Raw genomic sequence first — 57671 nt, forward strand, 5'->3', positions numbered from 1 at the left:
CTGATGTGCAGGGTCTTGGGAGTGTCCCGCTCCGGCTACTACGCCTGGCGTGCCGCACGCCCGGCCGCCGAGGCACGAGCGGACCAGGAGAGCGAGCTGGTCACGGAGATCCGCAGGCTCCACACCCAGTCCCGCCGCGCCTACGGCTCCCCGAGAATCACGGCCGCACTGCGCCGCACGGGACGGCGGATCAACCGCAAGAGGGTCGAGCGGCTGATGCGCGAGCACGACCTCCGCGGCATCACGCGCCGCAGGCGCCGCAGCCTGACCCGGCCGGACAAGAAGGCCGTCTTCTCCCCTGACCTGGTCGGACGTGACTTCACCGCCGTCGAGCCCGGCACCAAGCTGGTCTCGGACATCACCTACCTGCCCACCCTTGCCGGCTGGTGGTACCTCGCCACCGTCATCGACCTGGCCACCCGGGAGGTGATCGGCTATGCGATGGCCGATCACCACCGCGCCGAGCTGGTCATCGATGCGCTGAAGATGGCCGCCGGCCGCGGGATGCTCAAGGAGGGCTGCATCGCACACTCGGACCGCGGATCCGAATACACCTCGCGCGAATACCGCGGCCAGCTACGGAAGTTGAAAATGCGGCAGAGCATGGGCAGAACGGGCTCCTGTTACGATAACGCCGCAGCCGAAAGCTTTTTCGGGCTGCTGAAAGCGGAGATCGGAACCATCGTCTGGGAGTCCCATGAGGCCGCCCGAGCTGACGTCTTCCGCTTCATCGAGGTCGAGTACAACCGCACCCGTCTACGCAAGCACCCCGTCTACGGGTACGTCACCCCACTCGAGACCAGGGCACTGACGACGCAAGACCTCGCCCCCGCAGCGTAGCCACCCGCTGTCCACGATCAGGGGGGAACTTCAGGTGCCCGGGTCATCACAGTCGAACTGCTGCTTCTGCGATCACGACGACGCTGAGAATGCCGAACGTGATCCTTACGGTCGTGGGGGTGAAGAGACGGCTCACCCCGATGCGATTCGCCGCGTAGCCGTGTACGCGCCACGCAGAGTCGCGAAGGTTGCATGCCACGATCACGCAGACGGCTGCGAAGACCAAGTCCCACGCCACCCGTACCCAAGCCACGAATACCCCTCCCTCTGGCCTCATTGTGCAGGGCGATGGACGTCACGAGCAGGAACAAGCAGGTCGGCGGAGGCTCAATGGCCGAGTCAAGGGCCGCCACGCCGGATCCTGGTACGCGGTGGTGGGGATCGGGGTGCCGGTCACCTGGAGGGTGTAGACGGTTTTGCCCTCCTTCAGGGCCCGTGCCCGAACCGGGAGCTGGGCCTTGTCCGGTACGGCTTTGACGACGCTCGCGCGCTGCCAGGCCGGGAGCCTCGCGAGTCGGGCCGCGGCTTGTTCGGAGCCCTTGAAGTGGGGGATGCGGCCGTGGACGGAGGGGTCGTGGACGGCGTCCGCGGCGGTCAGGGCGTCCCAGACCTGCGTGCGTACCGCTTGCTTGGCGTGGTCCAGGGAGTTGGCTGCCACCGGTGTCTCCTTCTCTCTCCTACGCTGCCGTCATCAGGCCGAGCAGTCTGTCGTGGACCTCCGCGACGAGGGGTTCCTGCCGCCAGGGGCGCAGTTCGCGGGCGGCTCCGAAGACGATGTTCATGCCGCCGCCTCCGCGTGTGGTCTCCAGCTCGGTGATGGCCTCGGTGAGACCGGCCGCCCCCGCCTCGACGTCGCGTTGACGGATACGGACGGGCGTAAGGTTCCCCAGCGCGATCGAGCGTGACGTTCGCCTGTCCCGTAGTTTCTCCGCGGTGCCGGCCAGCAGGGGTTTCGGCCCGTCGGTGGTTTCCGAGGGAGAGGTGGCAGGAGCCTGCGAGGCGGCCGAACCGGGTGGGCGACACCAGGTCGGCGGCCGTGCGCACCACAGGGAGGCGCCGCCGAGAGCTGATGGTGCGGATGTGCCGCTCGACAGCGCCAGTCTGTCCGTGAAGAGCCTTGTCGGATGGCACCCCCGCGGATGCATGAATCACGTGATGTGACGAGGTGTCAGGAAAACGGCTGTGTCGGTGATCATCCGCAGGAAGGATGTAAGACGCGTTGATGACCCACGAGGATTACCCCGGGAACGGTTTGCCACCAGGAAGGGAAAGCCTTGCGCATCAACCGACTTGCCGGAGTGGTCCTCGGCGCCGCGCTGTTAATGGTCACCGCGGTGCCGACGGCATCGGCCGGCACCGAAACCGCCTCGTCGACGGCCGGGTCCTTGGACCGCGCCGCTCTGCGCACCACGCTGGACGCCGTCCACGAAGCAGGCATGTACGGCAGCTACTCGTCCGTTCGTGAGGGGACCGAGCGGTGGACCGGCGCGTCCGGGCTCGCCGATGTGGACACCGGGCGTCCGGTCAAGCCCGGCATGCAGCACCGCGTGGGCAGCATCAGCAAGACGTTCACCGCAGTCGCGGTGCTCCAGCAGGTGGAACGCGGCCGGATCCGGCTCGACGCGCCGGTCGGCGAGTACCTCCCGGACCTGGTCGAGGGGGAGCGAGGCCGGGACGTGACCGTGCGGATGCTCCTCAACCACACCAGCGGGATCGGCGACTACGTTCTGGGCGCCTTCCCCTCCCTCGCCGCCGACTCCACGGCCAGCCTCGACGAAGAACGCTTCCGTTCCATCCGTCCCGAGGAACTGGTGCGGCTCGGTCTGGCGGCACCCGCCACCGGACGGCCCGGCGAGCAGCCCGGGTCGTACTCCAACACCAACTACGTGATAGCCGGGCTGCTCCTGGAGAAGGTCACCGGCCAGAACGCCGGGACGTACATCACCCGCAATGTCATGGACCGGGCCGGGCTGCACGCGACCTCCTACCCGCGCGCCCCGTACATCAAGGGCCCGCACTCCCGGATGTACGAGTCGTTCTACGGCCTGATCGACCCACCTCGTGACTACAGCGTCTACGACATGTCGTGGGCGTCCACCGCGGGTGCGATCGTCTCGACCACCGACGACCTGAACCGCTTCTACCGCGCCCTGCTGACGGGCAAGTTGATCGGACCGGCCGCCCTGGACGAGATGCTGAGCACGGTCCCCGTCGCCGCCGGCGGCATCATCGACTACGGCCTCGGCATCTACGTGATCGACCTGCCCGGCTGCGGCCGCTTCTGGGGCCATGACGGAGCGGTCTTCGGTGCCGGCACGGTCGCGTTGTCCAGCCGCGACGGCAAGCGTCAACTCGCCATGGGCTGGAACCTCATGAAGTACCAGCGCCTCAACGAGGACGGCACGGCGCTGGAGCCGAGCCCGATCGACGACGCCCTCCATGGGCACATCGTTCAGGCGCTCTGCGGGACCCCGGAGTCCCGTGAGGCGGTCGCAAGCGCCCGGCGACTGCTTCCCGAGAGTCTGCCCGGAGCGGACCTCTCTCCCGGTCAGTGGGTTCCCCGCAGCTGAGACCCGGCCCGCCCGGTGCGGACGTACGGGCGAAGCCCTTCCTCGGCGTCCCTCGCGGGGGTGTGCCGGCCGCCACTGGTCCGCACGGCAGAGCCCCCAGGTCTTTGACCTGGGGGCTCTGCCGTGGAGCGGGTGACGAGAATCGAGCTCGCGATCTCAGCTCGGAAGTGATGGCGCTTGCGTGGCTGTATGGCTGCTGACCTGGACGTATCGGTCGATGTATGGCAGCTCTGAGGGTCTGGTGGTATCGCCTGGCCTGGCGCAGGAGGAGACATGCCCGGGTGCCCGTGAACAGGGCGGACTTCACCCGTTCATAGGTGGCTACCCGAGATCAGGTTGCGGATGTTTCGCTTGTTGCGAATAATTCGGATACGACAGTGGAGGGCGTCATGAGGACTGCAACGGGCAAGAAGCTCGAACCGGGCGTGGTCGACGCAAGCGATGCGCAGCGGGCGCTGCGGCGGCTCAACGACTATCTTTCGCGCACAGCCCAGAGTGATGAGGGCATCCAGGTCCGCCTGGAAACGGGAGCCGACGACGAAGCCCTCGTCCTGCCGCGGCCCGTGGCGGAGATGTTCGCATCGATGCTGGCGGCCCTCGCCAGCGGGCAAGGCGTCCAGATCATGCCGGTCGATGCGGAGCTGACGACCCAGCAGGCCGCCGACGTGCTGAACGTCTCCCGTCCGTACTTGATCGGTCTGCTCGAGTCCGGCGAGATTCCGTTCAGGCTCGTGGGGCGTCACCGCCGTGTCCGCTTTGCCGATCTGCGCCAGTACCTGCGCGAGGACGATGCAAGGCGCAAGGACGCAGCCGACGGGCTGATGGAGATGGATCAGGAGCTGGGGCTGCTCTGACATGGCTTTTGTTGCGATCTACGATGCATGCGTCTTGTACCCGAACACGCTGCGTGACTTATTGATCCGTGTCGGTCAGAGAGGGTTCGTCCGTGCCAGATGGACCGACATGATCCTCGATGAGGTGGACCGGAACATCGCGCGGGACTACAACATCGCTCCTGAGGTCTTGGAGCGTCGAAGGTCCCTCATGAACGGGGCCGTACGCGATTGCCTGGTCATGGGCTTCGAGCCTCTCATCGAAGGGCTCAAGCTGCCCGACATGGACGACAGGCACGTGCCTGGCTGCGGCCATTCAGGCGGGCGCCCAAGTGATCGTTACGAACAACCGCAAGGACTTCCCGCCCGACTACCTGGCGAACTGGGGCATCGAACGCAGGACCGCCGATGAGTTCATGATGGATCTCATGGGGCTGGACGATCGCGTCGTCTATGCCTGCGTGCAGGAGATCGCCACCTCTCGACGGCGTCCGCCGCAGACGTTCGATGACGTGTTGGGCCAGCTGGAACGATCAGGTCTTGCCGAGTCCGTGGCCGCTCTACGTCTTGGACCGGGAGCTGTGAACTAGCGAGCTCAAGGAGCGGAGCGGAAGCGATCGGCGTGGGGTTGCTCTGTCGGACTGGTGCCCGGAGGGTTTCCTCTGAGGTCGGTTGTCTGCCGGCCTGGTGGTGGGCGCTGTGGTTCGCGCGGTAATTGAGTGTCGGTGTGGGCCCGACGCCGCCCATACTCGGTCACGTGTTCCTGACGATCAGTACCACCGGCGACCCCGAGCGCCCCGCGACCGACCTGGGCTTTCTGCTGCACAAGCATCCCGGGAAGGCGCAGGCGTTCTCCACCTCCTACGGCACGGCGCACGTCCTCTACCCCGAGGCGGACGCCGAGCGCTGCACGGCGGCGCTGCTGCTGGAGGTGGACGCGGTGACGCTGGTCCGGCGGGGCAGGGGCAAGGGGCGGGGCGGCGCGCCCGACGCCGCGCTCGCGCAGTACGTCAACGACCGCCCGTACGCGGCGTCCTCGCTGCTCGCCGTCGCGCTGAGCGCGGTCTTCTCCAGCGCGATGCGCGGTGTGTGCAAGGCCCGCCCGGAGCTGCCGGGGCAGCCGCTGCCGCTGCGCATCGAGGTACCCGCGCTGCCCGCGCGCGGCGGTTCCGCGCTGGTCGGCCGGCTCTTCGAGCCGCTCGGCTGGACGGTCACGGCCGAGCCGGTGCCCCTGGACACCGAGTTCCCGCAGTGGGGTGACTCGCGGTACGTACGCCTGGTCCTGGAGGCGGACACCCTCACCCTCGCCGAGGCCCTGCGCCACCTCTACGTCCTGCTCCCCGTCCTCGACGACGCCAAGCACTACTGGGTGGCGGCCGACGAGGTGGACAAGCTGCTGCGCGCCGGTGAGGGCTGGCTGCCCGGCCACCCGGAGCAGAAGCTGATCACCAGCCGTTACCTCACCCGGCGCTGGTCGCTGACGCGGGAGGCGATGGAACGGCTCGAGCTGGTGCGGCTGGCCGAGGCGGACGACAGTGAGGTCGAGGAGATCGACAACGCTGTGGGGGAGGACAGCGAGAGCGAGGAGAAGCCGACCCCGCTCGCCGTGCAGCGCCGGGACGCGATCGTCGCCGCGCTGCGCGCGTCCGGGGCGGCCCGGGTGCTCGACCTCGGGTGCGGGCAGGGCCAGTTGGTGCAGGAGCTGTTGCGGAACCCGGCCTTCACCGAGATCGTGGGCCTCGACGTGTCGATGCGGGCGCTCACCATCGCCTCCCGGCGGCTCAAGCTGGACCGCATGGGGGAGCGGCAGGCGGCGCGGGTGAAGCTGATGCAGGGCTCGCTGTCGTACACCGACAAGCGGCTCAAGGGGTACGACGCGGCCGTGCTCAGCGAGGTGATCGAGCACCTCGACCTGCCGAGGCTGCCCGCCCTGGAGTACGCCGTGTTCGGCGCGGCCCGCCCCCGTACGGTCCTCGTGACCACACCGAACGTCGAGTACAACGTGCGCTGGGAGAGCCTGCCCGCCGGGCACGTCCGGCACGGCGACCACCGCTTCGAGTGGACCCGTGAGGAGTTCCGCGGCTGGGCGGCCGGGGTCGCCGAACGGCACGGCTACGAGGTCGAGTTCGTGCCCGTGGGGCCGGACGACCCGGAGGTCGGACCGCCCACCCAGATGGCCGTGTTCGTGACCGTGGACAAGAAGACCGTGGACGAGAAGAAGGAGGCGAAGGCGGCATGAGCAGCGAGACCACTGTCGAAGCCCGAAGCGCCGGGGGCCGGGTTCTGCCCGTCACCGACCTTTCCCTCGTCGTCCTCGTCGGGGCCTCCGGGTCGGGCAAGTCCACCTTCGCCCGCCGGCACTTCAAGCCCACCGAGGTCATCTCCTCCGACTTCTGCCGCGGCCTGGTCGCCGACGACGAGAACGACCAGAGCGCGTCCGGGGACGCCTTCGACGTCCTGCACTACATCGCGGGCAAGCGGCTCGCCGCGGGCCGTCGCACCGTCGTCGACGCCACCAGCGTCCAGCAGGACGCCAGGCGTCAACTGATCGACTTGGCGAAGCAGTACGACGTGCTGCCGATAGCCATCGTGCTCGACGTGCCCGAGGAGGTGTGCGCCGAGCGCAACGCGGCCCGTTCCGACCGCGCGGACATGCCCCGCCGGGTCGTGCAGCGGCACATCCGCGAACTCCGCCGTTCCCTGCGGAGCCTGGAGCGCGAGGGCTTCCGCAAGGTGCACGTCCTGCGCGGTGTCGCCGAGGTCGAGGACGCCACCGTCGTCACCGAGAAGCGGTACAACGACCTCACCCACCTCACCGGGCCCTTCGACATCATCGGCGACGTCCACGGCTGCGCCACCGAACTGGAGGCGCTGCTCGGTGCGTTGGGATACGTCGACGGGGTGCACCCCGAAGGCCGCACTGCGGTGTTCGTCGGTGACCTCGTCGACCGGGGGCCGGACAGTCCGGGTGTGCTGCGGCGGGTGATGTCCATGGTGAAGTCGGGCGACGCGCTGTGCGTGCCCGGCAACCACGAGAACAAGTTCGGCCGGTACCTGAAGGGCCGCAAGGTCCAGCACACCCACGGACTTGCCGAGACCGTCGAGCAGATGGATCGGGAGAGTGAGGAATTCCGGGCTGAGGTGAGGGAGTTCGTCGACGGGCTGGTCAGTCACTACGTCCTCGACGGCGGTCGGCTGGTCGTCTGCCACGCAGGGCTGCCGGAGAAGTACCACGGCCGTACCTCCGGCCGGGTCCGCAGTCACGCCCTGTACGGCGACACCACCGGCGAGACCGACGAGTTCGGCCTGCCCGTGCGCTACCCGTGGGCCGAGGACTACCGGGGGCGGGCCGCCGTCGTCTACGGCCACACCCCGGTCCCCGAGGCGACCTGGCTGAACAACACCATCTGCCTGGACACCGGCGCCGTCTTCGGCGGCAAGCTCACCGCGCTGCGCTGGCCGGAGCGGGAACTGGTCGACGTGCCGGCCGAGCGGGTCTGGTACGAGCCGGTCCGCCCGCTGCGCGCCGAGGCCCCCGGCGGGCAGGACGGCCGTCCGCTGGACCTCGCCGACGTGCACGGCCGCCGGGCCGTGGAGACCCGGCACGCCGGCCGGGTGGCCGTGCGCGAGGAGAACGCCGCCGCCGCGCTGGAGGTCATGAGCCGCTTCGCGATCGACCCGCGGCTGCTGCCCTACCTCCCGCCGACCATGGCCCCCACGGCCACCTCCCGCCTGGACGGCTACCTGGAGCACCCGGTCGAGGCCTTCGCCCAGTACCGGGAGGACGGGGTCGAGCGTGTCGTGTGCGAGGAGAAGCACATGGGGTCGCGGGCGGTCGCCCTGGTCTGCCGGGACGCGGCCGCGGCCGCCCGGCACTTCGGCGTCGAGGACGGCCCGGCCGGATCGCTCTACACCCGTACCGGCCGCCCGTTCTTCGACGACGCCGCGGTCACCGAGGAGATCCTCGGACGGCTGCGCACGGCGATCACCGGGGCCGGGCTCTGGGACGCGCTCGAGACGGAGTGGCTGCTGCTGGACGCCGAGTTGATGCCGTGGTCGCTGAAGGCGGCCGGGCTGCTGCGCTCGCAGTACGCCGCCGTGGGCGCCGCCTCCGGCACGGTGTTCCCGGGTGCGCTGGCGGCCCTGGAGAAGGCCGCCGCCCGGGGCGTGGAGGTGAAGGAGCTCCTGGACCGCCAGCGTGAACGCGCTGACGACGCCGCCGCGTTCACCGACGCCTACCGCCGCTACTGCTGGCCCACCGAGGGACTGGACGGCGTGCGCCTCGCCCCGTTCCAGATCCTCGCCGTCCAGGGCCGCAGCCTCGCCGCGCTGCCGCACGACGAGCAGCTCGCCCTGCTCGACCGCATGGTCGAACACGACGCCACCGGCCTGCTGCGGACCACCCGCCGCCTGTACGTGGACCCCGCTGACCCGGAGTCGGTGCGGGCGGGCGTCGACTGGTGGCTGGAGATGACCGGACGCGGCGGCGAGGGCATGGTCGTCAAGCCGGTCGGCGCCCTGGTCCGCGATCCGAAGGGCCGCCTGGTGCAGCCCGGGATCAAGTGCCGGGGCCGCGAGTACCTGCGGATCATCTACGGTCCCGAGTACACGCGCCCCGAGAACCTGGCCCGGCTGCGCGGCCGGTCCCTGGGCCACAAGCGGTCCCTGGCCGTCCGCGAGTACGCGCTCGGCCTGGAGGCCCTGGACCGGCTCGCCGAGGGGGAGCCGCTGTGGCGGGTGCACGAGGCGGTCTTCGGCGTCCTGGCACTGGAGTCGGAGCCGGTCGACCCAAGGTTGTAGGGGTCCCCTGCCGTACTCCTCGCCGTCGGCCGGGGGCCCGCCACCCAGCGGGTCCCCGGTCCGCTTCCGGTCCGCTCGGACCGCCGCGCACCGGCCGGCCGGAGGCCGATTTTCGTCCCGTCCGCGCAGGGGTGAACCTTCGCACAGGCGGTCAGGATGGATACATGACCTACCACGTCGACTCCGAGGCCGGACGGCTGCGCCGCGTCATCCTGCACCGGCCCGATCTCGAGCTCAAAAGGCTCACCCCCAGCAACAAGGACGCCCTGCTCTTCGACGACGTGCTCTGGGTGCGCCGGGCGCGCGCCGAGCACGACGGGTTCGCCGACGTCCTGCGCGACCGGGGGGTCACCGTCCACCTCTTCGGTGATCTGCTCGCCTCGACGCTGGACGTCCCGGCGGCCCGCGAGCTCGTCCTGGACCGTGTCTTCGACGAGAAGGAGTACGGCCCGCTGGCCACCGACCACCTCCGCGCGGCGTTCGAGCCGCTGCCCGCGGCCGAGCTCACCGAGGCGCTGGTCGGCGGGATGACCAAGCGGGAGTTCCTGGACGTCCACCCCGAACCGACGTCCGTGCGCTTCCACGCCATGGAACTCGACGACTTCCTGCTCCGCCCGCTGCCCAACCACCTCTTCACCCGGGACACCTCCGCCTGGATCTACGACGGCGTCTCCATCAACGCCATGCGGTGGCCCGCCCGGCAGCGCGAGACCGTGCACTTCGAGGCGATCTACCGGCACCACCCGCTGTTCCGCGGGGAGGACTTCCACGTCTGGTCCGAGGGGCAGGCCGACTACCCGTCCACCATCGAGGGCGGGGACGTCCTGGTCATCGGCAACGGCGCGGTGCTGATCGGCATGAGCGAGCGGACCACCCCGCAGGCCGTGGAGATGCTCGCGCACAAGCTGTTCGCCGCCGGTTCCGCCGAGACCATCGTCGCCCTCGACATGCCGAAGAGGCGCGCCGTCATGCACCTGGACACGGTGATGACGATGATCGACGGCGACACCTTCACCCAGTACGCCGGCCTCGGCATGCTCCGTTCGTACACCATCGAACCCGGTGCCGGGGACAAGGAGCTCAAGGTCACCGACCATCCGCCGGAGCACATGCACCGGGCCATCGCCGCCGCGCTCGGGCTCAGCGAGATCCGGGTGTTGACCGCGACCCAGGACGTCCACGCGGCCGAGCGCGAGCAGTGGGACGACGGCTGCAACGTCCTGGCCGTGGAGCCGGGCGTGGTCGTCGCCTACGAGCGCAACGCCACCACCAACACGCACCTGCGCAAGCAGGGCATCGAGGTGATCGAGATCCCCGGCAGCGAACTCGGCCGGGGGAGGGGCGGACCGCGCTGCATGAGCTGTCCGGTCGAGCGGGACGCGGTGCAGGGGTAGGGGGCAGGGATGCCGACAGGTGTTTGCATATAAATTCTGAGATTCGTATAGAGTTCCAGATGTCCCCTGTACCTGCATCTCTGGAGCGCCCCATGGCGACAGTCCCGACCGCCCTCGCCGGCCGCCACTTCCTCAAGGAGGTGGACTTCACCGCGCAGGAGTTCCTCGGCCTGCTCGACCTGGCCGCGGAGCTGAAGGCCGCCAAGAAGGCCGGGACCGAGACCCGGTACCTCCGGGGCAGGAACATCGCGCTGATCTTCGAGAAGGCCTCGACGCGCACCCGCTGCGCCTTCGAGGTGGCCGCCGCCGACCAGGGCGCCTCCACGACGTACATCGACCCGAGCGGCTCGCACATCGGCAAGAAGGAGTCCGCGAAGGACACCGCGCGGGTGCTCGGCCGGATGTTCGACGCGATCGAGTTCCGGGGCGACGCGCAGTCCACCGTGGAGACCCTCGCCGAGCACGCGGGCGTGCCCGTCTACAACGGCCTGACCGACGACTGGCACCCCACCCAGATGCTCGCCGACGTGCTCACCATGACCGAGCACGGCGGCGGGAAGCCGGTCACGGAGATCTCCTTCGCCTACCTCGGCGACGCTCGCTTCAACATGGGCAACTCCTACCTCGTCACCGCGGCCCTGCTGGGCATGGACGTGCGGATCGTCGCCCCGAAGACGTACTGGCCCGCCCAGGAGGTCGTCGACCGGGCGCGGGCGCTCGCGGAGTCCAGCGGGGCCCGGATCACGCTCACCGAGGAGATCGCCGAGGGGGTCGCGGGCGTCGACTTCGTCGCCACCGACGTCTGGGTCTCCATGGGGGAGCCCCAGGAGGTCTGGGACGAGCGGATCGCCGCCCTCGCGCCGTACGCGGTGACCATGGACGTGCTCCGGGCCACCGGCAACCCCGGCGTCCGCTTCCTGCACTGCCTGCCGGCCTTCCACGACCTGGGCACCCTGGTCGGGCGCGAGGTGCACGAGAAGCACGGGCTGGAGTCGCTGGAGGTGACCGACGAGGTGTTCGAGTCGGAGCACTCGGTCGTCTTCGACGAGGCGGAGAACCGGATGCACACGATCAAGGCGGTCCTGGTGGCGACCCTGGCCTGAGGCCGGGACGGGCCGGCGCCGGCGTTCTCGGGCGGTCCGGCGCCGATTCAGGCGGGCCGGCGCTGGCGCGGCACCGCCGACAGCCGGAACCACACCGCCTTGCCGGTCTCGGTGAGGCGGTGGCCGCACGACGAGCTCAGGGCGCGGATCAGCAGCAGCCCCCGACCGTGCTCCTGCCAGGGGTCCGGAGCCTCGAGGGTGGGGCGGGTCAGGTCGCCGGGCGGGGCCGGGTCGCCGTCGTGCACCTCGACCTGGCAGCCGGTCGGCAACAGCTCCACCACCAGCTCGATCGGCGTGTTCCCGGAGGTGTGCTCCACCGCGTTGGCCACCAGCTCGGCGGTGAGCAGCTCCGCCGTGTCGCTGTCCGCGGCGTGCCGCCGTTCGGCCAGCGCCGTACGGACCAGAGCACGGGCGACGGGCACGGCCGCGGTGGTGTGCGGCAGTGCGACGCGCCAGGAGGGGGAGGTCAGGGATTCGTGCACGTGGGTCCGATCGGGGAGAGCAGGCAGGCGGTCCTGCTTTCAATCACTCAATCGTACGGGGCGCCCTCCGGACCCTTTCAGGGGCACCCGGATCCATCTGTCGCGCACTCGTGACGACAGTCAGAGATGGATGATAGCTTCGCGGGGTAGAGCTCAGTGAGCAGGGCAGCAGCCGCAGGGCGACACCGCGCGGCGCGCCCGCCCGAGGAGGCCGCCCTCATGAGTCCCTTCACCGGCTCCGCCGCCCGCACCCCCCGCTGGGAGCATCTGCGCGTCGACCTCGCCGACGGCGTCGCCACCGTCACCCTCGCCCGCCCCGACAAGCTCAACGCGCTCACCTTCGGCGCCTACGCCGACCTGCGCGACCTGCTCGCCGAGCTGTCCCGGGAGCGGGCGGTGCGGGCCCTGGTGCTGGCCGGGGAGGGGCGCGGCTTCTGCTCCGGCGGCGACGTCGACGAGATCATCGGCGCGACCCTCGGCATGGACACCGCCCAGCTCCTCGACTTCAACCGGATGACCGGGCAGACCGTACGGGCGATCCGGGAGTGCCCGTTCCCGGTGATCGCCGCGGTGCACGGGGTCGCGGCGGGCGCGGGGGCCGTGCTCGCCCTGGCGGCGGACTTCCGGGTCGCCGACCCCACCGCCCGCTTCGCCTTCCTCTTCACCCGGGTCGGCCTGTCCGGCGGTGACATGGGCGCCGCCTATCTGCTGCCCCGGGTGGTCGGCCTCGGCCACGCCACCCGGCTGCTGATGCTCGGCGAACCGGTCCGGGCGCCCGAGGCCGAGCGGATCGGCCTGATCAGCCTCCTCGCCGACGACGGCGGGGCCGGCGAGGCCGCCCAGGCGCTAGCCCACCGCCTGGCCGACGGCCCGGCGCTGGCGTACGCCCAGACCAAGGCGCTGCTCACGGCCGAACTGGACATGCCCCTGGCCGCCGCCGTCGAGCTGGACGCCGCCACCCAGGCCCTGCTCATGAACGGCGAGGACTACGCCGAGTTCCACGCGGCCTTCACCGAGAAGCGCTCCCCGAAATGGCGGGGACGGTAGCCGTGACGGGCCCCACGGCCGGGACGGACCCCGCAGCCGTGCCCGGCCCCCGCGCCCGGAGGGTCGCGGTGATCGGGGGAGGGCCCGGCGGCCTGTACGCGGCGGCGCTGCTCAAACGCCTCGACCCCGCGCGCGAGGTCACCGTCTGGGAGCGCAACGCCCCCGACGACACCTTCGGCTTCGGCGTCGTCCTGTCCGACGAGACCCTCGGCGGCATCGAGCACGCCGACCCGGTGGTCCACGCGGCGCTCCGGTCGGACTTCGTCCGCTGGGACGACATCGACATCGTCCACCGCGGGGTGCGCCACACCTCCGGCGGCCACGGCTTCGCCGCCCTCGGCCGGCGCCGGCTGCTGGAGATCCTGCACGAGCGCTGCCGCTCCCTCGGCGTCGACCTGCGCTTTCGCGCCGAGGCGCCGGACCCCGCGCACCTGGCCCGGACGTACGACCTGGTGGTGGCCGCCGACGGGGTGCACAGCGGCACCCGCGCCGCCTTCGCGGACGTCTTCCGCCCCCGGATCACCGAGCACCGCTGCCGCTACATCTGGCTGGCCGCGGACTTCGCCTTCGACGCCTTCCGCTTCGAGATCGCCGAGACCCCGCACGGCGTGATGCAACTGCACGGCTACCCCTTCTCCGCCGGCGCCTCCACGGTGATCGTCGAGATGCGCGAGGAGGTGTGGCGGGCCGCCGGGTTCGGTGAACTCGACGAGGAGCAGTCGATCGAGCGCTGCGCCAAGATCTTCGCCGACGCCCTCGGCGGCCGTCCGCTGCGGTCCAACAAGTCCACGTGGACGACCTTCCGCACGGTCGTCAACGACCGCTGGTCGCACGGCAACGTCGTGCTGCTCGGCGACGCCGCCCACACCGCCCACTTCTCCATCGGCTCCGGCACCAAGCTCGCCGTCGAGGACGCCCTGGCCCTGGCCGCCTGTCTACGCGAACACCCCACGCTGCACGCCGCGTTGCACGCGTACGAGACGGAACGGCGGCCCGTGGTCACCTCCACCCAGCGGGCGGCGCGGGCCAGCCTGGAGTGGTTCGAGGACCTGGAGCTGTACCTCGCGGAGCCGCCCCGGCAGTTCGCCTTCAACCTGCTCACCCGCAGCCGCCGGGTCACCCACGACAACCTGCGCCTGCGTGACGCCCGCTTCACCGGGGCCGTGGAGCGCGAGTTCGGCTGCCCGCCCGGCACGCCCCCGATGTTCACCCCGCTGCGACTGCGCGAACTGACCCTGCGCAACCGGGTCGTCGTCTCCCCCATGGACATGTACTCGGCCGCCGACGGCGTCCCCGGCGACTTCCACCTCGTCCATCTGGGCGCCCGTGCGCTGGGCGGAGCCGGGCTGGTCATGACGGAGATGGTGTGCGTGAGCGCCGAGGGACGCATCACGCCCGGCTGCGCCGGTCTCTACACCGACGGTCAGGCCGCGGCATGGCGGCGGATCACCGACTTCGCGCACACCGCGGCGCCCGGCACCGCGATCGGCGTGCAGCTCGGCCACAGCGGCCGCAAGGGCTCGACCAAGCTGATGTGGGAGGGCATGGACGAGCCGCTGGACACCGGCAACTGGCCCCTCGTCGCCGCCTCCCCCCTGCCCTACCGGCCGGACAGCCAGACCCCGCACGAACTGACCGTCGCCCAACTCGACGACATTCGCGATCAGTTCACCTCGGCGGCCGAACGGGCCGCGCACGCCGGGTTCGACCTGCTCGAACTGCACTGCGCCCACGGCTATCTGCTCTCCGGCTTCCTCTCCCCGCTGACCAACCACCGCACCGACGCCTACGGCGGCCCGCTCGAGCACCGGCTCCGCTTCCCGCTGGAGGTCTTCGACGCCGTCCGCGCGGTGTGGCCGGCGGAGCGGCCCGTGACCGTCCGCCTCTCCGCCACCGACTGGGCCGACGGCGGCACCACGGCCGAGGACGCCGTCGCCATCGCCCGTGCCTTCGCCGCGCACGGCGCCGACGCGATCGACGTGTCCACCGGGCAGGTGGTGTCCGACGAGAAGCCGGAGTTCGGCCGTTCCTACCAGACGCCGTTCGCCGACCGCATCCGCCACCGCGCCGGTGTCCCGGTGATCGCCGTCGGCGCGATCTCCTCCTGGGACGACGTCAACTCGCTGATCCTGGCCGGGCGTGCGGACCTGTGCGCGCTGGCCCGCCCCCACCTCTACGACCCGCACTGGACCCTGCACGCGGCGGCCGAGCAGGGCTACGAGGGGGAGGGCGTCGCCTGGCCCGCGCCCTACCTGGCCGGCCGCCGGCCCCCGCGGACCGGCCGCACGGACGCCCCCCGGCCCCGGCTGACCCTGGGCGGCTGAGGAGACGGGGCCGGCCTGCGGGGTCACAGTCCGGCGAAGTCGGCCCCCGCGTCCCGCAGGCGCTCGTGCAGTCCCCGGAAGACGCTCGCCGACCGGGCTCCCGGCCAGTCGGCGGGCAGCAGGCCGGCGGGCAGGCCCGGGTCGGTGTAGGGGAGGTGGCGCCAGGAGTCGAGGGCGAGGAGGTAGTCGCGGTAGGCCTCCTCGGGCGGGGTGTCCGCACGCCCCCGCCAGGCGTCCAGCACCCGCGCGTGGCGCTCCAGGAACGCCTCGTGCTCCTTCGCGATCCCCTCGAGGTCCCACCAGCGGGCGACCGCCTCGGCGGTGGGCGCGTAACCGAGGTGCTCACCGCGGAAGAAGTCGACGTAACCGTCCAGCCGCAGCCGCTGGAGGGTGTGCCGGGTCTCCTCGTACAGCCGGGCGGGCGCGATCCACACACCGGGCGCGGCGGTGCCGAAACCGAGGCCGGACAGACGGGAGCGCAGCAGGTGCCGCTTCTGGCGCTCGGACTCCGGCACGGAGAACACCGCGAGCACCCAGCCCTCGTCGCCGGGGGCGGCGGTCGCGTAGATGCGGCGGTCGCCGTCCTCCAGCAACTGGCGCGCGTCCGGTGACAGTTCGTAGCCGGCCGCGCCCTGCGCGGTGCGGGCCGGGAGGAGCAGCCCGCGCCGCTTGAGCCGGGACACCGAGGACCGCACGGAGGGGGCGTCGACGCCGACCGCGGCCAGCAGCCGGATCAGCTCGGCGACGGGTACGGGGCCCGGCACGAAGCGGCCGTAGGCGCCGTAGAGCGTGACGATGAGAGACCTCGGAGCGGGCTGCGCGGACTGGTCGGACACGTTGATCATCTTAGGTCGTCCTGATCTACCCGGGCTCCCGGCACCGGTGTCATCCCTGGTCAGCTCCCGTTCTGGCGGCGGCGCGCAGGCGGAACCGCTGGAGTTTGCCGGTCGCGGTGCGCGGCAGCGCGTCCAGGAAGACGATCTCGCGCGGGCACTTGTACGGCGCGAGCTCCGACTTCACGAAGGCGCGCAGGGCCTCCGCGTCCCGCTCGGCGCCCTCCCTGAGGACCGCGTACGCCACCACGACCTGGCCGCGCCTCTCGTCGGGCCGCCCGACCACCGCCGCCTCCAGGACGTCCGCGTGGCGCAGCAGGGCGTCCTCGACCTCGGGGCCCGCGATGTTGTACCCGGCCGAGACGATCATGTCGTCGGCGCGGGCGACATAGCGGAAGTAGCCGTCGGGCTCGCGGACATAGGTGTCGCCGGTGACGTTCCAGCCGCCGCGCACGTACTCCCGCTGGCGCGGATCGGCGAGGTAGCGGCAGCCGACGGGCCCGCACACCGCGAGCAGCCCCGGCTCGCCGTCGGGCACGGGAACGCCGTGGGCGTCCTGCACGCGCGCCCGCCATCCGGGGACCGGGACTCCCGTGGTCCCGGGTCTGATCCGTTCGTCGGCGGCGGAGATGAAGATGTGCAGCAGTTCGGTGGCGCCGATGCCGTTGATGACCCGCAGCCCGGTGCGCTCGTGCCAGGCCCGCCAGGTCGCCGCCGGCAGGTTCTCGCCCGCCGAGACGCAGCGCCGCAGCGACGAGATGTCGGGTCCGCCGCGACCGTCGTGTCCGCCGCGACCGTCGTGTCCGCCGTGCCCGTCGAGGGTGTCGAGCATCGCCCGGTAGGCGGTGGGCGCGGTGAACAGCACCGACACCCGGTGCTCGGCGATCGCGGTCAACAGCTGTGCGGGACGGGCCTGTTCGAGCAGCAGCGCGCTGGCGCCCGCCCGCAGCGGGAAGACCACGAGACCGCCCAGGCCGAAGGTGAAGCCGAGCGGCGGACTGCCGGCGAACACGTCGTCCGCCTCCGGCCGCAGGACGTGCCGGGAGAAGGTGTCCGCGATCGCGAGCACGTCCCGGTGGAAGTGCATACAGCCCTTGGGGCGGCCGGTGGTGCCCGAGGTGAAGGCGATCAGCGCCACGTCGTCCGCCGCGGTGTCCACGGCCTCGTACGGCGTGCCGGGCGCCGGACGGTTCAGCAGGTCGTCCGGGGCGTCACCGCCGTACGGGGTGATCCGCAGGCCCGGGACCTCCGCCTTGGCGAGGTCGTCGACGGACCGGACGTCGCACAGCGCGTGCCGTACGGCGGCGATCTCGCAGACGGTGCTCAGCTCGTGCGGACGCTGCTGGGCCAGAACGGTGACGGCGACCGCGCCCGCCTTGAGCACCGCCAGCCAGCAGGCGGCCAGCCAGGGCGTGGTGGGGCCGCGCAGCAGCACCCGGTTGCCGGGGACGATGCCGAGCTCGCCGGTGAGGACGTGCGCGAGCCGGTCCACACGGGCGCGCAGCTCGCCGTACGTCCACACGCCGCCGTCGGGGGTGCGGAACGCCGGGCGGCCGTCCGGCGGGCCGTGCAGCAGCTCGGCGGCGCAGTTCAGCCGTTCGGGGTAGTCCAGCTCCGGCAGGTCGAAGCGGAGTTCGGGCCACTGGCCGGGTGGCGGGAGGTGGTCGCGGGCGAAGGTGTCGAGGTGCCCGGTGGGGTGCGGGTGCCCGGTGGGGTGCGGGTGCCCGGTGGCCCGTGGATTCATGACGGTTCGCCCCCTCGGTGTGGTGGGCTCGCCTCAGGAGCGTATCGCGTTGATGACGACAGTCAACGGTTCGCGATAGCCTGGCGGGGTCCACTCGGACGCGCCTCCGGACGGGCCTCGTCGGGCGCGGGGAGGGAAGGGACCGGCGATGACCGCATTCTCGCTCGAACCGGAACAACTCGCCTGGTGCGAACGGCTGCGCGCGCTGGCCGCCGAGCGTCTGCGCCCGCTCGCCGAGAAGGGCGAACCGGGCCGGGTCAACCGGCCCCTCGTCGCCGAACTCGGCGCCCTCGGCCTGCTGCCCCGCCTGTTCACCTCCGGCGCGCTCGACCTGTGCCTGATGCGCGAGTCCCTGGCCCACGGCTGCACCGAGGCGGAGACCGCCCTCGCGCTCCAGGGCCTGGGCGCCCACCCCGTGCACACCCACGGCGCCGAGGAGTTGCGGGCCCGCTGGCTGCCCCGGGTGGCGGACGGCACGGCGGTCACGGCGTTCGCGCTCAGCGAGCCGGCAGCCGGCTCGGACGCGGCGGCGCTCTCCCTGGCCGCCGACCCGGACGGCCCCGGCCGCTGGCGGCTCACCGGCGAGAAACGCTGGATCTCCAACGCGCCCGAGGCCGACTTCTACACCGTCTTCGCCCGCACCACCCCCGGCGCCGGCGCCCGCGGCGTGACCGCCTTCCTGGTGCCCGCCGACCGCCCGGGCCTCACCGGCACCGCCCTCGACATGCTCTCCCCGCACCCCGTCGGAGCCCTCACCCTCGACGCCGTACCGGTGAGCGCCGACGACCTGCTCGGCGAGGTGGACCGCGGCTTCCGGGTCGCCATGGGCACCCTCAACCTGTTCCGGCCCAGCGTCGGCGCGTTCGCGGTCGGCATGGCGCGGGCGGCGCTGGACGCCACCCTCGAACACACCGCCGACCGCGAGGCGTTCGGCGGCCGGTTGAGCGAGCTGCAGGCGGTGTCCCACCAGGTCGCCGAGATGGCCCTGCGCACGGAGTCGGCCCGCCTGATGGTGTACGCGGCCGCCGCGGCGTACGACGCGGGCGCCCCCGACGTCCCCCGCCGCGCCGCCATGGCCAAGCTGCTGGCCACCGAGACCGCGCAGTACGTCGTCGACCGGGCCGTCCAACTGCACGGCGCGCGGGCCCTGCAACGCGGGCACCTGCTCGAACACCTCTACCGGGAGGTCCGCGCACCCCGCGTCTACGAGGGGGCCAGCGAGGTCCAACGGGACATCATCGCCAAGGAGTTGTACAAGAGCCTGGAGGGCCGATGACCACCGAGCGCGTCAACCCGCCCGACCTGTGTCCCCCGGCAGGCTTCTCGCACGCCGTCGTCGCCACCGGCTCCCGGGCGGTGTTCCTGGCCGGCCAGACCGCCCTCGACGGCGACGGAAAGGTCGTCGGCGACACCCTGCCCGAGCAGTTCACCCGGGCCCTCGCCAACCTCCTCACCGCCCTGCGCGCCGCCGGCGGCGCCCCGGCCGACCTGGCCCGCGTCACCGTCTACGCCACCGACGTCGCCGCGTACCGCGCCCACGCCCGCGAGCTCGGCCGCGTCTGGCGGCGACTGGCCGGCGCCCACTACCCCGCGATGGCGGTGGTCGAGGTCGCCCGCCTGTGGGACGAGCAGGCGATGGTGGAACTCGACGGCTTCGCCCTGCTGCCCTGACCTCCTGCGGCCCTGAGCCCCTGCCGCCCCCGACCTCGCGGTGCGGCGGCCGGTCCCTCCGATGGCCGGTGCCGACTCGCCACCGAAGGGGGTAAGGATCACCGTTGCCGGCCCGCTCTGCGGGTCCGGGTGGTCGCCCCCGTTCCCCACCTCCGGGAGGTTCCCCGTGTCCGTACCCCCTGCGCCCGTGTCCGCGCGTTCCCTCCTCGCCGGCGCTGCGGTCGGCGGGGCGCTGCTGCTCGGCGCCGTCGTGGCCGCACCGCCGGCGGTGTCCGCCGTCGCTCCCCAGGAGACCGTGACGGTGGACTCCGAGGGGCGGATCGCCGCCGACGGCAGCCTCACCCTCTCCGGCACGTACCGCTGTCTGGACGCCACCGGGCCGGTCTTCGTCGGCTCCTCCGTCCGCCAGGAACCCGCCACCACGCAGTACTCCGTCAGCGGCACCCGGGCGGTGTGCGACGGTGAGACACACCGCTGGGAGAACACCGGACGCGTCCCCTCCGGCGCCCTGAAGGCCGGTGCCGCCGACGTCGAGGCCACCCTCATCGAGCTGAGGTCCTCCGACGGCCTGCTGCTGCCGGACTTCCACGCGGTCGAGCGGCAGACCGTCGAGCTGGTCCAGGACTGAGCGGGCGGCTCCCACCCGCCGTGCTGCCGGGACCCGGAAGGCCACCGGCGCCGTTTCTGCCGCGGGCCTGCCTGGTCCCGGGCGCGGGCGGCCCGGCATCGTGGCGGCATGGTCTCACTCAGCCACACGGTGGTGCTCGCCCCTGTTCCGCGCGACTGGTTCGCCGACGTCCTCGCCGTCCTGGTGGACTCGGCGGAGAGCAGCCGCGTGGAGGCGGGGCGGGTACTGCTGCCGGACGGCCGCGTGCTGCCGGACGTACGGCTGACCGGGGGGCGTCATCTCCGGCCCGGCGCGGTGTACGACGCGGTGCTCCACGAGCCCGGGCCCGAGCACGGGGACAGGCCCGAGCCCGCGGAGGAAAAACGGACACCGGGGGACCCCGGCGACTCGGTTCGGGTCACCGTGCGGGAGTGGAACCGGCGCCGTGGGCTGCGGCTGGGGATCGACGTGTCCGGGGCGGACGCCGTCCTGGTGGGGGAGGGGACCCTGCGCAGCCCGGACCGGCCGCGCGAGGCCGAGATCGGGGGGAGGGCACGGATCGACGGCGTGTGGTCCGCGCTGTCCCGGCCGACGGGCCGGGCCCGACTGCGGCTCGACGACTGGTGGACCGCCACGGACACCGGACGGGCCCCGCGCTCCGCACCGCTGCGGGCCCGGCTGGAGTGCGGCGCGGCGCGGGCGGACCTGCGGGCGGTACCGCGGCCGGACCCCGTCGAGGACGGATGGGAGGTGACGGTCACCGTGCGCGTACGAGGCCGCCGCCTGTTCCGCCCGGTGGCGGCCCTCGCCCTCGCTCTGGGCCGGCGACGACTGCAACGGGCCCTGACCGACGCCCTGGAGGACCTGGCGAGGCACTGGAACACCGAGGTGCCCCGGCTCACGGCGATGGACCGCGACGACATCCGCCGGGAGATCCTGCCCACCGCCTGAGACGGGCCGACCCCACGGGAATCAAAGGTCGTTGGCCGGCCAGGCCAGCAGGCGGGCGCCGATGACCGCCGTCTGGAGCATGTAACGGTGCGCCGGATCCGACGGGTCGGCGCCGGTGAGCTTGTGGATGCGTTCCAGACGGTACGTCAGCGCCCGCACGCTCAGCGAGAGTCGGCGGGCCGCCTCCGCCGCGACACAGCCGGAGTCGAAGTACGAGGTGAGCGTGTCGAGGAGAGGCCCGGCGCCGCCCCGGGCCGTGGTGAGCGGACCGAGGGTGTTGTGGACCAGATCGGCCATCGCCTGCCGGTCGCGGGCCAGGACGGGGTAGACGAGCAGATCGGCGGCGCGCAGCAACGGCTCGTCGAGCCCCAGCCGTTCGGCTATCTCCAGGGTGCGCAGGGCCTCCTCGTAGGAGTGGACGACACCGCCGGGCCCGGACCGCGGGCGGCCGATGGCGACCTGGCCGCCGTCGGTCGCGGCGTGCGCCTGCTTGGCGAAGTGGGTGAGCACCTCGCCGTGGTGGCCCGGCGCGACGCACAGCAGCCGCCCGTCCTTGGTGGTGAGCAGGATGCTGCGGTCACCGAACCGGGCGACGAGGGCCTGCTCCACCCGCCGCGGCACGGCGTCCCCCTCGTCGTAGGCGACGGGACCCCGGGCGACGGCGACCGCGTGCTCCTGGGACAGCCGCAGCCCGAAGCGGTCCGCGCGTTCGGCGAGGCGGCCCAGGTCGCTGCGCCCGTGGAGCAGGTCGTCGATGAACTCCCGCCGGGCCGCCTCCTCCCGACGGACCGCCAGCCGCTGCGCCCGCTCGTAGCCCTCGGCGAAGGCGTCCACGGCCTGCTGGACGGCGGAGAGCGCCGCCTCGGCCGAGTCGGTGTGGCCGCGCGGCCAGGCGTCGCGTGCGGCGGTCAGATGGGTACGCACCAGGGCACGCAGTCCGAAGCCCGCCTCCGCGGCGCGTTCCCCCAGTGCTTTCCGGGAGGCCAGCTCGTCCCGGGAGAGGCGCCGGCCGGTGGCCGCGACCTCCTCCAGGAGCTGGGCATAACCTTCGAGATACTCCTCCGGAATCTCCCGCTCTGCCACATCGCCCCTTCGATTTTGACGCACCCTTGACGCCGTCTTGACGTGTCGTTGATGCCCTACCCGGCATGAAGACCCTAGTGAACATTGCCGGGTTCCGGCAATGCGCGGATGGATCAGCAGCGGGCAACATGGTCCGCGGGGAGCACCGCGGATGGTTCCGGTGCCCGGCACCGGCAGGTGTCGGGCACCGAACCCGAGGAGGTCGGTGCTGCCGCCGGGACGAGCCGCGAACGGGAAGAGGGGGGAAGGGAATGCACATGGTCGCAGAGGCCGCCACGGGCCTGCCCACCCTCCTGTTCACCGCGGCTCTCGTGGTGGCGGCCTGCTTCTGGCTGCTGGTGGCCGTGGGCGCCACCACTCCCCACGCCTTCGACTCGGACGCGGATCTCGAGGCCTGGGGGATGGGCGGGGTGCCGGTCGCTCTCGCGCTCTCCCTGCTGGCCCTGTTCACCTGGCTGCTGGCCACCGGCGCGACCGTGCTGCTGGCCGTCCACGTCCCCGACGGGTCCGCCGCGAGGTCGCTGCGCCTGCCGGTCGTGTTCGCCGCGTTGCTCGCCGCCTGGCGGCTGACCCGCTTCTTCGTGCGCCCGCTGCACCGGATGCTGCCCGACGAACCCGAGCCGTCCCGGTAGTTCCGCGGGCTCGGAGGGAACCGGGGCGGTGCACCGCACGTGTCTCGTGGCGGAGCCGCCCCACGGCTCCCGCGCAGGCCGCGCGTGCCGCACGACCACGCCGTACCACCACGCCGTGCGAGCTCTCCGAGTCCGTCGAGTTCGCTGAGTTCGCCGACTTTTCCGAGCCGAGCAGAGCCGAGCCGTACCGAGCCGCATCGGGAAAGGCTCCGCCCGCTCCCCTTCCCGACGCCCCGCGTCGACCTGTCACTTCGCTTCTGTCCGTCACAAAGCCCTGAAGGACGTGTCCCATGGATGCTGCCACCGTGGGTGTCGCCGTGCTCGCCGGCGTCTGCCTGCTCCTCGTGTTCGCCGCCCTGTTCGTCATGACCAAGCTGTTCCGCAAGGTGGAGCAGGGCAAGGCGCTCATCGTCTCCAAGATGCGCAAGGTCGACGTGACCTTCACCGGGCAGGTCGTGCTGCCGGTGCTGCACAAGGCCGAGGTGATGGACATCTCGGTGAAGACCATCGAGATCACCCGGGCCGGCAAGGAAGGCCTGATCTGCCAGGACAACATCCGCGCCGACATCCGCATCACGTTCTTCGTCAAGGTCAACAAGACCGTGCAGGACGTCGTCAAGGTCGCCCAGGCGGTCGGCACCGCACGGGCCAGCGACCGCGACACCCTGCAGGAGCTGTTCCACGCGAAGTTCTCCGAGGCGCTGAAGACCGTCGGCAAGCAGCTGGACTTCACCGACCTCTACACCAAGCGTGAGGAGCTGCGGTACCGGATCATCGAGGTCATCGGCGTCGACCTCAACGGCTACCACCTCGAGGACGCGGCGATCGACTACCTGGAGCAGACGCCGCTGTCCCAGCTCGACCCGGGCAACGTGCTCGACGCGCAGGGCATCCGCAAGATCACCGAGCTGACGGCCATCGAGCACGTCCGCACCAACGAGGCCCAGCGCGGCGAGGAGAAGGAGATCACCCGGCAGAACGTCGACGCCCGGGAGGCGATCCTGGAGCTGGAGCGCCGCCAGGCCGACGCGGAGATCAAGCAGCGCCGGGAGATCGAGACCGTACGGGCCCGTGAGGAGGCCGAGACGGCGCGGGTGGTGGAGGAGGAGCGGCTGCGTGCGCAGAGCGCCTTCCTGCGCACCGAGGAGCAGCTCGGCGTGCAGCGCGAGAACCAGGCCCGTGAGGTCGCCGTCGCCGCCAAGAACCGCGAGCGGGTCATCGCGGTGGAGAGCGAGCGCATCGAGAAGGACCGGATGCTGGAGGTCATCGCCCGCGAGCGGGAGACCTCGCTGACCCGGATCGCCGCCGACAAGGAGGTCGAGGCGGAGAAGCGGGAGATCGCCGAGGTCGTCCGGGAGCGGGTCGCGGTGGACCGTACGGTCGCCGAGCAGGAGGAGTCGATCCTGAAGCTGCGGGCCGTGGAGGAGGCGGAGCGGCAGCGCCAGGCCGTGATCATCGCCGCCGAGGCCGAGGCGCAGGAGAAGCTGGTCAAGGACATCAAGGCCGCCGAGGCCGCCGAGCAGGCCGCCACGCACCGCGCCGCCGAGGAACTGACCCTGGCCGAGGCCCGGTTGAAGACCGCCGACCTGGACGCACAGGCGAAGCTGCGGATGGCCGAGGCCGTCCAGGCGGAGGCCGCCGCCGAGGGGCTCGCCGCCGTGCAGGTCCGCGACAAGGAGGCCGAGGTCATCGAGAAGGCCGGCCGTGCCGAGGCCGAGGCGGCCGAGGCCCGGATGCGTGCCGAGGCCGAGGGCGCACGGGCCAGGGCGCTCGCGGAGGCGGAGGCCATCAGCGGCAAGCTCAGGGCGGAGGCGGCCGGCCTCACCGAGAAGGCGGCGGCGATGGCCGCCCTCGACGAGGCGTCCCGCGGTCACGAGGAGTACCGGCTGCGGCTGGAGGCGGAGAAGGACATACGGCTCGCCGGCCTGGACGTGCAGCGGCAGGTCGCCGAGGCGCAGGCCACGGTCCTCGCGACCGGTCTGGAGAGCGCCGACATCAACATCGTCGGCGGGGAGTCGGTGTTCTTCGACCGGCTGATGTCGTCGATCTCCCTCGGCAAGAGCGTCGACGGGTTCGTCCAGCACTCCGAGACCGCCCAGGCCCTCGCCGGGCCCTGGCTGGACGGCACGGCGAGCTTCACCGACGACCTGAGCCGGATGCTGGGCTCCGTCTCCAGTGCCGACGTACAGAACCTGACGGTGTCCGCGCTGCTGATGCGGCTGATGAAGGCGGGCGGCGAGAACACCGGACAGCTTCAGCAACTGATCGAAAAAGCTGGGGAGTTGGGACTTGCGGACACCCCGCTGGCCGCACTGAACGGCCACGCGAGGGTCTGACGAGCCCGACCACCCCCATCGGGAGCCGCCGCACAGGGGACGGCGGCTCCCGACCCCTCCCTCCCGAGAGGCGGCCATGAGCACCGGCACCCACGAGACGCCCGACACCCGCGCCCACGCCCCGGCCGACACCGACGGCGGCACCGGCCCCACCGCCGGCCTCCACGGGCCGGTCGACGGCGGCACCTACCAGGTGCTGCGCGACCGGCTGTCCGCACAGGCCGCCGAACTGGCCCGCCGCACCGAGGCGTTGAACCGGCAGCGGATCGAGGCGTTCGGCTCCACCGAACTGCGCCTCACCGGCGCCGAACGACTGCGCACCGACCGCACGAGCGTGCCCCGCGACATCGTCGCCGTGGGAGACGTGCTCCTCTTCGGCTACGGCGCCCGGCCCCGCCCGGACACGGACACCGCCGTCGGAGACGTCCTCGCCGTCCACGACCGCGACCTGGGCCGGCTGCCCGAGGACGCCGTGCCCGGGCTCCTCGACGACCCCGCCTTCGTGCGGGAGTTCGCCGCCCTGCACCGCTACTACCGCCAGGCACGCCTGCTGCGGCTGCGCCGCGTGGACGGCAAGCTGCTCGCCGTCTTCCAGACCGGTGAGAAGGCCGGCGACATCCGCGTCCTGCGCTGGTCGGTGACCGAGGACGGCCGGGCCGCCTTCCTCGACGCGCGCGGCGACCGCGACCACGCCCGCACCCCGGCCCCGGACATCGAGTGGACCCGCACCACCCGCGAGGACCACGTCCTCGGCCGGCACCCGCACGTCTCCGTCCAGGGCGAGGTCTTCGTCGACACCCTCGGCGGCACGCTCACCGTCAGGACGCACAGCGACACCGAGACCCCCGACGGCATCCACAGCGAACCGGTCGACGAACCGCTCCAGTCCCTCGCCGACGCGGAGATCTCCTACGCCCGGGTCGGCGCCCTGATCCTGCTGCGCGTCCTGCCCTACAAGGAGACCGCGCACCGCCACCTCGTCTTCAACACCCTCACCCGGACCGTCGTCCGCCTCGACGGCGTCGGACAGGGCTGCCGCCGCCTGCCCGAGGACCAGGGCATCGTCTTCCCCGGCGGCTACTGCCTGGCCGCCGGCCCCCACAAGACGTACGAACTCGACACGACCGGCATGGAGTTCGAGCGCGAGGTGCGCTCACCCAACGGCGAGGACGTGCTGTACGCCTTCCACGCACCCGGCCGCGGGCGTGCCCTGCTGCTGTCGTACAACGTGATCCGCGAGGAGGTCGCCACCCCGCTGACCTGCCACGGCTGGGCCCTGTTCGACGACGGCGCGCTCACCCTGCTGCGGCCCGACGGCGACGACCCGGCCCGTGTCCACCCGCTCCAGCTGTGGCACTCGCCCTACGTCTCCGACACCCACGCCGCCGCGCAGCCCGTCGGCGACGGCCCCCTCGACCGGGTCGGCAACGCCGACCTCGTACGCGGCGTCTCCGACTGCCTGTCCCTGGTCCGCTCCGTCACCGAGACCACCCCGACGACCGAGGTGTACGAGGCCCTGGTCGCCGCCTGCGTCCGCACCGCGGACACCCACCACTGGCTGGCCGACCCCGAACTCGGCGACCTGCACGCCCCCTTGGAGCAGGTACGCGGCACCGCCGAACAGGTCCTGGCCGAGTTCGAGACCGTACGCGACCTCTCCCGCCGGGCCGCCGAAGCACTCGACGAGGCGGCCGGGCGCATCGCCTCCGTGGTACGCCGGCTGCGCGGGGAACAGCCCCGCGAGGCCACCGCCTGGGTCGCCGGACTCACCGAACTCCGCCACGCCCAGGGCCATCTGCTGACCCTGAAGGAGATGCGGTACGCCGACCACGCCCGCATCGACGAACTCGCCGCCGACGCCGGGCACGACCTCGCCTCCTTCGGGCAGCGCGCGGTCACCCACCTCGCCCACGAGGACGCCTTCGCCGCCCACCACACCGACGTCGAACGCCTGGTCGCCGACGCGGAGGCGATCACCGCCGCCGCCGAGGCGGCTCCGGTCGCCGCCCGTCTGGACGAACTCGCCGACGGACTGCGCACGGTGACCGAGGTCGTCGCCGGCCTCGACATCGGCGACGCGACCGTCCGCACCGCCGTACTGGAACGCGTCGCCGAGGCCCTCGGCGGCGTCAACCGCGCCCGCGCCACCCTCGACGCCCGCCGGCGCGGCCTGCGCGACCGGGAGGCACGCGCCGGATTCACCGCCGAGATCGCCCTGCTCGGCCAGACGGTCACCGGCGCCCTCGCCGGCGCCCCCGACCCCGAGTCCTGCGACGAACAACTGACGCGTGTACTGGCCCAGCTGGAGACCCTGGAGTCCCGTTTCGCGGAGTTCGACGACGTCCTCGGCGAACTCGCCGAGCAGCGCACCGAGATCTACGAGGCGTTCGCCGCCCGCAAGCAGAGCCTCACCGACGCCCGCGCCCGCCGCGCCGAACAGCTCGCCTCCGCCGCCGACCGCGTCCTCACGACGATCGCCCGCCGCTCCACCACCCTCGCCGACCCCGACGAGGTCAGCACCTACTTCGCCTCCGACCCCCTGGTCGCCAAGGTCCGCCGCACCGCCGGTGAACTGCGCGAACTCGGCGACCGGGTCCGGGCCGAGGAACTCGACGGACGCCTCCGCTCCGCCCGGCAGGAAGCCGCCCGCGCCCTGCGCGACCGCACCGACCTCTACGCCGACGGCGGCCGCGCCATCCGCCTGGGCGACCACCGCTTCGCCGTCACCACCCAGCCCCTCGACCTCACCGTCGTCCCGCACGGCGACACCCTCGCCTTCGCCCTCACCGGCACCGACTACCGCAGCCCCGTCACCGACCCCGCCCTCACCGAGGGCCGCCGCCACTGGGAGCGGCACCTGCCGTCCGAGTCGCCCGAGGTCTACCGCGCCGAACACCTCGCCGCCCGCCTCCTGCACGAGCACGGCCCCACCGCCCTGAACGGCGCCGACGACCTCGAGGCCCTGGTGCGCCGGGCCGCCGAGGAGGCCTACGACGAGGGGTACGAGCGCGGCGTCCACGACCACGACGCCACCGCGATCCTCACCGCCGTGCTGCGCCTGCACGAGGGCGCCGGAGCCCTGCGCCACGAGCCCGCCGCCCGCGCCCTCGCCCTGCTGCACTGGACCCACGCCACCACCGCCGCCGAGCGCGCCGACCTCACCCGCCGCGCCCGCTCCCTGGCCCGGGTCCGCGACGCCTTCGGCCCGCCCCCGGCACTCGCCGACCTGCACACCGAACTCGCCCGCACGATCGCCGACCGGCACCCCGGCGCGACCGCCCGACCGGAAGCCTGCGCCGCCTACCTCTTCGACGAACTCACCACCGGCCCCGACGGGTTCGTCATCAGCGCGCAGGCCCGCACCCTGCTCGACAAGTTCCGCCGCACCGTCGCCACCGAGGCCTACGACGAGGACCTGCCCGCCCTCACCGACCTCGACGCCCGCCGCCAACTCGTCGAGGCCTGGCTCTCCGCGTACGCCACCGCCACCGGCACCCGCCTCACCCCCGGCGACCTCGCCGAGGCCGTCGCCGCCGAACTCTGCCCCGACCAGCCCCGCCACGAGTCCGACGCACCCCTGACCACCACCGTGGAGGGCCTGCTCGGCACCCACCCCCGCATCACCGACCGCCGCCTGCCCCTCCGCCTGGACGAATTCCTCGCCCGCACCCAGGAGTTCAGGGAGCACGAGACCCCCGCCTTCCGCGCCTTCCAGCGTCGCCGCACCGCCCTGGTCGACGCCGAACGCACCCGGCTGCGCCTGGACGACCACCGCCCCCGGGTGATGTCGACCTTCGTCCGCAACCGCCTGGTCGACGAGGTCTACCTCCCCCTCATCGGGGACAGCCTCGCCAAACAGCTCGGCACCACCGGCGAGTCCGCACGCACCGGCACCGGCGGACTGCTGCTCCTGCTCTCCCCGCCCGGCTACGGCAAGACCACCCTCATGGAGTACGTCGCCGACCGGCTCGGCCTCGTCCTGGTGAAGATCAGCGGCCCCGCGCTCGGCCACACGGTCACCTCCCTCGACCCGGCCGAGGCGCCGAACGCCACCGCACGCCAGGAGATCGAGAAGATCAACTTCGCGCTGGCCGCCGGCAACAACACCCTCCTCCACCTCGACGACATCCAGCACACCTCGCCCGAACTCCTGCAGAAGTTCATCCCGCTCTGCGACGCCACCCGCCGCGTGGAGGGCGTGTGGGAGGGTGAGCCGCGCACTTACGACCTGCGGGGCAAGCGGTTCGCCGTCTGCATGGCCGGCAACCCGTACACCGAGTCCGGCGAACTCTTCCGGGTGCCCGACATGCTGGCCAACCGCGCCGACGTGTGGAACCTCGGCGACGTCCTCACCGGCAAGGACGACGCCTTCGCGGCCAGTTTCATCGAGAACGCCCTCACCGCCAACCCGGTCCTCGCCCCGCTCGCCGGACGCGACCGCGCCGACCTCGACCTGCTGATCCGCCTCGCCGAGGGCGACCCCACGGCCCACGCCGACCGGCTCACCCACCCTTACGCCCCCACCGAACTGGACCGCGTCCTGGCCGTACTGCGCCACCTGCTCACCGCCCGCCGCACGGTCCTCGCCGTCAACGCGGCCTACATCGCCTCCGCCGCCCAGTCCGACGACGCCCGCACCGAGCCGCCGTTCCGCCTCCAGGGCTCCTACCGCAACATGAACAAGATCGCCCAGCGGATCCAGCCGGTCATGAACGACGCCGAACTCACCGCCGTCCTCGAGGACCACTACACGGCCGAGGCGCAGACCCTCACCACCGGCGCGAAGGCGAACCTTCTCAAACTCGCCGAACTGCGCGGCACCCTCACCCCCGCGCAGGCCGACCGCTGGGACGAGGTGAAGGCCGCCCACCTGCGCACCCGCACCCTCGGCGGCCCCGACGACGACGCCCTCACCCGCGCGGTCGCCGCCCTCGCCCTCCTCGGCGACCGCATCGCCGCCGTCGAGTCGGCCATCACCCGGGCAGCCGACCCCCGCCGCCTCATGGCCGCCCCGGTGGACCACGGGGCGACCCGGCCGGAGGGGCGGCCGGCGCGGAGGCGACCGGAAGGAAACGGAGACCCGCAGCCGGAGAGGGGGTGGTGAACAGGCGGCCCCACCAGCAAAGAGCGAAAGCTGGAAACAACGGTTTCCTACTGGTAGACCTCGCCCGCCCGGGGAGAAGCTTCGTACCTCTCCTCCGCCTTCCTCTTTGCTTCGTCGGCGGAGAGCTTCTCCTGGGCCATGAGCTCTTTCTGCAGGTTTTCCTTCAGTTTTTTACTTCCCTCGACCGCTGCGTTCACGGACCACGGCGTCCGGCAGGCGTAGATCAGCAACGCGTTGTATTTCTTGAACGCCTGCGCGTTCTCGATGATGACGGGCAGTGGCGGAGTCTCGGCCTCCTTCGCGGCGGCGAACTGGGCAGCGACCTCGTCCGACCACTGGAAGTCCAGCAGGACCGCCACGTCGCAGTGGTCCACCAGCCCGATCACGCGGTCGATCTCCAGCGAGAGTTCGGTGGCGTGGTGGGGCCGGACGTACTCACCCGGTGCGTTCTTGGTGGGCTCCACCCCGGCGTTCGCAAAGGCATCGGGCAGCGACGCGAAGACCTCGGCGGTGGCCCCGATCCGGTTCAGGCTCCGCTCTTCCTGAACGGCGAAGCCGTACTGCCTCTCGGTGCCGACGGTGATGCGGTGCTTGTCCTCATAACCGTGGGAGAACCACGACAGCATGTGGGAGTGCCGGGGACCGGAGGGGCTCTTGAGCATCGCGACGGTTCCTCGGCCGAGACCCTCGATGTTGAAGGTTGCCGTCTCCAGCTCGGGCATCTGAGACTGCTGCGCTCGCCAGGCGCGATCGGCATCGAGGACAGCGGCCCTGGCCTGCTCTTCGTACTGCTCCATGGACTCCGAGGGCGCAGGGTGCTGCGCAGCCGATGCGCTGTGCCCCAACTCCGCGTTCATCGCATCCCTGGTCACACTGTTGTCGGTCAGCAATTTCACAGCCGAGTCGGTCGGCAGCTTCCTCAACTCCGTCTCATTGCGCGTGAGCTTGCGGAGCTCCTCCCACACCCAAGTCTTCTGAGCCGAGGTCAGGGGAGGACCTTCTCCGGCCCACTTCTGGTAGAAGTCACGCGAGGTTTTGAGCACCATCCGCTGGACGGCGCCGTCCTGGGCCGGTGCCGGCACCGGTGTGTGGCTGTGCTCCCCGGCCGTGGCACGCTGCACGCCCGTTGCCTCCTGCCCCAGCCTGGTCGCTGTGCTCTCGGCGTCGCGCTCCAAAGCGTCGGTGGGGTGGCTGACGCCCGAGGGGACGCGCCCCACTCGCTGCTGGCGGACGTGCTGCAGTTCGTGGCGCATGGTGTGGTCGTCCATGTCGGCCGTACTGCGGAAGACGATGCGGTTGGTCTTCGTGGTGTAGGCCTTGGCCCCGAGTGCCTCGGTCGAGCTGCGGTCGACGTGAACGCGGACATCGCTGAAGTCCTCGCCGCCGAAATCGCTTTCCATCTTGCGCTGGACGTCCGCCTGCATCGGGCTGCCCGAGGTCCGCGTCACCGCATCCACCTGGGCCATGGCGTCGGGCTGCACGGCCTGGTCATCGGCGAATCGCTGTGTGGCGGCGCCATGGTCACAGTCCGCACCGTGCTGATGGCGTTCCTGCTCCACCAGCCGGGCGACCGCGGCGTTGCCGATCGTCCGCTGGAGGGAGCGCGCGGCTGCGGGGGACATCCGTCCGATGCGCCCGGCGGCGGCCGTTTCGGGTCTGAAGGCGACCGGGGCTTGGTCGGCACGCCGAGGAAGCCCCCGCTTGTGGTCTGACTCCGCGAGGCGTCGCTGCCTGTCGGCATGCATGGCCGTTTCCTCTCGTGTGGGCACGTACAGGTCAAGTTCCCATGCTGTCGGGCCGGCCGACCGGGAAGAAGGGCGAAGAGGGCAGCCTGGGAGGAACACAGGACTGCCCGAATGTACTCGGCCTCGGTTGCTGGGAAGGGTGGCAATTCGTCAGAGGTGAGTTTCCGGGCCAGGAAGGTGCTTGCACCCGGGCGCCGGAACGCGCCCGCCTCCTGCGAGCAGGCTGCCCATACGGACGGCTTGCAGGAAAGGTGGAGCCGTGGAGACGTGGGCTCGTGAACCGGCCCTCCGCGCGGGGAAGCCCGAGCGGGGGTCATCCGCTGTCGGCGGGCTCTGCGGGCTCCGCGGTCAGCGCAGCCAGTTCCTCCGGGGTCCGGGGCCCGGTGGCCGGATCTGCCAGCAATCCTTGCCGGTGCAGCAGTCGGGCCGCCGCGATCCCCCACGGCAGCCGCAGCCCCGCCGCCGCGAGCAGGTCCGTACGGGCCAGCATCGCGGCCGCGGGGCCCGTGCGGGCGCCGGACGGGGTGAGCAGCGCCGCGTCGTCGGCCCAGCGCAGGGCGAGGTCCACGTCGTGGGTGGCCATGACGACCGTGGTGCCGTTCGCGCGCAGCCCGTCGAGGGTGGCGAGCAGCCGCTCCTGGCCGTCGGGGTCGAGCCCGGCCGTCGGCTCGTCCAGGATCAGGACCCGGGGCCGCATCGCCACCGCGCCCGCGATCGCCGTCCGCTTGCGCTGCCCGTAGGAGAGCAGGTGCGTGGGACGGTCGGCGAGGGCGGTGATGTCCAGCGCGGCCAGCGCCTCCGTCACCCGCGCCCGCACCTCCGCGTCGGACAGCCCCAGATTGAGCGGCCCGAACGACACGTCCTGGCCCACGGACGCCGCGAACAGCTGGTCGTCCGGGTCCTGCACCACCAGCTGCACGGTCGTCCGCAGCCGGGTCAGCCCCTTGCGGTCGTACCGGACGGGCCGACCCGCCACGGTCAACTCGCCCTCGCACGGGCGCAGTCCACCGCTCAGCAACCGCATCAGCGTCGTCTTGCCGCTGCCGTTGCGGCCCAGCAGGGCGAGCGCACGCCCCTCCCGCACCTCGAAGTCCAGACCGGTGAGCACGGCCGGGCCGTCCTCGTACGCGAAGGACGCGTTCCGCAGCGCGACCAGTGCGGGCTCGCTCACGACAGCGGCCTTTCCAGGAGAAGGGCGAAGGTGGCCAGCGCGACGAGCAGGGCCAGGCTCCCGACCGTGAAGCGCACCGAGACCCGCGCCTCCGGCACCAGCACGCGCAGCGTGCCGTCGTAACCGCGTCCGGCGAGCCCCGTCTGCAGCCGCGCCGCCCGGTCGAAGGAGCGGACGAACGCGGTCGCGCCGAGCCCGCCCAGCGAACGCCAGGCCGCCGCCCGGCCGGTGTGCCCGAGCCGGGCCGCCTGCGCCTCCCGGACCCGGCGCACCGAGGCGAGCAGTAGGAAACTCATCCGGTACGTCACCAGCGCCACGTCCACCAGGGGAGCGGGCACACCGGCCCGTACCAGGCGCGGCAGCAGGTCGGACATCGGCGTGGTGAAGGCGAACAGCAGCACCCCGAGGGAGGCCGCCGAGGTGCGCAGCAGCAACTCCCCGGCGCGCAACGGCCCGTCGTCGGCCCAGGCCACGAACCCGCCCGGCCCGCCCACCCGCACCAGCAGCGGCAGCGCCCCGGTCACGCAGAAGCCCAGCGGCACCCGGTAGGCACGCCACAACCGCCGCCCCGGCACCCCCGCCGGGCCCAGCAGCACCGCGAGCGCGGTCAGCAGCACCAGGACCGCGCCCGGCCAGGGCGGCAGCGAGATCGCCAGCACGGTGAGCCCCAGTCCGAGCACGGCCTTGTCCACGGGATGACGGCGGCGCCAGCGACTGCTGTGCGCCGCCGCGTCGATCGGCAGCACGGGGGATCAGGCCCCGGGTCCCGTAGGGGCCGCGTCGTCGACGTCCGCCTCGGTGGTGGAGGCCCCCCGCTCCCGTTCCGCCCCCTGCCGGCGTCCTCGCCGCAGTCCGAAGTAGTACGCGAGCACGCCCGCGCCGATCGCCGCCTGGAGGGCGAACAGCGCCGACTCGATCTCCCCGGACGGCGGTTCGTACAGCGGCGAGAACCACGGCTCGTAGTCCGGGTCGATCTCGGTGATCGCGATCTCCGCCTCCGCGTCCGCGCCCGCGAACGGCTCCTCCTTGTGATCGCCGAGCCCGAACACCAGCGGCACCACGGCGAGCACGGCCACCAGGAGCAGCAACAGGGAGTTGATCTTCGCGTTACGGCTCATCGGGCCACCGCCTCACCCGAGTCAGAGCCGGCGCCCGAGTCAGAGCCGGCGCCCGCGCCCACCGTCTTCTTCCCGATCCCGGCCACCAGCACCCCGAGCCGGGTCAGTTCGCCCTTGCTGGACTGCACCAACAGGCGCATCACCAGCACCGTCAGCAGCCCCTCGCTCACCGCGAGCGGGATCTGCGTGACGGCGAAGATGGAGCCGAACTTGCCGAGCGCCCCCGCGAACCCGCTGCCCGGGTCGGGGAAGGCGAGCGCCAGCTGCACGCTCGTCACGCAGTACGTCGACAGGTCGGCGACGAACGCGCCGCAGAACACCGCCACCATCAGCGGCGCCCCGGACCGCCGCGCCAGCCGGTAGACCCCGTACCCCGCCCACGGCCCGACGACCGCCATCGAGAAGACGTTGGCGCCGAGCGTGGTCAGCCCGCCGTGGGCGAGCAACAGGGCCTGGAACAGCAGGGTGATGGTGCCCAGCACCGCCATGACCGGCGGCCGGAACAGGACGGCGCCCAGCCCGGTACCGGTGGGATGGGAACAACTCCCGGTAACCGAGGGCAGTTTCAGCGCGGACAGGACGAAGGTGAACGCTCCCGACGCGCCCAGCAGCAGCGTGCTCTCGGGATGTTCCCTGACTTCGCGGGTGAGCGACCGGGCTCCGTGGACGACGAACGGCGCCGACGCGACGCCCCAGGCGACCGCGTGCGCCGGCGGTAGAAAACCCTCGGCTATGTGCATGACTCGGCAGACCCTCTCCAGCACCTCGTGGATGGTTGACGCGCCTTGGCCGGTCTCCTGGCTGACGGGTACCACCGCCCGTGCTCCGCCTTCCCGGGTCCGAGGGGGACCCAGTGGCTGCCTTTCGGTCCTGTCGGGGGACAGGGCCTGGGGCCGGAGCCGGACTTCCCGATCACAGTGGCGAGGGCCGCACCGGTATCGCACCGGATTTCCCGTTCACCAAGGCGAGGCGACACTAGACCCCGTCCCGGGCCGCTGACAAGCACTTCCGGGGGGCGCACGGACAGCGCCCGGCAGCGCGCGCCCGGCGGACCCGGCCCGTCGAAGCGCGGGAATGAGGGGAGGGGGTGCTGGGCAGAAACCTGCTGCAACTAATATGCAACAACGAGATCCGGGCAGCAAAGGTGTGACATTCGATGACGACCCGACGAATAAAGGGTGCAGCCGTCGCGGCGACCATGGCCGCCGCGGTCGCCGGGTGCTCGGCGCCCGGCGGCGGCACGGACGGCGCCGCGGGCGGCGGGTCCGCCGACTCCGTGGTGATCGGGGTCCCCAACGAGCCGGACACCCTGAGCCCGCTGCTCGGCTACGGCAAGGACGGCAATTCCAAGATCTTCGACGGGCTGCTCGCCCGGGACGCCGACCTGGAACTCGAGCCCGCCCTCGCGAAGGCGCTGCCCGAGATCACCGACGACGGCCGCACCTACACCTACACCCTGCGCCCCGGCGTGAAGTTCAGCGATGGCGAACCCCTCACCGCCGAAGACGTGGTCTACACGTACGAGACGGTCCTCGACGACAGGACCAACAACACCGCCAAGAGCGAACTGGACGCCGTCAAGGAGGTCAAGGCGGACGGCGACGACAAGGTCGTCTTCACCCTCAAGTACCCCTACGCGGCCTTCCCGGCCCGCACCGTCCTGCCCATCGTCCCCGAGCACGTCGCGGGCGAGCAGGACCCCAACACCGGCGCCTTCAACACCGAGCCGATCGGCACCGGACCGTACGTCCTCACCGGCTGGAGCAAGGGCGAGAAACTCACCTTCAAGGCCAACCCGGACTACTGGGGCGGCGCGCCGAAGGTGAAGAAGCTCACCATGGCGATCATCGCCGACGACGACGTCCGCGCCACCCGGCTGCGCTCCGGCGACCTCGACGGCGCGACCCTCCCGCCCAACCTCGCCGCCACCTTCGAGAACGACGACGCCCGCAAGACGTACCGGGCCACCACCTACGACTTCCGCGCCGTCACCCTCCCCACCGGGAACAAGATCACCGGCGACACCACGATCCGCCGCGCCCTCGACCTCGCCGTCGACCGCAAGGCCATGGTCGACAAGATCCTCGACGGCGCCGGCCGCCCCGCCTACGGACCGCTGCCCCTCGACGACCCCTGGTACGCCAAGGACGTCGAACGCCCCCAGGACCTCGCCGAAGCCAAGAAGATCCTCGACCGCGACGGCTGGAAGGCCGGCCGGGACGGCATCCGCGCCAAGGACGGCGCCCGCGCCGCCTTCACCCTCTTCTACCCCTCCGGCGACAAGGTCCGCCAGGACCACGCCCTCGCCTACGCCTCCGACGCCAAGAAGGCCGGCATCGACGTCAAGGTCGAGGGCGCCACCTGGGAGGTCATCGAACCCCGCATGGGCAAGGACGCCGTCCTCGCCGGCTTCGGCAGCACCGGAGACCCCGACTTCGGCCTCTACACCCTGCTGCACTCCTCCCTCGCCGGCGACGGCTTCAACAACATGCCCCACTACGACAACCCCGCCGTCGACGAGGCCCTCGAAACCGGCCGCCGCGCCCAGGACCCCGACGACCGCAAGGCCGCCTACGACGACCTCCAGCGCGCACTCGTCAAGGACCCCGGCTACACCTTCCTCACCCACATCGACCACCTCTACGTCCTCGCCGACCGCTGGGGCGACCTCACCACCCAGGTCGAACCGCACGAGCACGGCTTCGCCAGCGGCCCCTGGTGGAACGCCGAGGACTGGCAGCCCGAGAAGTGAAGACCCTGCCCTGGGCGGCAATGGGACACCTCGTGGCACGGCGGGCCCTGCTCGCCGTGCCCGTCCTCCTCGTCGTCACCTTCGGCGCCTTCGCCCTCGCCGCCGCCTCCCCGTTCGACCCCGTCAAGGCCTACGCCGGAACCGCCGCCCTCGGCGCCGACCAGGAAACCCTGGACCGGCTCCGCGACAACCTCGGCGTGGACCGGTCCTTCGCCGTCCGCTGGTGGGAGTGGCTGACCTCCGCGGTCACCGGCGACCTCGGCCACTCCAGCGTGATGCGGCAGCCGGTGGCCGAGGCGATCGGCGAACGGCTGGTCTGGTCGACGCTGCTGTGCACCGTCGCGTTCGCCGTCGCCGTCCTCCTCGGCACCCTGCTCGGCGTCCTCGCCGCCCGCCGCCCCGGCTCGCTCCTCGACCGCACGGTCACCTCCCTCGCCTACTCCCTGGAGGCCGCGCCGGTCTTCTGGATCGCCCTGCTCGCCGTCTGGATGTTCGCCCTCCACCTCGACGTCCTCCCGGCCGGCGGCCTCACCGACACCGGCAGCGAACACGTCACCGCAGGCCAGGTCACCAGCCACCTGATCCTGCCCGCCGGCGTCCTCGCAATCTCCCAGCTGCCCTGGTTCACCCTCTACGTCCGCCAGGGCGTCGGCGACGCCCTCGCCGAGGACCCCGTGCGCGGCGCCCGCGCCCGCGGCCTCGCCGAACGCACCGTCCTGCTCGGCCACGCCCTGCGCTCCGGACTGCTGCCGGTGCTCACCCTCATCGGATCCCGCGTCCCCGAACTCATCACCGGCGCCCTCCTGGTGGAGACCGTCTTCAGCTGGCCCGGCATCGCCGCCGCCACCGTCGAGGCGGCCACCGCCGTCGACTTCCCCCTCCTGGCCGCCTTGACCACCCTCGCCACCGCCGCCGTCCTCGCCGGAAACCTCCTCGCCGACCTCCTGTACGGACTGATCGACCCGAGGGTCAAGCTGGAGGAGATGTGACCCCCATGGCTGACACCACCGTCGAGAAGACCGACGCGACCGCCCCCACGGCCGACGCGACCGCCCCCACGACCGACGCGACCACCCCTGCGGCCGACGCGACCGCCTGGCGCTCGCACGGCACCACCCGCCGCTCCACCCACACCCTGCGCCTGCGCGTCTCCGCCGCCCTGGTCGCCCTCACCGCCCTCGCGGTGCTGCTCGTCCCCCCACTGGTCCAGCTCGACCAGCAGGCCGTCGACCTCGCCTCCAAACTCCTCCCACCCAGCTGGTCCCACCCCTTCGGCACCGACGACGTCGGCCGCGACCTCCTGCTGCGCTGCGTCTACGGCCTCCGCGTCTCCCTGCTCGTCGGCGTCGTCGCCGCGATCACCGCCACCGTCATCGGCACCGCCGTCGGAGCCACCGCCGGAGCCCTCGGCGGCTGGGTCGACCGCCTCGTCATGCGGCTGGTCGACACCATCTCCTCCGTCCCGCACCTGCTGCTCGGCATCTTCATCGTCGCCATGTTCCGCCCCGGCGTCTGGCCCGTGGTGATCTCGGTCGCCCTCACCCACTGGCTGTCCACCGCCCGCATCGTCCGCGCCGAGGTCCTCTCCCTGCGCTCCCGCCCCTACATCGACGCCGCCGTCTCCGGCGGCGCCTCCCGCCTGCGGGTCGCGCTGCGGCACCTGCTGCCCGGCGTACTGCCCCAGGCCGGCCTCGCCGCCGTCCTGATGATCCCGCACGCCATGTGGCACGAGTCGGCGCTCTCCTTCCTCGGCCTCGGCCTGCCCACCCACACCGCCAGCCTCGGCACCCTCATCCAGGGTGCCCGCGGCTCACTCCTCGCCGGCCACTGGTGGCCCACCCTCTTCCCCGGCCTGTTCCTGATCATCCCCACCCTCGCCATCGCCGGCCTCGCCGGAGTCTGGCGGGAGCGGATCAACCCCCGCCGCCGATCGGAGCTGACGCTGTGACCGAGCGACCTCCCGTACTGTCGGTCCGCGGACTGTCGGTCCGCTTCCTGGTGCCCGGCGGCGGCCGCATCGCCGCCGTCACCGACGCCCACTTCGACGTGGCACCCGGCGAATGCCTGGCCCTGATCGGCGAGAGCGGCTGCGGCAAGTCCGTCCTGGCCTCCGCCCTGCTCGGCCTGCTGCCCGCCAACGCGCAGACCGCCGGCCACGCCCTGCTCGGCGACCTCGACCTGCTCACCGCCGACGAACGCACCCTCGCCCGCACCGTGCGCGGCCGTCGCATCGGCCTCATCCCGCAGAGCCCGGCCGCCCACCTCACCCCCGTCCGCACCATCCGCTCCCAGGTGGAGGAGACGGTCGCCGAACTCACCGGCGTCCGCGGCCGCGCCGCCCTGCGCGCCGCCGCCGAGAAGGCCGCCGCCCGCGCCGCCTTCCCCGCCGACCACCTCGACCGCCACCCCCACGAACTCTCCGGCGGCCTCGCCCAACGCGCCGCCACCGCCCTCGCCCTCATCGGCGACGCACCCCTCCTCCTCGCCGACGAACCCACCACCGGCCTCGACCGCGACCTGGTGGACCACACCGTCGACGAACTCCGCCGCCACGTCGACACCCCCGGCGACGGCACCGACCAGGCCCGAGCCCTCCTGATGATCACCCACGACCTGACGGCAGCCGAACGCATCGCCGACCGGGTCGCCGTCATGTACGCGGGCCGCATCGTCGAACTCACCGACGCCGACACCTTCTTCGGCACCACCGGCCCCCGCCACCCCTACAGCCGCGGCCTCCTGGACGCCCTCCCCGACCGCGCCTTCACCCCCATCCCCGGCATGCCCCCCGAACTCGGCGCCCTCCCCGACGGCTGCGCCTTCGCCCCCCGCTGCGACCGCGCCACCCCCACCTGCGCGACCCTCCCGCCCCTCACCGCCTCGGTCGCCTGCCACCACCCGGTCCCGGTTCCGGTCCCGGTCGAGGCCCTGGAGGACGTCCGTGCTTGAACTCCGCTCCATCACCGCCGGCTACGACCGCCGGACCCCCGCCGTCCGGAACGCCTCTCTCACCCTCGCCCCCGGCGAGGCCGTCGGCCTGCTCGGCCCCAGCGGCTGCGGCAAGTCCACCCTCGCCAAGGTCACCGCCCTCCTCCACCGCCCCGACGCCGGCACCCTCACCCTCGACGGCACCCCCGTACGCCACTGGCGCCACCGCGCCCCCCGCGCGCTGCGCACCGCCTTCGGCGTCGTCTTCCAGCAGCCCCGCCTCTCCGCCGACCCCCGCCTGACCCTCGCCGACCTGATCGCCGAACCCCTGCGCGCCACGGGCCGCCGCACCGAGGCCCCCGACCGGGTCGCCGAACTGGCCTCCACCGTCGGCCTCACCCCCGACCTCCTCACCCGCCGCCCCCACGAGGTCAGCGACGGCCAACTTCAACGCGCCTGCCTGGCCCGCGCGTTGGTGCTGCGTCCCCGCTGGCTGATCTGCGACGAGATGACCGCGATGCTCGACGCGTCGACCACGGCCGCCCTGGTGGCGGTGGTCGAGGCCTACCGCACCGAAACCGGCGCCGGTCTCCTCGCCGTGGGCCACGACCGCACCCTCCTCGACCGCTGGTGCGACCGCACGGTCCACTGGGACACGGTGACGGCACCCGCCGCACCGGCGGCCGAGGCGAGCTGACGGAACTCCCCTCATCCCGTGGGCAGGGGCTCAGACAGCGCCCTCGTCCGGCTTGTCGAGAACGGCCAACTCCTGTTCGGTCAGGCGCAGGCTTCCGGCGGCGATGTTCTCTGCGAGGTGTGCCGGGTTCGTGGTACCGGGAATGGCCGGCACGTACGGACCGCGGTGGAGGGTCCAGGCGATCCGTACCTGGGCCGGCGTCGCACCGTGGGCGCGGGCGACGGAGCGGACGCGCGCGTCGTGCTCTTGGCCGGCGGCCGCCTCGCGCAGCAGGCCGGAGACGGCGAAGTACGGGACGAAGGCGATGCCCTGCTCCCGACACAGGTCCACCAGTCCGCCGCGCAGGCATCGAGCGAGCGGCTCAGGGCGGGGAACTCCCCACCGGGACCGACGCAGCGACCCTGACCGGACTCGTCCAGTCCGTCGTGCACGGGTTGTCGGTGCGGGCCGACCTCGGCGTGGCCCTGCTGACGACGGCGCGGCTCACCCACGAACTGATCTGCCGACACCTCACCGCACCGACACCCTGCCCCCGACAGCCGGGGACAGCGGACGGCACCTGCCGTCCGCTGCCGGGCGGGCCTTGGTGGACAGCCCGTTACAGGACCGGCCGAGGGCCGCACCAGCGCAGAGCGTCACGCACCGTAGCCTTCCCTGAAACGGTCGAACTGCACCCGTTGCAGCAGGCCAGTGGCTGGAGGTCGGAAAGAGCCACTCAGGCGGGCAGCTTCGTGTCGACGACGAAGCTGATCTCGATGACCTGGCCGGGGAAGGCCAGTTCGGTGACGCCGAAGACGGTGCTGGCCGGGCGGTGGTCGCCGAAGTACGCCAGGTTGCCCTCCATCGCCGCCGCGGCATTCCGCTGCAGGTTCACCATGTACAGGGTCTGGGAGACGACCTGATTCCGGGTGACGCCGTAGTGCTCCAGGACCTTGTCCATGTTGACGTGGGTCTGCTTGAGCTGGGCGGCGAAATCGTCCGCGTGGAGGAGCTCGCCCGACTTGTCGTGCGAGAGCTGTCCGGAGACGTGGATCAGATCGCCGGACTTGATCGCCTGCGAGTAGCCGAAGTCGCTTTCGGCCGGCACGTTGTGGTTGAAGACATCGAGGGCAGCCAAGGGTGTTCACCTTTCCGATTCACTCTCTTGTGGTTACTCAAGAACCATAGGAGAGTGGGGGCCGACCTGGAAGAACGCACTTTTCGGTGACTGAGGAACCTGATGGTGACCAAGCAACTGCTCAAGGGCCTGCCCGAGGACGCGGACCTCAGGCGCGCGGACTCCCTGGCGCGGGAGATCTTCTCGGACGTCGCCAACAAATGGGCGCTCCTGATCATCGAGGCGCTCGGCGAGCGAACCCTGCGCTTCAGCGAACTGCGGAACGAGGTCGAGGGCATCAGCCACAAGATGCTCACCCAGAACCTGCGCATGCTGGAGCGCAACGGCCTGGCCGAGCGGACGGTGCACCCCACCGTGCCGCCGCGGGTCGAGTACACCCTCACCGAGCCGGGCCGGGCCCTGCGCAGCACGGTCGACGCCATGTGCGGCTGGACCCACCAGTACCTCGGTCACATCGAGGACGCACGCCATCGCTTCGGCAACTGACAGGCACGCAGCACCACGCCCCCTTGTGCGCTTTCTTGTTCACCACGGCTCTCCCCGCTCACGCCGACCTGCAGCGCTTGTTCTCAAGCGCGGATTTCATCTCGAGGGCAGGCCGACGACGAGGGATCGTCCCGGAGCCCACGCCCGAGAACGACGCCCGGGAACGACGCGCGGGACAAGGCAGCGCTCCGTGAGGGCGACCGGCCACCAGAACCGACGGGCTCCGGCGCCCGGCGTCCTCGGTCCGCCGGAGGCGGCGTGCTCGCGCGTTCGGGAATCCGGCGGTGGATGTCCTCGACGTCCCGCGCCGCTGTCACGGAATGCGACTCTCCCCCGCAAGCGGGAGGTACCCCCACCCCGGTGTGAACGCCGGGGCCTCCTCGCAAGAGCCCAGTGACCGTCGTGAGCAGCGGTGAGCCGGGCACCTGACCCAGGACGACGTGCGGGTGCGTCCCGGTCAGGATGTCGGGTGTCCCGGGTACAGCCACCGTCGAAGCAGGCGGCTCATGAACGGCATGACCGCGTAGGTGAGGAGGGGCGCGAGGACGATCGGGAAGACGAGGGTGCGTGCCGCCAGGGGCCAGGTGTGGAAGAACTCCGCGAACAGGCCATCGTAGAGCAGCGCGAAGGGATAGACGGCGAGGATCGTCACCAGTGCCATCTTCCAGCGCGCCGGCGGCCGGGCCGCGCCGTTGGGGATGTCGAACCACGTCTCCAGGCCGGTGGTGGTCAGTTTCGGGTGGGCCGGGTGGCCGTAGGGTTTGACGCGATCCTGCCATGCGGCTCGCTGGGGTGACGTCATCCAGCGGTCCAGGCTCTCGGTGTCCGCGAAGCGGACGACCGCGTGGTAACGGTGGCTGCCGTCCTCGGAGTGGAGCCAGGTGACACCCTGGTGTCCGGTGAAGGCGGCAGCCTCCGTCTCGACCCCGTGGGCCCACTGCTCGAATTCCGTCTCCCTGCCGGGCACCGCCTCCCAGGTGTAGACCACTGTCACCGCTTCTCGGCCTTCAGCTGCACGCTGCTCCATGTCCCGGATTTTACGTTTGCAACGCTTTTGGGCGTCCGTGAGAATGAAGGGATGGCTCTTTGGGAGGTGTGGCATGTCCGTACGCGGCCCGGCCCTCACCGAGCGAGGCGCAGCACTGCTGGAACAAGGCCCGGGCCCGGTCCGGGTCGGACTGTCGGTCAACGGCACCAGGCACACCCTGGACATCGAGCCGCGCGTCAGCCTGCTCGACGCGCTGCGTGAACACCTGCACCTGACGGGTGCCAAGAAGGGGTGTGACCAGGGAACCTGCGGGGCGTGCACCGTGTGGGTCGACGGGCGGCGCGTGCTGGCCTGCCTCACCCTCGCCATGACCTGCGAAGGCCACGAGATCACCACCGTGGAAGGGCTGGCCGAGGACGGCGGACTCCACGAGATGCAACAGGCCTTCATTGCCGAGGACGCCTTCCAGTGCGGCTATTGCACTCCCGGCCAGATCATGTCCGCCGTGGCGTTGGTCCACGAGGGGCATGCCGGGGACGACGACGAGATCAAGGAGTGGATGAGCGGCAACCTCTGCCGCTGCGCCGCCTATCCCCACATACGGGCCGCGATACGCGCAGCCCGCGACCGCATGTAGACCGCGTGCAGACCGCATGCAGGGAGGCACCCGGTGCGCCCCATCACCTACCTCCGCGCGACCGACACGGCGAGCGCCGTCACCGCCGTGAGCACCGACCCCACCAGCGACTTCCTCGCCGGCGGCACCACCGAGGTCGATCTGCTGCGCCAGAACGTGCTGAACCCCCGCCGCCTCGTCGACATCAACGATCTCCCACTGACCGATGTCGAGGGCACCCCGGAAGGAGGGGTGCGTATCGGAGCGCTGGCCCGGATGAGCGACGTCGCCGCCGACCCCGTCGTCCGTGAACGTTTCCCGCTGATCGCCCAAGCCCTTGAGCTGGGAGCGTCCGCGCAGCTGCGCAACATGGCCTCCATGGGAGGCAACCTGCTGCAGCGCGTGCGCTGTTCGTACTTCCGCGACGCGGAGTCCCCCTGCAACAAGCGCGAGCCCGGCACCGGTTGCTCGGCCGTCGAGGGCTTCAGCCGGGGACACGCGGTGCTCGGCACCAGCGAGCACTGCATCGCCACGCACCCCTCGGACGTGGCCGTGGCGCTCGTCGCGCTGGACGCCCAGGTGCGCACGACGGGCCCGCACGGCGAACGCACCTACGCCGTCGACGACTTCTTCCTCCTCCCCGGCGACTCCCCGCACCGCGAGCACCCCCTGGAGCACGGTGAACTGATCACCGGGATCGAGGTGCCCGCCACGCCCGTCGCCCGGAACTCCCACTACCTGAAGGTCCGGGACCGTGCCTCGTACGAGTTCGCGCTCGTCTCGGTCGCGGCCGCGCTCTCCGTCGTGGACGGCGTGATCGCCGACGTACGGATGGCACTGGGCGGGGTGGCTACCAAACCCTGGCGGGCCAGGCGGGCCGAGGACTTCCTGATCGGCGCGCGCGCCCGGCGGGACGACTTCGTCATGGCCGCCCGCGTCGAGATGGCCGACGCCCGGCCGACCCCCATGAACGCCTTCAAGGTCGAACTCGCGCAGCGCGCGATCGTCCGCACCCTCGACCTGCTCAGCGACGGAACGGGAGACGGGTCCGAGCCGGGACCCGGACCCGGGGCCGGGAGCCCGTCATGACCACCATGCCCACCATGCCCACGACGACACCGCCCGCCATCGGACAGCCCCTCGACCGCGTCGACGGCCGTCCCAAGGTCACCGGGAGCGCGCACTACTCCACCGAGATCCTCCTCCCGGACATGGCGTACGCCTACGTCGTCGGCTCCCGCATCGCCGCCGGACGGGTCTGTGGGATCGACACGAGCGCCGCGACGGCCGAGGAAGGCGTACTCGCGGTCCTCACCCACGAGAACCTGCCGAGGATCGCGGAGCAGCCACCGCTCGTGCCCTCGCTCGCCGGCACGGCGGCGCCCGGACAGACGTACTTCCCGATGCAGGACGACATCGTCCACTACGCCGGCCAGCAGATCGCGCTCGTCGTCGCCGACACCTGGGAACGCGCCCAGCACGCGGCGCACCTGCTGCGTGTCTCGTACGAGGAGACCGCCCCGATCACCACCCTCGACCAGGGCCGGGACCGGGCGTACGTGCCCGAGAGGATCTTCGGAGGATGGATACCGGGGCGCATCGAGCGCGGCGACGTGGAGGCCGGGCTGAGCGACGCGGACGTGCGGGTGGAGGCGACGTACACCTACGCGGCGAACCACCACAACCCGATCGAGCCGGCCGGCACCACGGCCCACTGGGACGGTGACACCCTGCTGCTGTACGACTCCACCCAGGGAGTCAACGCCACGCAGATGACCGTGTCACGGCTGCTCGGCGTTCCGATGTCGAGGATCCGGGTCATCGGTCACTACGCCGGTGGCAGCTTCGGCTGCAAGGCGATGATCCACGCCCACCCGACGCTCGCCGCCATGGCGGCCCGGGAAGTCGGCCGCCCCGTCAAGCTCGCCCTCACCCGGGAGCAGATGTTCACCTCCGTCGGCCATCGGGAGGAGCAGGAGCAGCACGTGACGCTCGGCGCGACGCGCGACGGTCGACTGACCGCCGTCCGGCACCACAAACTCTCCCCGACCTCCCCCTTCGACGACTGGGCCGAACCCTCCCTCGGCACCTCGTCGCAGATCTACGCGTGCCCCCACTACGAGGGCGTCTACCGGTTGTTCCGGGCGAACACCATGACCCCGACGTTCATGCGGGCGCCCGGTGAAGCGAGCGGTATGTTCGCGCTCGAGTGCGCGATGGACGAACTCGCCCACGAACTCGGCGTGGACCCCGTCGAACTGCGGCTGCGCAACCACACCGACGTCGACGCCATGTCGGGCTTCCCCTGGTCCAGCAGCGGGCTGCGGGAGTGCTACGAGCGGGGAGCCCGGCGGTTCGGCTGGTCCGGCCGCGATCCCCGGCCGGCCACGCGCCGTGAGGGCGACTGGCTGATCGGCACCGGCATGGCCACCGCGACCTATCCCGTCGCCCCGCTCGCCAACCCGCAGCGCGCCCGCGCACGCCTCTACGCCGACGGGACGGCGGTCGTCCAGGCCGCCACCCCCGACTTCGGCACCGGCGTCGCCACGGCCATGACCCAGGTCGCCGCCGACGGACTCGGCATGAGCGTGGAACGCTGCCGCTTCGAGAACGGGGACACCGACCTGCCCAACATCGCCGCCGCGGTGGGCTCGGCGGGCGCCGGCATGATCAGCGCGGCCGTGCACAGCGCCGCCACCGCCCTGCGCGGTCAGCTCATCAACAAGGCCGTGGCCGACGCCGGTTCACCTCTGCACGGCGCGAACCCGGTCGACGTCGTGGTCCGGGACGGCGTCATGACCGCCGGGACCGCGTTCGAGGCGTACACCGATCTGCTGCGGCGCAACTTCCAGCCGGACGCCGAAGCCCTGGGCCAGTGGAACCCGCCCGCCCACGACATCCCCTACGGGATGATGACCTTCGGCGCCCAGTTCGCCGAGGTCGCGGTGGACGCGGAACTGGGCCTGGCCCGGGTGCGGCGCATGACCGGTGCCTTCGCGCCGGGCCGGGTGCTCAACGCCAAGACGGCCCGCAGTCAGCTGATGGGGGGCATGCTGTGGGGGCTGGGACAGGCGCTGCTGGAAGCCAATTACATGGCGCCGGACACCGGCCGCTGGGTCAACTCGAGCCTCGCCGAGTACCTCGTCGCCGTCAACGCGGACGCTCCGGACGTGGACGTCGAGCTCATCGAGGTCGAGGACGCCATCGTCAACCCGCTGGGTGTGAAGGGCGTCGGCGAGATCGGCCAGGTCGGCGTGGCGGCGGCGATCGCCAACGCCGTGCACCACGCCACCGGGCGCCGGGTGCGCAAGCTGCCGATCACCATCGAGGACCTCCTCTGAGGACGGCGGCCCTCCTTCGACGGCATACGGACCGTCCCGCCGGGCCTCCCGGAACCAGGCCGTGACGACGTCGGTGCCGGCCCGGCTCAGAGCGGTGTGCAGCCCGACCGGGAACGGTGTGTCGGTGACGAGGACGTCGAACACCGAAAACGGACACGGCGTGAGACCGACGGCCCGTGCAGCAACCGCTCCTACGACTGCACAGGCCTCGGCGTCCCCCTTCCTACCGACCCACGCCCCTAGCCGGAAACTCGCCCGTCAACGGGCGGGGCCGATGGGAGGTTTCCGGCTCCGAGCCCTGTCCGGCTGCGCGCGTTCGTCTCGGCCAGCCGGGCCCGGAGCAGTTCCTCCGAGGTGAGCGGCCGGACGCGCTCCGGAGAGGCGTCCCACTCCCGCCCACCGGACAGCGGACGGAGCCGGAGGTACGGTCCCGCGTGCCCCATGACGACGCCGACACGATCGCGCTCGGTGTCCCGGACGGCGGTGCCGGGCGGGGGAGGGGCGGACTCGGGGACCCCGGGGCTCGGCACGCTCACCGGTCGGCGCCCCTGGCGATGACGGCTGCGAGGGCCAGGGCAACCGGCGCCGAGCAGACACCGAGGTGCACGAGGGCGTACCGGGCGCTGGCGGGAACGCGGTGCACCTCGGCGGCGTCCGCCGCCCGCTCCTCCGCGTCCTCAGGCAGCACGTCTCCCCAGGGCGTACGGACGTCCATCGCGGGGAGCTGGACACCGGCCCGCGTGAGAGCGGCGGCGAGGGCGTCACGGGCGTCGGTGGCTTCCTGGAGCTTGGGGGTGGGGTGGTGCGGCGGGCATGGGGGTCCTTCCGTCCGGAACGGGCGAGGGGCGGGTGTGGCCGTGCAGATTCGTGATTCGGCCACCATTGCCCAGCACCACGCCTGCGCTCGGATCCCTGCGGGTGCGGGGAGCAGACAACCCACTTCCGGACCCGGGTGACCCGCGAGGGACCATCCCCGCGGGTGCGGGGAGCAGTCGCCCGTCTTCGTGGTGAGGACGGCGGACGGGGGACCATCCCCGCGGGTGCGGGGAGCAGAACCTCAGAATCGTTTGCGCCGCCGGATCCTTGGGACCATCCCCGCGGGTGCGGGGAGCAGACCCCTCCCCCATTCTTGCGGGGCCCGCCCTGGGGACCATCCCCGCGGGTGCGGGGAGCAGTCCAGCTCCCGGCGGCACAGCACACACAGCGGGGGACCATCCCCGCGGGTGCGGGGAGCAGGCCGCGCGCGCCATCCGGGCGAGCGTCGACAGGGGACCATCCCCGCGGGTGCGGGGAGCAGTGCCGTAAGGGGACCGGCCCGACCGGCCCAGGAGGACCATCCCCGCGGGTGCGGGGAGCAGGCCTACGTCAAGGGCGGCGGGGACGCTGCCGAGGGACCATCCCCGCGGGTGCGGGGAGCAGCTGCGATCAGACTAAGGGCGGCCGGGACAGGTGGGACCATCCCCGCGGGTGCGGGGAGCAGCCGTGTGGGCACTGCCCAAGGAGCGGACGTTCGGGACCATCCCCGCGGGTGCGGGGAGCAGATGGCCCCTGACGACGGGAGCGGGGAGGGTTGGGGACCATCCCCGCGGGTGCGGGGAGCAGACTGCGTGACCTGGGGGTTTATCGTGGAGGGGGCGTAGTTTCACACACTTTCACGGAAACCGGCAAGTAGGTCATTTGGCTCTTTTCTGATCGTTCTGCGCGGCTGGAGTGGCCGGAGCGCAGGAGAGCAATTTTATGTGCTGGACGAAGCGACTGCGGCGTTACGGCTCAGTCGCGCGGGTCAGAGTCGCCATCCTTCAACCGCTGGTGCGACCACATGGTCCACCGTGACACGGTGACAACGCCAGTGAAGAAAGAGCAGGCAGACCACCTGACATTCTGGCTCAGATGCGTCTCTGAAGCTGTTCGATCTCGATGGCAAGGGCTCCGAGGGTTTCCTTCTCGGGTGGGTAGATAGTGCGGATGTTGACCAGCTGCTCGTCGCGGGTGGCGGTCGGGTTGACGTTGGTGGCGCCCTCGCCGTCGAGCAGGGCCTCGAAGTCGGGGTATTCGGTGACCCGCTTGACCTGGACCTCGCAGGTCTCGTCGGTGCCCTTGATGCGGAAGCGAATGATGTCGTCGACGGAGATGTCGGCGAGATGCGGATATTTCACCCGCACCTCGATGGTCTTGTTGCCCGCGGTGACGAGGTTGAAGTATTGGCGGTAGAGGTGGAGTTCGCGGACGCGAGCGGTGGTGTCGGTCATGGGGCGGGAACACTCCTGGTGGCTGGTTCGGTGACCATGCGGCCGATCTCGGCTGCCGAGTACGAGCGGAAGAAGTGTCGGGGGGCGGACAGCAAGATATCCGTCATGGCCAGCAGTTGCTCGGCATACTCCGCAATGGTGCCGGGCCACAAACGAGTGTCGAGCATCCAATCGGCGGCACCGGCGGGCAGGGGAGCGCGGCCCTCGCGGATCAGCGACTTGGACAGCTTGGCGCCGGTGTCGGTGACGACCTGGGGGCAGAACAGACGGGCCGGGAGCTGGCTGCGGGTGAGGCCGACGGCCTGGAGGGCCTCGTCGACCAGTTGGGAGCCGAACACCCAGTCACCGCCCTTGACCATGACGTGCAGCGTGCCACAGGGGCTGGAAAGGGCAAGCTCCTTGACGAGGTTGCGGTACAGGGTGGCCAGGTCGAGGTAAGCGCCTCCGGCCGGGGTGATGGTGGCTCGGTAGGCGCCGTGGTGAAGACAGACGGCGGCTACTTGGGCGGTCTCGCAGTCGGTGAGGCGGACATGCGTGCGCTCGGCGTGTTTCTCGGCCCAGCCACAGCCGGGGCGCGGGCAGGGGACGCGCAGGTGTGGGGTGCCGGTGGAGGGGGCGAGCCACCAGCGGGCGGCGTCGAGGTGGGGCAGGATCCGCAGCCAGGTGCGGCGGAAGTGCTGGCCGGCCTGCTGCTGGCTGTATGTCTCGACCCGGTGAGGGATGCCCAGACGCTGAGACAGCGTGGTGAACAGGGGTTGGTAGAGGGCGGTGACGAGGTCGGTCAGAGCCCTGTTACCGAGGATCTGGGCGTACGCGCGCTGGTAGTAGTGGCCACTGACCGGGTCGGTGGCCAACTCGTAGGGGGCGTTGTCGAGGGCGCCGAACAGGACCTCTGTGGGGATGCCGAAACGGTCGCGCAGACGCACGGCCATAGCGAAGGCCAGGGACTGCACCAGCGAGGTGCCGATGTGCGGGGCGCCGTTGATCTGGGTGCCGACGACCAGCACGATCCGCTCGTGTGGTGTGGCCAGGATGCGTGGCGTCAGGACGTCTTCGGCGTGGTGAAGAGTGTTGGCCAGGACGGTGTTCGGTGAGACGGGGTGACGCATCATGGGATGTCCCCTTGGGGAGGGTCGGGGCTCACTCGGACAAGATGGCGCAGGTTGAGGTGGCGTCCAGCCATGTGGTGGCCAGGGAGGCGATCAGCCCTGCAGACGGTGTGAAGGGCTTGGTGCGGGGTCGACCGTCAGCAGGTGGGCACTGTTCTGTGGTGGAAGGCAGCCCAGACGCACTTGCCGGGGCCTTGACGCTCCTCCACGCCCCAGTGGTCTGCGAAGGCGGATACCAGTAGCAGGCCGCGGCCATCGTCGGCGGTGCCCCCTGCCTTCCGCCTGGTGGGTGTGCCGTCGCCACCGTCGTGTACCTCGATGCGCAGCACGGTGGCGTGCAGTTCGACGCGGACGAAGATCCGACCGCCCGCAGGGGTTCCGTGCACGACCGCGTTGGTGACCAACTCGGAGGTGCACAGCCGGATATCGTCGAGGCGTTCGGTCTGACCCCACCGGGTAAGGGTCTTGGCGACAAAGCAGCGAGCGGCGCTCGGTGTGGTGCGGCACCGGTGAAAGAGCATTGTTTCGTTCTCGACGGCGCCGTCGAGCACTTGTTCCGGCGCGAGGGCGTCCGGCTTGTTGGGCAGTCTGCTGGGCATGGCCAACAGTCAACTTCCTTCGCTCGTTCGAGTCGGGAGCCAGCATGGGAGCCATGAAGGGGGCCACTATGGGGGCCAGGGTTCCTGCTGTAGGGGAGAAGGATGAGCGACACGAGGATCGGCACGTTGCTCATTCGGCTGCGCACTGCGCGTGGTTGGACCCAGCAGCGAGTGGCTGACGAGTACAACGCCCTGGAGGGGCGTGCCGCCAAGACCGGCAAGGAAATTGGACGTTACGAGCGTGAGGCGCGCATTCCGGTTCCTTACACCCGCAAGTACCTGGCTCAGGTGTTCGGTGTCGACACCGCGGCACTCGACCGAGCTGTGGCGGTCAGCAAGAGTTTCCGAGGCGAGGGGGACAGCTTTTCAGGGTGTTCGAAGGAGCGGCCGGCGCTGCCTGCCGTACCTTCGCGCCTCGGCGTGGGCGCCGTATCGGCAGACGCGTTGACGTCAGCCGACTTCGCCCGGTTCATCGCGCAGCGCAACGCCGACGAGTTCGTGGTGGAGCAGTTGGAAGCCGATGTTGCCCGGTTCGCCCGCGCCTACGTGAGCCATCCGCTATTGGAGCTGTACGTCGAGATCAAGCGGTTGCGGGACGGGGCGTTCGAGTTGTTGCGTGGGCGTCAGCATCCCCGGCAGACGGCTGACCTGTACGTAGCGGCTTCACGGTTGTGCGGCCTGTCCGCGCACGTCTGTCTGGACCTGGGCGACTACGACTCCGCGGCCACACACGCCCGTACCGCCCGGGCGTGTGCCGAGGCGGCCGGTCACGAAGGACTGCTGGCCTGGGTGCGGGCTGTCGAGTCCCTGATTGCTTATTGGACCGGGCGGTACGAGCAGGCGGCGCGGCTGGCGCAGGCCGGCCGCCACCACCGGGCTCGTGGCAGCATCGGGGCCCGACTGGCAAGCCTGGAGGCGCGGGCGCTGGCCGTAGCCGGAGACAGGGTGGGCGCGGTGGCCGCTCTTGCGGACGCCGAGCATTTCCGGGAGGCGATGGCCGACCACGACGAGGTGCCGGGCATCTTCGCCTTCCCGGCCGCCAAGCAGTTCGCGTACGCCGGGACGAGCCACTTGGCCTTGGGTAGGCGGGAGCACGTCCAGCAGGCCATCGTCAGTGCCAACACCGCGATCCGGCTCTACCGCAGCGCCGAGGACGACGACCAATCGGTTGGTGACCTGTTCGCCGCCCATGTAGATCTCGCCCGTAGTCATCTGCTTTTGGGCGATCTGGACGGCACCGAGGCGATGCTCGGATTCGTCCTTGAATCTCCGCCCGAGCGCATGTCAGCCAGCATCGTTCGCCGGCTCACCGCTCTGAGCCGGGAGCTGAGTGGGCCGCAGTACGGTGGAGCAGTGCAGGCCGCACACCTAAGCGAACGACTCCAGTACATGGCCGCCCTCGCGGCCTCACTCTCCCCCACTGCCTCAAAGGCGTGGGCGGTACCCCCAGCCCACCCATCGGAGCCGCCGACGTGACCGAACTGTCCTCCGCACACGAAGCCGCCGTCACCGACCGGGCTCGCCTCGCCGAAAGCGCCTACAGCAGCGACCGGGACCTGGCTGCCCGCCAGTCTCTCTACCGGTGGCAGACGCCCCGCTATGACCTGCCCGGCATCGTCGCCCAGCGGCTCAGCGGTGTTCACGGGCGCGTGGTCGATGTCGGCTGCGGCAATGGCAAGTTCCTCCAGCGGCTCCGCGAGGACCGGCCCGATCTGGACCTGCTCGGCCTGGACATCGCCCCCGGCATCCTTATCGGCGTTCCCGGGCCGGTCACCGTGGCGGACGCCCACCGACTGCCATTGGCCACGGCGAGTGTCGACGCCGCCTTGGCGCTGCACATGCTCTACCACGTCCCTGACATCCCCCAGGCAGTCAAGGAGTTGTCCCGTGTCGTCGCCCGTGACGGGCTGGTGATTGTCTCCACCAACAGCGACCGGGACAAGATGGAGCTCGACGAGCTGTGGCAGCGGGCTGCAGGCGACGTCCTAGGCATCGGATGCGGCCCGGCCCGTATCTCGCTCAGCGCCCGCTTCTCCCTGGAGAAGGCCCCGGCCTTCCTGGGGGATGAGTTCGGCCGGGTGGAGGCGATCGAACTGCCCGGCACCATCACGGTCCACGATCCCGAGCCGGTCATCGCGCACATGGCCTCCTACAGGGCGTGGGCAGACCAGCACGACGTGCCCTTCGAGACCACGATCGAGCGGGCCCGCGCGATCCTTGTCGATCACCTCGCCCAGCACGGGGCCTTCGAGGTCACGTGCCTGGGCGGCATCCTCATCTGCCAGCGCTGAGGGCCACCTGCCTGACCCGACGTGTACGACGGGACCATCCCCGCGGGTGCGGGGAGCAGATCCAAAACATGGGGTTCGCGAGCATTGCCGAGGGGCCATCCCCGCGGGTGCGGGGAGCAGGCCACGGCCTCGGCCGAGTCGGGCCGCAACCCGGGGCCATCCCCGCGGGTGCGGGGAGCAGGCCCACCAAGGCGAGCCGCGCGTCCAGGTCGAGGGGCCATCCCCGCGGGTGCGGGGAGCAGAGGAGGCCCCCGATGGCACTGAAGACCACCCCGGGACCATCCCCGCGGGTGCGGGGAGCAGGACTCGCTCGATGGGTCCGAGGTCGGCGGCGCGGGACCATCCCCGCGGGTGCGGGGAGCAGGTCCCCGTCCGACACCCCGCTGGCTCCGTTCCGGGACCATCCCCGCGGGTGCGGGGAGCAGAACTGGAGTCTGACCATGCCGGAAGCCGTAGCGGGACCATCCCCGCGGGTGCGGGGAGCAGGCCGGCTGCGCCTCGGCGGCGGGCGTGGGACTGGGACCATCCCCGCGGGTGCGGGGAGCAGAGGCCGCTGCAGCAGGCGCTGAAGGAGGCGGGGGGACCATCCCCGCGGGTGCGGGGAGCAGTCCTACTTGCTCTGCCCTGGCGGGGTCTTGGTGGGACCATCCCCGCGGGTGCGGGGAGCAGTGCACATCACCGACGACGGGCCGTCGTCGGTGGGGACCATCCCCGCGGGTGCGGGGAGCAGCGGCTCGGGCAAGCCTGCCTCCAGCCGCCGCTGGGACCATCCCCGCGGGTGCGGGGAGCAGGCTGGCCCACCTTCATGCCCGGCCAGAGCTTGAGGACCATCCCCGCGGGTGCGGGGAGCAGACTGCGTGACCTGGGACTTTATCGTGGCGGGGGCATGGTTTCGCATACTTTCAAAGAAACCGGCAAGTGGGGCATTTGGTCCTTCTTGGTTCACTCTTGTGTAGCTGGAGCGGTCGTGGCGTAAAAGCTCCACCGTATGTGCTGGACGGAGTGGCCGCGGCATTATGGCTCGGCCGGGAGGGGGCCCTCCGCGTTTTCTTCATGTTTCCCCCGAGAGTTCTCCGCGTCTTGTATACCTCTGGCATGACAGGCGAGGGGGGAGCCCGCACGGGGTTGCGAGCCAGGCTCGACGGGCCGGTGCTGACCGTGTGGGCAAAGCACGACTGGGACTCCGAAGGGTGGCTGCCGCTGTGGCGGCACATGGAGGACAGTGCTGCTGTTGCCGGGCGGCTGTGGGATGAGTGGCTGCCCGTGGGCGTACGGAAGTTGGTTGCCGATGCGCTGCCGGGAGGGGAGGCGGACGCCCGACGGCTCGCGGTGTGGCTTGCGGGTGTGCACGATCTCGGTAAGGCGACGCCGGCTTTCGCCTGCCAGGTCGAGTCGTTGGCGCAGACCATGCGGGACCACGGGCTCGAGATGCGCTCCCAGTCGGCCATGGGTGGGGACCGGCGGCTCGCACCGCACGGGTTGGCCGGACAGCTGTTGTTGGCGGAGTGGCTGGAGGAGCGGCACGGCTGGCCGGCAAGGCAGACCGGGCAGTTCGCGGTGGCGCTGGGCGGGCACCACGGAGTGCCCCCCGAGCACGGCCAGATCAACGCACTCGACAGTCACCCCGAACTCCTGCGGACACCTGGCCCGAGCCGGGCTCTGTGGCGGCGGGTGCAGGAGGAGTTGCTCGAGGCGTGCGCGGAGGAGTTCGGCGTACGGGAACGCCTCAGTGACTGGCAGACGGTGAAACTCCCGCAGCCTGTACAGGTGTTGCTCACCGCGCTGGTCATCGTCTCCGACTGGATCGCCAGCAATCCGGACCTTTTCCCGTACTTCCCGCAGGACGTCCCCCGGACCAGTGAGGAGCGCATCGCCGCGGCCTGGCGCGGGTTGAACCTGCCCGGGCCGTGGCGCCCTGAGGAACCGGCCGGGGACACGCAGGAGTTGTTCGCGTCCCGTTTCGCGTTGCCGCCGGGAGCGAAGGTCCGGCCGGTGCAGGAGGCGGCCGTCGAGATGGCGCGGACGATGGATGAGCCGGGACTGATGGTGATCGAGGCGCCGATGGGGGAGGGGAAGACCGAGGCGGCACTGGCCGCAGCCGAGATCCTCGCGGCGCGCTCCGGCGCGGGCGGTGTGTTCTTCGCGCTGCCGACGATGGCCACCGGCAGCGCGATGCTCCCCCGTCTGCTGGACTGGCTGGAGCGTCTTCCCGCTGAGGAAGGGGCTCGTCACTCCGTTCTCCTCGCCCATTCGAAGGCGGCCCTCAACGAGGACTTCGCCGACCTCATACGCAGCAGCGGTCGTGTCGCCGCAGTTGATGTCGACGCGCCGCAGGCCGCCGCCCCCCGACGACCGTCGGACGGCACGCGTGCCACTGCCCCGGCCGAGCTTGTCGCCCATGCATGGTTGCGCGGCCGGAAGAAGGCCATGCTGTCTTCGTTCGTCGCGGGCACGATCGATCAGTTGCTGTTCGCGGGGCTGAAGAGTCGTCACCTGGCGTTACGTCACCTGGCGGTCGCCGGGAAGGTCGTCGTCATCGACGAGGCGCATGCCTACGACACCTACATGAGCGTCTACCTCAACCGGGTGCTGTCGTGGCTCGGTGCCTACCGCGTACCCGTGGTGGTTCTCTCCGCGACCCTGCCCTCCGGTCGGCGGCGGGAGCTGGCAGAGGCGTACGCGGGCAGGGCGACGGGTGACGCCGCGGCGGCGTTCGACGCCGTCGCCGAGACCGGCGGCTATCCGCTCCTGACGGCCGTCACGCCCGGCGGTGCACCCGTCATGCGTCACCCTGCAGCCTCCGGCCGCACCACCGATGTCGAGCTGGAACGCCTCGAGGACGACCTGGACACCCTGGCCGACCGGCTGGAGACCAAACTCGCAGGCGGCGGATGCGTCCTCGTCGTACGCAACACCGTCCGCCGGGTCCTTGATACGGCAGCCGTGCTGCGGCAGAGATTCGGCAGTGAGAACGTGACTGTCGCCCATTCCTGCTTCATCGACGTCGACCGGGCCGCCAAGGACGCAGAACTGCTGTGGTGCTTCGGACCGCCCGGCAAGGCCGAGGGTCGGCCCGAGGGGGCGCACATCGTTGTCGCCAGCCAGGTCGCAGAGCAGTCCCTCGACGTCGACTTCGATCTTCTGGTCACCGATCTCGCACCTGTCGACCTGCTGTTGCAGCGTATGGGGCGTCTCCACCGCCACCTGCGTGGCGGGGAGGAGCAGACCGACCGGCCCGAGCGGCTGCGCACAGCGCGCTGCCTGGTCACCGGCGTCGACTGGATCGGGGAGGTGCCCGTTCCGGTGAGCGGCTCGGTCGCCGTGTACGGGGCGTACGCGCTGTTGCGTTCCGCCGCCGCCCTGCTGCCGCACCTCGACGGCGGAAACGACGGCCCGCGGCGAGCGGTACGGCTGCCGAGCGACATCAGTCCGCTGGTGCAGCGCGCGTACGCCGACGGCGCCGACGGCCCGGCCGGATGGACCGAGGCGCTCGAAGCCGCTCGCGCACGGTACGAGGAGCACCGCGCGGACCAGGCCGAGCGGGCTGCAACCTTCCGGCTCGACGCGGCGGCCAGGCCCGGTAGGCCGCTGTTCGGCTGGGTCGCGGCAGGCGTCGGCGACGCGGACGACACTGCGGCCGGCAAGGCTCAGGTGCGCGACAGCCGGGAGAGTCTCGAGGTCGTCGTCGTGCAGCGGCGGGCCGACGGAACCCTGGCCACGGTGCCGTGGCTGGAACCTGACCGCAAGGGGCGTGTGCTGGCCGGGCTGGACCTGCCCACCGACCAGGTGCCGGCCGCCCTGGCGGCGCGCACCGCGGCGAGTTGCGGACTGCGGCTTCCGATCCAGTTCAGCTACGCAGACGTCATGGATCGAGCGATCACGGAGCTTGAAGAACTGTATGTGCCTGCTTGGCAGGTGAAGGTCAGTCACTGGCTGGCCGGCCAGCTGATCCTGCCGCTTGATGAGGACTGTCAGACCCGGCTGGCAGGCTTCTCTCTCCGGTACAGCAAGAGCGACGGCCTCGAGGTGACCCGTGTCTGAAACCGACTTGAGTAGCGGTGACGGCGTGCCGTCGTTCGACCTCACCGTCCGGCCGTGGATTCCGGTGCT

Annotated in this window: 47 protein-coding genes, 2 CRISPR repeat arrays and 1 riboswitch (1 of these 50 running past the window's edge); of the genes, 30 read left to right on the top strand and 17 right to left on the bottom strand. The window is 71.5% G+C overall.

What is annotated here, in order from left to right; all coding sequences use genetic code 11:
- A partial coding sequence (locus ACWEQO_RS23965; protein WP_452985168.1) for an IS3 family transposase occupies nt 1-840 on the top strand: 840 nt, incomplete at its 5' end.
- Between the two features lie 295 nt (nt 841-1135).
- On the opposite strand, the gene ACWEQO_RS23970 is transcribed toward ACWEQO_RS23965, so the two are convergent.
- A complete protein-coding gene (locus tag ACWEQO_RS23970; protein WP_452985169.1) occupies nt 1136-1498 on the bottom strand; it encodes a hypothetical protein in 363 nt (120 codons plus the stop codon).
- 616 nt (nt 1499-2114) lie between these two features.
- On the opposite strand from ACWEQO_RS23970, the gene ACWEQO_RS23975 reads away from it, so the two are divergent.
- From ACWEQO_RS23975 to argF, 7 genes are all read left to right on the top strand, one after another.
- Nucleotides 2115-3410 carry a serine hydrolase domain-containing protein gene (locus ACWEQO_RS23975; RefSeq protein WP_452985170.1) on the top strand — a complete coding sequence of 432 codons (1296 nt, stop codon included), beginning with the start codon at nt 2115-2117 and terminating at the stop codon, nt 3408-3410.
- 389 nt (nt 3411-3799) lie between these two features.
- The gene (locus ACWEQO_RS23980) at nt 3800-4264 is read left to right on the top strand and encodes a helix-turn-helix domain-containing protein (protein ID WP_361453230.1); all 465 of its coding nucleotides are present in this window, start codon (nt 3800-3802) and stop codon (nt 4262-4264) included.
- A 311-nt stretch (nt 4265-4575) separates the two neighbouring features.
- Nucleotides 4576-4833, top strand: coding sequence for a hypothetical protein (locus ACWEQO_RS23985; RefSeq protein ID WP_361453233.1), 258 nt, complete (start codon nt 4576-4578; stop codon nt 4831-4833).
- Between the two features lie 167 nt (nt 4834-5000).
- Nucleotides 5001-6482: a 3' terminal RNA ribose 2'-O-methyltransferase Hen1 gene (locus ACWEQO_RS23990; RefSeq protein ID WP_452985171.1), complete on the top strand. Its 1482-nt coding sequence runs from the start codon at nt 5001-5003 to the stop codon at nt 6480-6482.
- Nucleotides 6479-9043 (top strand): polynucleotide kinase-phosphatase, encoded by a 2565-nt coding sequence (locus ACWEQO_RS23995; protein WP_452985172.1) that lies wholly within the window; start codon nt 6479-6481, stop codon nt 9041-9043. The genes ACWEQO_RS23990 and ACWEQO_RS23995 overlap by 4 nt, the downstream gene beginning before the upstream one ends.
- 164 nt (nt 9044-9207) lie before the next feature.
- A complete protein-coding gene (locus tag ACWEQO_RS24000; protein WP_361453242.1) occupies nt 9208-10437 on the top strand; it encodes an arginine deiminase in 1230 nt (409 codons plus the stop codon).
- Nucleotides 10438-10529: 92 nt separating this feature from the next.
- The gene (gene argF, locus ACWEQO_RS24005; RefSeq protein WP_361453245.1) at nt 10530-11540 is read left to right on the top strand and encodes an ornithine carbamoyltransferase; all 1011 of its coding nucleotides are present in this window, start codon (nt 10530-10532) and stop codon (nt 11538-11540) included.
- Nucleotides 11541-11587: 47 nt separating this feature from the next.
- Here the strand turns inward: argF and ACWEQO_RS24010 are convergent, their stop codons facing one another.
- A complete protein-coding gene (locus ACWEQO_RS24010) occupies nt 11588-12022 on the bottom strand; it encodes an ATP-binding protein (protein WP_361453248.1) in 435 nt (144 codons plus the stop codon).
- Nucleotides 12023-12241: 219 nt separating this feature from the next.
- On the opposite strand from ACWEQO_RS24010, the gene ACWEQO_RS24015 reads away from it, so the two are divergent.
- Both ACWEQO_RS24015 and ACWEQO_RS24020 read left to right on the top strand, forming a co-directional pair.
- Complete coding sequence (locus ACWEQO_RS24015; RefSeq protein WP_361453251.1) at nt 12242-13069, top strand: enoyl-CoA hydratase family protein; 828 nt, start codon at nt 12242-12244, stop codon at nt 13067-13069.
- On the top strand, nt 13054-15393 hold the full coding sequence (locus ACWEQO_RS24020; protein ID WP_452985173.1) for a bifunctional salicylyl-CoA 5-hydroxylase/oxidoreductase: 2340 nt from the start codon (nt 13054-13056) through the stop codon (nt 15391-15393). The genes ACWEQO_RS24015 and ACWEQO_RS24020 overlap by 16 nt, the downstream gene beginning before the upstream one ends.
- Before the next feature lie 23 nt (nt 15394-15416).
- Here ACWEQO_RS24020 and ACWEQO_RS24025 read toward each other — a convergent pair whose 3' ends face one another.
- Nucleotides 15417-16238 carry a PaaX family transcriptional regulator gene (locus ACWEQO_RS24025; RefSeq protein ID WP_452985174.1) on the bottom strand — a complete coding sequence of 274 codons (822 nt, stop codon included), beginning with the start codon at nt 16236-16238 and terminating at the stop codon, nt 15417-15419.
- Between the two features lie 40 nt (nt 16239-16278).
- Nucleotides 16279-17970: an AMP-binding protein gene (locus ACWEQO_RS24030; RefSeq protein WP_452985175.1), complete on the bottom strand. Its 1692-nt coding sequence runs from the start codon at nt 17968-17970 to the stop codon at nt 16279-16281.
- 148 nt (nt 17971-18118) lie between these two features.
- On the opposite strand from ACWEQO_RS24030, the gene ACWEQO_RS24035 reads away from it, so the two are divergent.
- The 4 genes from ACWEQO_RS24035 to ACWEQO_RS24050 all read left to right on the top strand — a co-directional run bounded on the left by ACWEQO_RS24035 (nt 18119) and on the right by ACWEQO_RS24050 (nt 21199).
- Nucleotides 18119-19246 (top strand): acyl-CoA dehydrogenase family protein, encoded by a 1128-nt coding sequence (locus ACWEQO_RS24035; protein ID WP_452985176.1) that lies wholly within the window; start codon nt 18119-18121, stop codon nt 19244-19246.
- Nucleotides 19243-19641 carry a RidA family protein gene (locus ACWEQO_RS24040; RefSeq protein ID WP_452985177.1) on the top strand — a complete coding sequence of 133 codons (399 nt, stop codon included), beginning with the start codon at nt 19243-19245 and terminating at the stop codon, nt 19639-19641. The genes ACWEQO_RS24035 and ACWEQO_RS24040 overlap by 4 nt, the downstream gene beginning before the upstream one ends.
- Nucleotides 19642-19807: 166 nt before the next feature.
- Nucleotides 19808-20269 carry a DUF6299 family protein gene (locus ACWEQO_RS24045; protein WP_452985178.1) on the top strand — a complete coding sequence of 154 codons (462 nt, stop codon included), beginning with the start codon at nt 19808-19810 and terminating at the stop codon, nt 20267-20269.
- A 108-nt stretch (nt 20270-20377) separates the two neighbouring features.
- A complete protein-coding gene (locus tag ACWEQO_RS24050) occupies nt 20378-21199 on the top strand; it encodes a hypothetical protein (RefSeq protein ID WP_452985179.1) in 822 nt (273 codons plus the stop codon).
- A 21-nt stretch (nt 21200-21220) separates the two neighbouring features.
- On the opposite strand, the gene ACWEQO_RS24055 is transcribed toward ACWEQO_RS24050, so the two are convergent.
- Nucleotides 21221-22282 carry a PucR family transcriptional regulator gene (locus ACWEQO_RS24055; RefSeq protein ID WP_452985180.1) on the bottom strand — a complete coding sequence of 354 codons (1062 nt, stop codon included), beginning with the start codon at nt 22280-22282 and terminating at the stop codon, nt 21221-21223.
- A gap of 257 nt (nt 22283-22539) precedes the next feature.
- Here ACWEQO_RS24055 and ACWEQO_RS24060 point away from each other — a divergent pair, with 257 nt between their 5' ends.
- The 3 genes from ACWEQO_RS24060 to ACWEQO_RS24070 all read left to right on the top strand — a co-directional run bounded on the left by ACWEQO_RS24060 (nt 22540) and on the right by ACWEQO_RS24070 (nt 30354).
- Nucleotides 22540-22914, top strand: coding sequence for a hypothetical protein (locus tag ACWEQO_RS24060; RefSeq protein ID WP_452985181.1), 375 nt, complete (start codon nt 22540-22542; stop codon nt 22912-22914).
- A 290-nt stretch (nt 22915-23204) separates the two neighbouring features.
- Complete coding sequence (locus ACWEQO_RS24065; RefSeq protein WP_452985182.1) at nt 23205-25250, top strand: flotillin family protein; 2046 nt, start codon at nt 23205-23207, stop codon at nt 25248-25250.
- Between the two features lie 76 nt (nt 25251-25326).
- On the top strand, nt 25327-30354 hold the full coding sequence (locus tag ACWEQO_RS24070; protein WP_452985183.1) for a DNA repair ATPase: 5028 nt from the start codon (nt 25327-25329) through the stop codon (nt 30352-30354).
- A gap of 47 nt (nt 30355-30401) precedes the next feature.
- Here ACWEQO_RS24070 and ACWEQO_RS24075 read toward each other — a convergent pair whose 3' ends face one another.
- From ACWEQO_RS24075 to ACWEQO_RS24095, 5 genes are all read right to left on the bottom strand, one after another.
- On the bottom strand, nt 30402-32099 hold the full coding sequence (locus ACWEQO_RS24075; RefSeq protein ID WP_452985184.1) for an eCIS core domain-containing protein: 1698 nt from the start codon (nt 32097-32099) through the stop codon (nt 30402-30404).
- Between the two features lie 313 nt (nt 32100-32412).
- On the bottom strand, nt 32413-33270 hold the full coding sequence (locus tag ACWEQO_RS24080) for an energy-coupling factor ABC transporter ATP-binding protein (RefSeq protein WP_452985185.1): 858 nt from the start codon (nt 33268-33270) through the stop codon (nt 32413-32415).
- Nucleotides 33267-34016: a cobalt ECF transporter T component CbiQ gene (gene cbiQ, locus ACWEQO_RS24085; protein WP_452985186.1), complete on the bottom strand. Its 750-nt coding sequence runs from the start codon at nt 34014-34016 to the stop codon at nt 33267-33269. Before cbiQ ends, ACWEQO_RS24080 begins: the two co-directional genes overlap by 4 nt.
- 6 nt (nt 34017-34022) lie before the next feature.
- Nucleotides 34023-34388: an energy-coupling factor ABC transporter substrate-binding protein gene (locus ACWEQO_RS24090; RefSeq protein ID WP_452985187.1), complete on the bottom strand. Its 366-nt coding sequence runs from the start codon at nt 34386-34388 to the stop codon at nt 34023-34025.
- Entirely contained in the window at nt 34385-35128 is a 744-nt protein-coding gene (locus tag ACWEQO_RS24095) for an energy-coupling factor ABC transporter permease (RefSeq protein WP_361453298.1), read from the bottom strand. Before ACWEQO_RS24095 ends, ACWEQO_RS24090 begins: the two co-directional genes overlap by 4 nt.
- 30 nt (nt 35129-35158) lie before the next feature.
- Nucleotides 35159-35367: riboswitch (cobalamin riboswitch) on the bottom strand.
- A 177-nt stretch (nt 35368-35544) separates the two neighbouring features.
- Here ACWEQO_RS24095 and ACWEQO_RS24100 point away from each other — a divergent pair.
- The 5 genes from ACWEQO_RS24100 to ACWEQO_RS24120 are packed head-to-tail and all read left to right on the top strand — an operon-like array spanning nt 35545 to nt 40765.
- Nucleotides 35545-37140, top strand: a complete 1596-nt coding sequence (locus ACWEQO_RS24100) for an ABC transporter substrate-binding protein (RefSeq protein WP_452985188.1) — start codon at nt 35545-35547, stop codon at nt 37138-37140.
- A gap of 20 nt (nt 37141-37160) precedes the next feature.
- Nucleotides 37161-38129 carry an ABC transporter permease gene (locus tag ACWEQO_RS24105; protein WP_452985189.1) on the top strand — a complete coding sequence of 323 codons (969 nt, stop codon included), beginning with the start codon at nt 37161-37163 and terminating at the stop codon, nt 38127-38129.
- 5 nt (nt 38130-38134) lie between these two features.
- Nucleotides 38135-39088: an ABC transporter permease gene (locus tag ACWEQO_RS24110; RefSeq protein ID WP_452985190.1), complete on the top strand. Its 954-nt coding sequence runs from the start codon at nt 38135-38137 to the stop codon at nt 39086-39088.
- Complete coding sequence (locus ACWEQO_RS24115; protein ID WP_452985191.1) at nt 39085-40089, top strand: ABC transporter ATP-binding protein; 1005 nt, start codon at nt 39085-39087, stop codon at nt 40087-40089. The genes ACWEQO_RS24110 and ACWEQO_RS24115 overlap by 4 nt, the downstream gene beginning before the upstream one ends.
- Nucleotides 40082-40765: an ABC transporter ATP-binding protein gene (locus ACWEQO_RS24120; RefSeq protein WP_452985192.1), complete on the top strand. Its 684-nt coding sequence runs from the start codon at nt 40082-40084 to the stop codon at nt 40763-40765. Before ACWEQO_RS24115 ends, ACWEQO_RS24120 begins: the two co-directional genes overlap by 8 nt.
- A gap of 30 nt (nt 40766-40795) precedes the next feature.
- Here the strand turns inward: ACWEQO_RS24120 and ACWEQO_RS24125 are convergent, their stop codons facing one another.
- Both ACWEQO_RS24125 and ACWEQO_RS24130 read right to left on the bottom strand, forming a co-directional pair.
- Nucleotides 40796-41095, bottom strand: coding sequence for an aldo/keto reductase (locus ACWEQO_RS24125; RefSeq protein WP_452985193.1), 300 nt, complete (start codon nt 41093-41095; stop codon nt 40796-40798).
- A 385-nt stretch (nt 41096-41480) separates the two neighbouring features.
- Nucleotides 41481-41882, bottom strand: coding sequence for a RidA family protein (locus tag ACWEQO_RS24130; RefSeq protein ID WP_361453322.1), 402 nt, complete (start codon nt 41880-41882; stop codon nt 41481-41483).
- Nucleotides 41883-41984: 102 nt separating this feature from the next.
- On the opposite strand from ACWEQO_RS24130, the gene ACWEQO_RS24135 reads away from it, so the two are divergent.
- Nucleotides 41985-42368 (top strand): winged helix-turn-helix transcriptional regulator, encoded by a 384-nt coding sequence (locus tag ACWEQO_RS24135; protein ID WP_361453325.1) that lies wholly within the window; start codon nt 41985-41987, stop codon nt 42366-42368.
- Between the two features lie 457 nt (nt 42369-42825).
- Here ACWEQO_RS24135 and ACWEQO_RS24140 read toward each other — a convergent pair whose 3' ends face one another.
- A complete protein-coding gene (locus tag ACWEQO_RS24140; RefSeq protein WP_452985194.1) occupies nt 42826-43395 on the bottom strand; it encodes an antibiotic biosynthesis monooxygenase in 570 nt (189 codons plus the stop codon).
- 73 nt (nt 43396-43468) lie between these two features.
- Between ACWEQO_RS24140 and ACWEQO_RS24145 the strand changes: the two genes are divergently transcribed.
- Genes ACWEQO_RS24145 through ACWEQO_RS24155 form a run of 3 tightly spaced genes read left to right on the top strand, consistent with a single transcriptional unit; the run spans nt 43469 to nt 47313 of the window.
- The gene (locus ACWEQO_RS24145; RefSeq protein ID WP_452985195.1) at nt 43469-43993 is read left to right on the top strand and encodes a (2Fe-2S)-binding protein; all 525 of its coding nucleotides are present in this window, start codon (nt 43469-43471) and stop codon (nt 43991-43993) included.
- Between the two features lie 33 nt (nt 43994-44026).
- Nucleotides 44027-45061: an FAD binding domain-containing protein gene (locus tag ACWEQO_RS24150; RefSeq protein ID WP_452985196.1), complete on the top strand. Its 1035-nt coding sequence runs from the start codon at nt 44027-44029 to the stop codon at nt 45059-45061.
- Nucleotides 45058-47313 carry a xanthine dehydrogenase family protein molybdopterin-binding subunit gene (locus tag ACWEQO_RS24155; protein ID WP_452985197.1) on the top strand — a complete coding sequence of 752 codons (2256 nt, stop codon included), beginning with the start codon at nt 45058-45060 and terminating at the stop codon, nt 47311-47313. Before ACWEQO_RS24150 ends, ACWEQO_RS24155 begins: the two co-directional genes overlap by 4 nt.
- Before the next feature lie 532 nt (nt 47314-47845).
- On the opposite strand, the gene ACWEQO_RS24160 is transcribed toward ACWEQO_RS24155, so the two are convergent.
- From ACWEQO_RS24160 to ACWEQO_RS24175, 4 genes are all read right to left on the bottom strand, one after another.
- A complete protein-coding gene (locus ACWEQO_RS24160; protein ID WP_452985198.1) occupies nt 47846-48196 on the bottom strand; it encodes a hypothetical protein in 351 nt (116 codons plus the stop codon).
- 80 nt (nt 48197-48276) lie between these two features.
- Nucleotides 48277-48915: a CRISPR direct-repeat array (repeat unit 29 nt; unit sequence GGGACCATCCCCGCGGGTGCGGGGAGCAG).
- Between the two features lie 284 nt (nt 48916-49199).
- Nucleotides 49200-49562 (bottom strand): ASCH domain-containing protein, encoded by a 363-nt coding sequence (locus ACWEQO_RS24165; protein WP_452985199.1) that lies wholly within the window; start codon nt 49560-49562, stop codon nt 49200-49202.
- On the bottom strand, nt 49559-50674 hold the full coding sequence (locus ACWEQO_RS24170; protein ID WP_452985200.1) for a hypothetical protein: 1116 nt from the start codon (nt 50672-50674) through the stop codon (nt 49559-49561). The genes ACWEQO_RS24165 and ACWEQO_RS24170 overlap by 4 nt, the downstream gene beginning before the upstream one ends.
- Before the next feature lie 134 nt (nt 50675-50808).
- Nucleotides 50809-51270, bottom strand: coding sequence for an ATP-binding protein (locus ACWEQO_RS24175; protein ID WP_452985201.1), 462 nt, complete (start codon nt 51268-51270; stop codon nt 50809-50811).
- 102 nt (nt 51271-51372) lie between these two features.
- Here ACWEQO_RS24175 and ACWEQO_RS24180 point away from each other — a divergent pair, with 102 nt between their 5' ends.
- The 4 genes from ACWEQO_RS24180 to casA all read left to right on the top strand — a co-directional run.
- Complete coding sequence (locus ACWEQO_RS24180) at nt 51373-52746, top strand: XRE family transcriptional regulator (protein WP_452985202.1); 1374 nt, start codon at nt 51373-51375, stop codon at nt 52744-52746.
- Nucleotides 52743-53561, top strand: coding sequence for a class I SAM-dependent methyltransferase (locus ACWEQO_RS24185; RefSeq protein WP_361453352.1), 819 nt, complete (start codon nt 52743-52745; stop codon nt 53559-53561). The genes ACWEQO_RS24180 and ACWEQO_RS24185 overlap by 4 nt, the downstream gene beginning before the upstream one ends.
- Nucleotides 53562-53591: 30 nt before the next feature.
- Nucleotides 53592-54413: a CRISPR direct-repeat array (repeat unit 29 nt; unit sequence GGGACCATCCCCGCGGGTGCGGGGAGCAG).
- 243 nt (nt 54414-54656) lie between these two features.
- On the top strand, nt 54657-57602 hold the full coding sequence (gene cas3, locus ACWEQO_RS24190) for a CRISPR-associated helicase Cas3' (protein ID WP_452985232.1): 2946 nt from the start codon (nt 54657-54659) through the stop codon (nt 57600-57602).
- Nucleotides 57595-57671 carry the 5' portion of a type I-E CRISPR-associated protein Cse1/CasA gene (gene casA / locus ACWEQO_RS24195; protein WP_452985203.1) on the top strand. It continues 1618 nt past the right edge of the window, so 77 of the gene's 1695 nt are visible here — the first part of the coding sequence; the start codon lies at nt 57595-57597; its stop codon lies beyond the right edge, outside the window. The genes cas3 and casA overlap by 8 nt, the downstream gene beginning before the upstream one ends.

Source organism: Streptomyces sp. NPDC004051, from assembly GCF_053604275.1.

Coding starts and splice junctions, on each gene's coding strand:
- ACWEQO_RS24035 (WP_452985176.1), top strand. CDS start 18,119: ATGACCGCATTCTCGCTCGAACCGGAACAACTCGCCTGGTGCGAACGG.
- ACWEQO_RS24145 (WP_452985195.1), top strand. CDS start 43,469: ATGTCCGTACGCGGCCCGGCCCTCACCGAGCGAGGCGCAGCACTGCTG.
- cas3 (WP_452985232.1), top strand. CDS start 54,657: ATGACAGGCGAGGGGGGAGCCCGCACGGGGTTGCGAGCCAGGCTCGAC.
- ACWEQO_RS23995 (WP_452985172.1), top strand. CDS start 6,479: ATGAGCAGCGAGACCACTGTCGAAGCCCGAAGCGCCGGGGGCCGGGTT.
- ACWEQO_RS24065 (WP_452985182.1), top strand. CDS start 23,205: ATGGATGCTGCCACCGTGGGTGTCGCCGTGCTCGCCGGCGTCTGCCTG.
- ACWEQO_RS24100 (WP_452985188.1), top strand. CDS start 35,545: ATGACGACCCGACGAATAAAGGGTGCAGCCGTCGCGGCGACCATGGCC.
- ACWEQO_RS24135 (WP_361453325.1), top strand. CDS start 41,985: ATGGTGACCAAGCAACTGCTCAAGGGCCTGCCCGAGGACGCGGACCTC.
- ACWEQO_RS24000 (WP_361453242.1), top strand. CDS start 9,208: ATGACCTACCACGTCGACTCCGAGGCCGGACGGCTGCGCCGCGTCATC.
- ACWEQO_RS24020 (WP_452985173.1), top strand. CDS start 13,054: ATGGCGGGGACGGTAGCCGTGACGGGCCCCACGGCCGGGACGGACCCC.
- ACWEQO_RS24015 (WP_361453251.1), top strand. CDS start 12,242: ATGAGTCCCTTCACCGGCTCCGCCGCCCGCACCCCCCGCTGGGAGCAT.
- ACWEQO_RS24070 (WP_452985183.1), top strand. CDS start 25,327: ATGAGCACCGGCACCCACGAGACGCCCGACACCCGCGCCCACGCCCCG.
- ACWEQO_RS24140 (WP_452985194.1), bottom strand. CDS start 43,395: ATGGAGCAGCGTGCAGCTGAAGGCCGAGAAGCGGTGACAGTGGTCTAC.
- ACWEQO_RS24105 (WP_452985189.1), top strand. CDS start 37,161: ATGGGACACCTCGTGGCACGGCGGGCCCTGCTCGCCGTGCCCGTCCTC.
- ACWEQO_RS24090 (WP_452985187.1), bottom strand. CDS start 34,388: ATGAGCCGTAACGCGAAGATCAACTCCCTGTTGCTGCTCCTGGTGGCC.
- ACWEQO_RS24050 (WP_452985179.1), top strand. CDS start 20,378: ATGGTCTCACTCAGCCACACGGTGGTGCTCGCCCCTGTTCCGCGCGAC.
- ACWEQO_RS24095 (WP_361453298.1), bottom strand. CDS start 35,128: ATGCACATAGCCGAGGGTTTTCTACCGCCGGCGCACGCGGTCGCCTGG.
- ACWEQO_RS23980 (WP_361453230.1), top strand. CDS start 3,800: ATGAGGACTGCAACGGGCAAGAAGCTCGAACCGGGCGTGGTCGACGCA.
- ACWEQO_RS24110 (WP_452985190.1), top strand. CDS start 38,135: ATGGCTGACACCACCGTCGAGAAGACCGACGCGACCGCCCCCACGGCC.
- argF (WP_361453245.1), top strand. CDS start 10,530: ATGGCGACAGTCCCGACCGCCCTCGCCGGCCGCCACTTCCTCAAGGAG.
- ACWEQO_RS24170 (WP_452985200.1), bottom strand. CDS start 50,674: ATGATGCGTCACCCCGTCTCACCGAACACCGTCCTGGCCAACACTCTT.
- ACWEQO_RS24025 (WP_452985174.1), bottom strand. CDS start 16,238: ATGATCAACGTGTCCGACCAGTCCGCGCAGCCCGCTCCGAGGTCTCTC.
- ACWEQO_RS24030 (WP_452985175.1), bottom strand. CDS start 17,970: ATGAATCCACGGGCCACCGGGCACCCGCACCCCACCGGGCACCCGCAC.
- ACWEQO_RS24155 (WP_452985197.1), top strand. CDS start 45,058: ATGACCACCATGCCCACCATGCCCACGACGACACCGCCCGCCATCGGA.
- ACWEQO_RS24040 (WP_452985177.1), top strand. CDS start 19,243: ATGACCACCGAGCGCGTCAACCCGCCCGACCTGTGTCCCCCGGCAGGC.
- ACWEQO_RS24180 (WP_452985202.1), top strand. CDS start 51,373: ATGAGCGACACGAGGATCGGCACGTTGCTCATTCGGCTGCGCACTGCG.
- ACWEQO_RS24175 (WP_452985201.1), bottom strand. CDS start 51,270: ATGCCCAGCAGACTGCCCAACAAGCCGGACGCCCTCGCGCCGGAACAA.
- ACWEQO_RS24060 (WP_452985181.1), top strand. CDS start 22,540: ATGGTCGCAGAGGCCGCCACGGGCCTGCCCACCCTCCTGTTCACCGCG.
- ACWEQO_RS24160 (WP_452985198.1), bottom strand. CDS start 48,196: ATGGTGGCCGAATCACGAATCTGCACGGCCACACCCGCCCCTCGCCCG.
- ACWEQO_RS24075 (WP_452985184.1), bottom strand. CDS start 32,099: ATGCATGCCGACAGGCAGCGACGCCTCGCGGAGTCAGACCACAAGCGG.
- ACWEQO_RS24165 (WP_452985199.1), bottom strand. CDS start 49,562: ATGACCGACACCACCGCTCGCGTCCGCGAACTCCACCTCTACCGCCAA.